This window comes from uncultured Butyricimonas sp. (assembly GCF_959596855.1).
Classification (GTDB): Bacteria; Bacteroidota; Bacteroidia; order Bacteroidales; family Marinifilaceae; genus Butyricimonas; species Butyricimonas muris.
The window spans coordinates 1-57671 of sequence record NZ_CAUFYA010000007.1 but is presented as its reverse complement, the minus strand read 5'-3'; the positions used below and the strand labels follow the sequence as shown (position 1 = coordinate 57671).

General features: G+C 47.9%; 53 protein-coding genes and 1 pseudogene. 35 read left to right on the top strand and 19 right to left on the bottom strand.

What is annotated here, in order from left to right; genetic code table 11:
• Window positions 1-129: 129 nt before the first annotated feature.
• The 13 genes from Q5866_RS04845 (at window position 130) to Q5866_RS04785 (ending at window position 15018) form a co-directional block, all read left to right on the top strand.
• Complete coding sequence (locus tag Q5866_RS04845; RefSeq protein ID WP_099292912.1) at window positions 130-684, top strand: RNA polymerase sigma-70 factor; 555 nt, start codon at window positions 130-132, stop codon at window positions 682-684.
• 69 nt (window positions 685-753) lie between these two features.
• Window positions 754-1923, top strand: a complete 1170-nt coding sequence (locus Q5866_RS04840) for a FecR family protein (RefSeq protein ID WP_227215618.1) — start codon at window positions 754-756, stop codon at window positions 1921-1923.
• Window positions 1924-2018: 95 nt separating this feature from the next.
• Window positions 2019-5504, top strand: coding sequence for a SusC/RagA family TonB-linked outer membrane protein (locus Q5866_RS04835; protein ID WP_303179198.1), 3486 nt, complete (start codon window positions 2019-2021; stop codon window positions 5502-5504).
• Between the two features lie 12 nt (window positions 5505-5516).
• Complete coding sequence (locus Q5866_RS04830; protein ID WP_303179196.1) at window positions 5517-7034, top strand: RagB/SusD family nutrient uptake outer membrane protein; 1518 nt, start codon at window positions 5517-5519, stop codon at window positions 7032-7034.
• Window positions 7035-7037: 3 nt separating this feature from the next.
• On the top strand, window positions 7038-7730 hold the full coding sequence (locus tag Q5866_RS04825) for a hypothetical protein (RefSeq protein WP_099292904.1): 693 nt from the start codon (window positions 7038-7040) through the stop codon (window positions 7728-7730).
• 4 nt (window positions 7731-7734) lie between these two features.
• Entirely contained in the window at window positions 7735-8160 is a 426-nt protein-coding gene (locus tag Q5866_RS04820) for a hypothetical protein (RefSeq protein WP_099292902.1), read from the top strand.
• A gap of 14 nt (window positions 8161-8174) precedes the next feature.
• Window positions 8175-9449, top strand: coding sequence for a thioredoxin family protein (locus Q5866_RS04815; protein ID WP_303179193.1), 1275 nt, complete (start codon window positions 8175-8177; stop codon window positions 9447-9449).
• 93 nt (window positions 9450-9542) lie between these two features.
• The gene (locus tag Q5866_RS04810) at window positions 9543-10775 is read left to right on the top strand and encodes an IPT/TIG domain-containing protein (protein ID WP_303179192.1); all 1233 of its coding nucleotides are present in this window, start codon (window positions 9543-9545) and stop codon (window positions 10773-10775) included.
• A gap of 422 nt (window positions 10776-11197) precedes the next feature.
• Window positions 11198-11773: a flavin reductase family protein gene (locus Q5866_RS04805; RefSeq protein ID WP_186975726.1), complete on the top strand. Its 576-nt coding sequence runs from the start codon at window positions 11198-11200 to the stop codon at window positions 11771-11773.
• 38 nt (window positions 11774-11811) lie between these two features.
• A complete protein-coding gene (locus Q5866_RS04800; protein WP_303179189.1) occupies window positions 11812-12393 on the top strand; it encodes a uracil-DNA glycosylase family protein in 582 nt (193 codons plus the stop codon).
• A gap of 4 nt (window positions 12394-12397) precedes the next feature.
• Window positions 12398-13186: an isochorismatase family protein gene (locus Q5866_RS04795; protein WP_303179187.1), complete on the top strand. Its 789-nt coding sequence runs from the start codon at window positions 12398-12400 to the stop codon at window positions 13184-13186.
• Between the two features lies 1 nt (window position 13187).
• Window positions 13188-14348: a nicotinate phosphoribosyltransferase gene (gene pncB, locus Q5866_RS04790; RefSeq protein ID WP_303179185.1), complete on the top strand. Its 1161-nt coding sequence runs from the start codon at window positions 13188-13190 to the stop codon at window positions 14346-14348.
• 7 nt (window positions 14349-14355) lie between these two features.
• Window positions 14356-15018, top strand: a complete 663-nt coding sequence (locus tag Q5866_RS04785) for an HD domain-containing protein (protein ID WP_303179183.1) — start codon at window positions 14356-14358, stop codon at window positions 15016-15018.
• Between the two features lie 187 nt (window positions 15019-15205).
• On the opposite strand, the gene Q5866_RS04780 is transcribed toward Q5866_RS04785, so the two are convergent.
• From Q5866_RS04780 to Q5866_RS04755, 6 genes are all read right to left on the bottom strand, one after another.
• The gene (locus Q5866_RS04780; RefSeq protein ID WP_099294630.1) at window positions 15206-15973 is read right to left on the bottom strand and encodes an exodeoxyribonuclease III; all 768 of its coding nucleotides are present in this window, start codon (window positions 15971-15973) and stop codon (window positions 15206-15208) included.
• 243 nt (window positions 15974-16216) lie between these two features.
• Entirely contained in the window at window positions 16217-16906 is a 690-nt protein-coding gene (gpmA, locus tag Q5866_RS04775) for a 2,3-diphosphoglycerate-dependent phosphoglycerate mutase (protein ID WP_186975721.1), read from the bottom strand.
• Between the two features lie 186 nt (window positions 16907-17092).
• The gene (locus Q5866_RS04770) at window positions 17093-17986 is read right to left on the bottom strand and encodes a phospholipase A (protein ID WP_303179180.1); all 894 of its coding nucleotides are present in this window, start codon (window positions 17984-17986) and stop codon (window positions 17093-17095) included.
• A gap of 4 nt (window positions 17987-17990) precedes the next feature.
• Window positions 17991-18239, bottom strand: coding sequence for a GlsB/YeaQ/YmgE family stress response membrane protein (locus tag Q5866_RS04765; protein ID WP_227215629.1), 249 nt, complete (start codon window positions 18237-18239; stop codon window positions 17991-17993).
• A gap of 353 nt (window positions 18240-18592) precedes the next feature.
• The gene (locus Q5866_RS04760) at window positions 18593-19705 is read right to left on the bottom strand and encodes a DUF3868 domain-containing protein (protein WP_303179177.1); all 1113 of its coding nucleotides are present in this window, start codon (window positions 19703-19705) and stop codon (window positions 18593-18595) included.
• A 5-nt stretch (window positions 19706-19710) separates the two neighbouring features.
• Window positions 19711-20295 carry a DUF3575 domain-containing protein gene (locus Q5866_RS04755; RefSeq protein WP_303179175.1) on the bottom strand — a complete coding sequence of 195 codons (585 nt, stop codon included), beginning with the start codon at window positions 20293-20295 and terminating at the stop codon, window positions 19711-19713.
• Window positions 20296-20531: 236 nt separating this feature from the next.
• On the opposite strand from Q5866_RS04755, the pseudogene Q5866_RS04750 reads away from it, so the two are divergent.
• The 3 genes and pseudogenes from Q5866_RS04750 (at window position 20532) to Q5866_RS04740 (ending at window position 23208) form a co-directional block, all read left to right on the top strand.
• A pseudogene (locus Q5866_RS04750) lies at window positions 20532-21500 on the top strand (hypothetical protein).
• A gap of 425 nt (window positions 21501-21925) precedes the next feature.
• Window positions 21926-22234 (top strand): HU family DNA-binding protein, encoded by a 309-nt coding sequence (locus Q5866_RS04745; RefSeq protein WP_255302109.1) that lies wholly within the window; start codon window positions 21926-21928, stop codon window positions 22232-22234.
• A 14-nt stretch (window positions 22235-22248) separates the two neighbouring features.
• On the top strand, window positions 22249-23208 hold the full coding sequence (locus tag Q5866_RS04740; RefSeq protein WP_303179173.1) for a helix-turn-helix domain-containing protein: 960 nt from the start codon (window positions 22249-22251) through the stop codon (window positions 23206-23208).
• Between the two features lie 90 nt (window positions 23209-23298).
• Here the strand turns inward: Q5866_RS04740 and Q5866_RS04735 are convergent, their stop codons facing one another.
• Window positions 23299-23979, bottom strand: coding sequence for a hypothetical protein (locus Q5866_RS04735; RefSeq protein ID WP_303179171.1), 681 nt, complete (start codon window positions 23977-23979; stop codon window positions 23299-23301).
• A gap of 365 nt (window positions 23980-24344) precedes the next feature.
• On the opposite strand from Q5866_RS04735, the gene Q5866_RS04730 reads away from it, so the two are divergent.
• The 9 genes from Q5866_RS04730 to Q5866_RS04690 all read left to right on the top strand — a co-directional run bounded on the left by Q5866_RS04730 (window position 24345) and on the right by Q5866_RS04690 (window position 37554).
• Window positions 24345-25034: a DUF6266 family protein gene (locus Q5866_RS04730; RefSeq protein WP_303179169.1), complete on the top strand. Its 690-nt coding sequence runs from the start codon at window positions 24345-24347 to the stop codon at window positions 25032-25034.
• Between the two features lie 213 nt (window positions 25035-25247).
• The gene (locus tag Q5866_RS04725; RefSeq protein WP_303179168.1) at window positions 25248-26189 is read left to right on the top strand and encodes a DUF5106 domain-containing protein; all 942 of its coding nucleotides are present in this window, start codon (window positions 25248-25250) and stop codon (window positions 26187-26189) included.
• 147 nt (window positions 26190-26336) lie between these two features.
• A complete protein-coding gene (locus Q5866_RS04720) occupies window positions 26337-26870 on the top strand; it encodes an RNA polymerase sigma factor (RefSeq protein ID WP_303179166.1) in 534 nt (177 codons plus the stop codon).
• 63 nt (window positions 26871-26933) lie between these two features.
• Window positions 26934-28118 (top strand): FecR family protein, encoded by a 1185-nt coding sequence (locus tag Q5866_RS04715; protein ID WP_292270977.1) that lies wholly within the window; start codon window positions 26934-26936, stop codon window positions 28116-28118.
• Window positions 28119-28319: 201 nt separating this feature from the next.
• Complete coding sequence (locus Q5866_RS04710; RefSeq protein WP_303179163.1) at window positions 28320-31967, top strand: SusC/RagA family TonB-linked outer membrane protein; 3648 nt, start codon at window positions 28320-28322, stop codon at window positions 31965-31967.
• A gap of 22 nt (window positions 31968-31989) precedes the next feature.
• Window positions 31990-33363 carry a RagB/SusD family nutrient uptake outer membrane protein gene (locus Q5866_RS04705; protein ID WP_303179161.1) on the top strand — a complete coding sequence of 458 codons (1374 nt, stop codon included), beginning with the start codon at window positions 31990-31992 and terminating at the stop codon, window positions 33361-33363.
• Between the two features lie 24 nt (window positions 33364-33387).
• Complete coding sequence (locus tag Q5866_RS04700) at window positions 33388-33585, top strand: hypothetical protein (protein WP_303179159.1); 198 nt, start codon at window positions 33388-33390, stop codon at window positions 33583-33585.
• Window positions 33586-33610: 25 nt separating this feature from the next.
• Window positions 33611-34879: a Calx-beta domain-containing protein gene (locus Q5866_RS04695; protein ID WP_303179158.1), complete on the top strand. Its 1269-nt coding sequence runs from the start codon at window positions 33611-33613 to the stop codon at window positions 34877-34879.
• Window positions 34880-34920: 41 nt separating this feature from the next.
• Window positions 34921-37554: a zinc-dependent metalloprotease gene (locus tag Q5866_RS04690; protein WP_303179156.1), complete on the top strand. Its 2634-nt coding sequence runs from the start codon at window positions 34921-34923 to the stop codon at window positions 37552-37554.
• Between the two features lie 71 nt (window positions 37555-37625).
• Here Q5866_RS04690 and Q5866_RS04685 read toward each other — a convergent pair whose 3' ends face one another.
• From Q5866_RS04685 to rsfS, 7 genes are all read right to left on the bottom strand, one after another.
• Window positions 37626-38312 carry an RluA family pseudouridine synthase gene (locus tag Q5866_RS04685; protein WP_099294618.1) on the bottom strand — a complete coding sequence of 229 codons (687 nt, stop codon included), beginning with the start codon at window positions 38310-38312 and terminating at the stop codon, window positions 37626-37628.
• Between the two features lie 128 nt (window positions 38313-38440).
• The gene (gene panB / locus Q5866_RS04680) at window positions 38441-39256 is read right to left on the bottom strand and encodes a 3-methyl-2-oxobutanoate hydroxymethyltransferase (RefSeq protein WP_099292871.1); all 816 of its coding nucleotides are present in this window, start codon (window positions 39254-39256) and stop codon (window positions 38441-38443) included.
• A gap of 31 nt (window positions 39257-39287) precedes the next feature.
• Entirely contained in the window at window positions 39288-39959 is a 672-nt protein-coding gene (locus Q5866_RS04675) for a phosphatidylserine decarboxylase family protein (RefSeq protein ID WP_303179154.1), read from the bottom strand.
• 36 nt (window positions 39960-39995) lie between these two features.
• Window positions 39996-40814, bottom strand: a complete 819-nt coding sequence (locus Q5866_RS04670; RefSeq protein ID WP_303179152.1) for a phosphatidate cytidylyltransferase — start codon at window positions 40812-40814, stop codon at window positions 39996-39998.
• Window positions 40801-41010 carry a DUF2007 domain-containing protein gene (locus Q5866_RS04665; RefSeq protein ID WP_303179150.1) on the bottom strand — a complete coding sequence of 70 codons (210 nt, stop codon included), beginning with the start codon at window positions 41008-41010 and terminating at the stop codon, window positions 40801-40803. The genes Q5866_RS04670 and Q5866_RS04665 overlap by 14 nt, the downstream gene beginning before the upstream one ends.
• A 56-nt stretch (window positions 41011-41066) precedes the next feature.
• A complete protein-coding gene (ftsH, locus tag Q5866_RS04660; protein WP_303179148.1) occupies window positions 41067-43043 on the bottom strand; it encodes an ATP-dependent zinc metalloprotease FtsH in 1977 nt (658 codons plus the stop codon).
• A gap of 8 nt (window positions 43044-43051) precedes the next feature.
• Window positions 43052-43408 (bottom strand): ribosome silencing factor, encoded by a 357-nt coding sequence (rsfS, locus tag Q5866_RS04655; RefSeq protein WP_099292863.1) that lies wholly within the window; start codon window positions 43406-43408, stop codon window positions 43052-43054.
• A 306-nt stretch (window positions 43409-43714) separates the two neighbouring features.
• Here rsfS and Q5866_RS04650 point away from each other — a divergent pair, with 306 nt between their 5' ends.
• The 5 genes from Q5866_RS04650 to miaA all read left to right on the top strand — a co-directional run bounded on the left by Q5866_RS04650 (window position 43715) and on the right by miaA (window position 47082).
• Complete coding sequence (locus Q5866_RS04650; RefSeq protein ID WP_303179147.1) at window positions 43715-44806, top strand: alanine--glyoxylate aminotransferase family protein; 1092 nt, start codon at window positions 43715-43717, stop codon at window positions 44804-44806.
• A gap of 14 nt (window positions 44807-44820) precedes the next feature.
• Window positions 44821-45132 carry a DUF2752 domain-containing protein gene (locus Q5866_RS04645; RefSeq protein WP_186975705.1) on the top strand — a complete coding sequence of 104 codons (312 nt, stop codon included), beginning with the start codon at window positions 44821-44823 and terminating at the stop codon, window positions 45130-45132.
• Window positions 45133-45142: 10 nt separating this feature from the next.
• On the top strand, window positions 45143-45469 hold the full coding sequence (locus Q5866_RS04640; protein ID WP_099292851.1) for a CCC motif membrane protein: 327 nt from the start codon (window positions 45143-45145) through the stop codon (window positions 45467-45469).
• Between the two features lie 13 nt (window positions 45470-45482).
• Entirely contained in the window at window positions 45483-46088 is a 606-nt protein-coding gene (locus Q5866_RS04635; protein WP_099292849.1) for a hypothetical protein, read from the top strand.
• 91 nt (window positions 46089-46179) lie between these two features.
• Window positions 46180-47082 (top strand): tRNA (adenosine(37)-N6)-dimethylallyltransferase MiaA, encoded by a 903-nt coding sequence (miaA, locus tag Q5866_RS04630; RefSeq protein ID WP_303179144.1) that lies wholly within the window; start codon window positions 46180-46182, stop codon window positions 47080-47082.
• 66 nt (window positions 47083-47148) lie between these two features.
• On the opposite strand, the gene Q5866_RS04625 is transcribed toward miaA, so the two are convergent.
• Window positions 47149-48141, bottom strand: coding sequence for a DMT family transporter (locus Q5866_RS04625; protein ID WP_303179142.1), 993 nt, complete (start codon window positions 48139-48141; stop codon window positions 47149-47151).
• A gap of 105 nt (window positions 48142-48246) precedes the next feature.
• On the opposite strand from Q5866_RS04625, the gene Q5866_RS04620 reads away from it, so the two are divergent.
• The gene (locus Q5866_RS04620) at window positions 48247-49620 is read left to right on the top strand and encodes an aldehyde dehydrogenase family protein (RefSeq protein ID WP_303179140.1); all 1374 of its coding nucleotides are present in this window, start codon (window positions 48247-48249) and stop codon (window positions 49618-49620) included.
• A gap of 49 nt (window positions 49621-49669) precedes the next feature.
• Window positions 49670-49834: a rubredoxin gene (gene rd, locus Q5866_RS04615; RefSeq protein ID WP_099292841.1), complete on the top strand. Its 165-nt coding sequence runs from the start codon at window positions 49670-49672 to the stop codon at window positions 49832-49834.
• A 221-nt stretch (window positions 49835-50055) separates the two neighbouring features.
• Here rd and Q5866_RS04610 read toward each other — a convergent pair whose 3' ends face one another.
• Entirely contained in the window at window positions 50056-51666 is a 1611-nt protein-coding gene (locus Q5866_RS04610; protein ID WP_099292839.1) for a fumarate hydratase, read from the bottom strand.
• A 423-nt stretch (window positions 51667-52089) separates the two neighbouring features.
• Here Q5866_RS04610 and Q5866_RS04605 point away from each other — a divergent pair, with 423 nt between their 5' ends.
• The 3 genes from Q5866_RS04605 to Q5866_RS04595 are packed head-to-tail and all read left to right on the top strand — an operon-like array spanning window position 52090 to window position 55003.
• Window positions 52090-53355, top strand: coding sequence for a M48 family metallopeptidase (locus tag Q5866_RS04605; RefSeq protein WP_368502011.1), 1266 nt, complete (start codon window positions 52090-52092; stop codon window positions 53353-53355).
• A 12-nt stretch (window positions 53356-53367) separates the two neighbouring features.
• A complete protein-coding gene (locus tag Q5866_RS04600; protein ID WP_099292835.1) occupies window positions 53368-54606 on the top strand; it encodes a competence/damage-inducible protein A in 1239 nt (412 codons plus the stop codon).
• Complete coding sequence (locus Q5866_RS04595) at window positions 54593-55003, top strand: DUF3795 domain-containing protein (RefSeq protein WP_303179134.1); 411 nt, start codon at window positions 54593-54595, stop codon at window positions 55001-55003. The genes Q5866_RS04600 and Q5866_RS04595 overlap by 14 nt, the downstream gene beginning before the upstream one ends.
• A 32-nt stretch (window positions 55004-55035) precedes the next feature.
• Here Q5866_RS04595 and Q5866_RS04590 read toward each other — a convergent pair whose 3' ends face one another.
• From Q5866_RS04590 to Q5866_RS04580, 3 genes are all read right to left on the bottom strand, one after another.
• Window positions 55036-55644 carry a GNAT family N-acetyltransferase gene (locus tag Q5866_RS04590; protein WP_227214969.1) on the bottom strand — a complete coding sequence of 203 codons (609 nt, stop codon included), beginning with the start codon at window positions 55642-55644 and terminating at the stop codon, window positions 55036-55038.
• 5 nt (window positions 55645-55649) lie between these two features.
• Window positions 55650-56423: a class I SAM-dependent methyltransferase gene (locus Q5866_RS04585; protein WP_303179131.1), complete on the bottom strand. Its 774-nt coding sequence runs from the start codon at window positions 56421-56423 to the stop codon at window positions 55650-55652.
• A 300-nt stretch (window positions 56424-56723) separates the two neighbouring features.
• On the bottom strand, window positions 56724-57671 hold a 948-nt coding region (locus Q5866_RS04580; RefSeq protein WP_303179129.1), incomplete at its 5' end, for a hypothetical protein.

Sequence of the window (57671 nt, the reverse complement as noted above, 5' to 3'; positions counted from 1 at the left end):
TGCGAGTAAAATAACTTGCCGAAGGCAAATGTAACCTGCAACTTGTAACTCGCCGTAGGCGACTAAAAACACATCCCGTTTGTCATTTTTGTTTTTTAACTCTATATTTGTGGCACTAATGGGGAGCGTATGTTTACATTATTGGAAAAAAAACGCTATTTTGAACAATTGTTCCGGGAGAGTTATTCCCGGCTATATTACTACGCTTTAAGTTTTTTGAATGATGACGAGCGGGCGAAAGATGTGGTGAGTGATGTTTTCGAGATCGTGTGGAAGGGGCGGGACCGCCTTGAATTTTCAACTTCATTAGTTCCTTTTTTATATAAACTTGTCCGTAATGCCTGTCTGGATGAATTGCGGCATGAAAAGACGGCACAACGTTTTGCCGCGTATATGCGGGAAGAACCCGAGGCGGTGGACGAAAGCAAGCATTTGGAATACGAGTTGTTGATCGACCGGATACACCGTGCCGTGGAGCAGTTGCCGACTCAAACGAGGAACGTGTTCAAAAGATGTTTTCTGGAAGGGAAAAAATATCAGGACGCGGGGGCGGAGTTCGGTATCACGGTGAACACGGTAAAAGCCCATGTTATGAAAGCGTTACGGATACTGCGGGAACAATTCTCCGGGGAAGAGTTTATACTGCTTTTCTTGTGTTTCGGGAAGTCTACCGAAAAAAAATAAAAAAAAGTCGTTTTTGGCATTACCCATTTTGCAGGGGTCTACGTGTATGGGGTAGATGAATATGACAAAATGGATAAAAAGTATAATTATCGGGATATAGAATTTGGCATGGACGTGCTCAATCATCTGGTGAAGGACGATGAATTGGTGCGAGAATGGTTGCGGGACGAGGAGCACGGGCAATTGCTGGAAGAATTGCGCCGTATCCGGGAAGGGAGTTTGGCGGCTGTCGATAAAAAGAAGCCGGATGTCGATGGGGAATGGAAGAAGTTGAACCGGAAGATTTTGCGGAAAAGGATGCTTTGGACTTACAGGGTAGCGTCGGCTGTCGCTTGCATCGGTATCGTGATTTCAATCGGTTGGTTGTGGAGGAGTCCGATGCCCGCGGAGCGAACGCCTTTCGTGATGGTGATGCCTGAGAATGACGATTTTACCCCCCAAGGGGTTACACTTGTATTGAATAACGGGGAGGAGATCGATTTGAACCGGGAGAACCGGAAGGTTTTGGTGCAGCGTTTGCCCCAAGTGATCCGGTCTATCACGGCGGATTCTTTAAAGGGGTTGGTTTATTCTCCCGGGCAACCGCTCCCCGAATTGGAAGGGAATCACACGTTAAAGGTGCCCCGGGGTGGAGAGTATTTCGTGATTTTGGATGACGGGACGAAAGTGTGGTTGAATGCGGAGACGGAATTTCGTTATCCGGTCGTGTTCGGGGAAAAGGAACGCATGGTGGAGTTGTCGGGAGAGGCTTATTTTCAAGTGCGGCGGGACGAGACGCGACCTTTTATAGTGAAGACGGCAGGGGTTCGTACCCGTGTGTTGGGAACGGAATTTAACGTTCAGGCGTATTCAAGGGAGAAAGAAAATATCACGCTCGTGAATGGAAGTGTAGCGGTCAAGGCTACCGGGAGGAGGAAAGAAGTGGTGTTGAAACCTCACGAGAATGTCCTGTATAGCGAGGGAAAACTGAAAGTGACGAAGGTGGATATACTGAAGTATACCTCGTGGAAAGAAGGGTATTTCTATTATGACGACGAACGGTTGGAAGATATATTGACGGAACTGGGACGTTGGTATAATTTCAGCGTGGTATACGAGGAACCGGAATTGAAGGAGTTGCGTTTTAAGATTTGGGCAGATCGGAAGGCGACTTTCAGCAAGGTCGTGGAATATTTGAATGAAATGGGAAAATTAAAAATAGAGGTTCGGGATAATTGTATTATAGTTTTTAAGAAGTAGAAATGATGTATTGGAAATCAAGTATTTGAAAGGCGTGAGCCTCTCGAAAAGGGGATTGTTGTGTCTTGAATTTTAGAATGTTAAATAAATGAATTATGGAAAAAAAGCGAAGATCGGTTTATTTAAGGCGGGGACAAGGATGGAGGAAAATGACATTGTGGATGTTTTTTATGCTATGGGGGTTCCTTGGTTTCTCTCAGGAAAATAAGGTTTCTTTTAAATTTGTAGATCAGGAATTATCCTCCGTGTTGAAGGAGCTGGAAAAGGCGGACGTGTATAAATTCATGTTCAATTATGACGACGTGAAGGGGAAAAAGGTCACGTTGGAGGTGAAAGACAAGAAGGTGTTGGAGATATTGGATCTTGTGTTGAAGGATTTGCCGTTCACGTACCGGACGGACGGGGTGATGGTGATTATAAGACCGAAGGTTGCCGACGTGTCTGCCAAAAAGCATATACTTAAAGGTAAGGTCGTGGACACGAAAGGGGAACCGATGGTGGGTGTCACCGTGCGTCTGGATAGCACGACGGTCGGGACGGCAAGTGCCGCGGACGGGACGTTCACGTTGGCGATCGATAAGCCGGTGGGGAATCTGATATTCTCTTTTATCGGTTTTAGTGCGAAGAAGGTGGCGGTGACTTCCGGCAAGGAGGTGGTCGTGAAGATGGAAGAGGAAGTTTCCGACTTGGATCAGGTGACGGTGATCGCCTACGGGTCGAGAAAGAAACGGGAGTTGATCACTTCCGTAGCATCGATCAAGGCGGATGATATAAAAGAGATTCCCGCTGCCAGTCTGGAAACCTTGTTGCAGGGGCGTATGGCGGGTGTTGGGGTGAATATCCAGTCGGGTTCTCCCGGTGGCGGGGGAACGAACGTGGCGGTACGCGGGTACAATTCCTTGTGGCTAGATGAAGCGGGAGGGGGCGACGGTTCGCCGCTGTACGTGATCGACGGGGTGCCCGTGCATTCGTTTACTTCCCCGGTGACGGGAACGAACACGATAGCGGAGATTGATCCCTCGACGATAGAGTCGGTGGAGGTGTTGAAGGATGCCGCCTCTGCCGCTATTTACGGTTCACGTGCTGCGAACGGGGTGATATTGATTACCACGAAAAAGGGACGTGCGGGCGAGGGGAAGTTCTCCGTGAACCTGTCCTATTCGGCTTCCGTGTTGCCGAAAGCCCCGACACAGTTGGGCGGACGGGAGGAACGCCTGTACCATATGGCGGTCATGCGGGCGCAAAGAAATGCCTACGAGGTGAAGGGGAAGGGATATTACAAGTACCCGACTTCATACGAGGAGGCTGCTAATAACGAGGCTATATATGATGCTTTTTGGAATAGTGGTTTAGGGGTGGGAACAAAGAGTATTAGAATGGTTCAGGATTCCTTGAACCCTTTTTTCAACAATTCCACGAACTGGTACAAGTATATCTTTCGGACGGGAAAGATACTGAATGCTAATATCCAGACAAGCGGCGGTACGGAAAAGATGACTTACATGGTTGGTGCGGGGTATTACAAGGAAACGGGGATTATGCCGGGAAGTGACTTTTCCCGTGTGAATTTGTTGACGAATCTTTCCTTCAATCCCGTGAAGAAGTTGACTGTGGACAGCCGTTTTTATCTGGCGTACACGGACAGAAGCCGGGGTGCGACATCGGGGGATGCTTTCAAGTACGAGAGCTTCACGGTCGATCCCAATTATACCTCTTCGTTGCTTTTGAAGGGTGGGGCGGTAGAAGAAAAAATGTTGCAGATGCTGAACGGGCAAGTGGAAAATAACACTTCTTACCGTTTAAGGGCTAACTTGCAGTTGAGGTACGAGATATTGAAGGGATTGTCTGTTTCGACTTCTTTGGCGTTGGATTATACCCAAGCGAACCAGAACCAGTTTACTCCCAGTTATCTGGATCCTAACGGTTATAATGAAAGTAAATCTTCGGGAGAGATTGCCCGGGATATGTTGTTGTCGAACGAGAATTTGTTGAGTTACGTGTTCACGCTCGACGAGGTGCACAATTTTGATTTGTTGTTCGGGTTGGCGTATGACGGTAGCAAGAAATGGAGTAACAGCGGTCACGGGTTGCGGGGACCGAGTGACCGGATCGAGTATGTCGGAAGTGGTTTTCAGGATTTGGTATACGATCCGAGGGTGGATGATTACCGTGCTTTAAAAGATTATGGTTCCGATTTTTCGGAAACAGCGATGGTGAGTTATTTCGGGCGTCTGGCTTACAATTATGACAAAAAATACTTGTTGGAAGCCACGGTGAGGCGGGACGGGTCTTCTGTGTTCGGTGCGGATGTGCGTTGGGCTACGTTCCCGTCCGTAGCGGTCGGGTGGGCTTTTTCTACCGAGCGTTTCATGAAGTGGGCGTGGTGGTTGAATTACGGGAAGCTCCGGGCTAGCTGGGGACGCTCCGGTAGCCAGTTCGCGATCCCGTATCTGGCACAGGGCTTGATGTCCCCGGGAACGATCTTTGACGGGGTACAGGGAATGCAGCCCGAGGGGGTGATTAACCGTAAACTGAAATGGGAAGAGTCGGATCAATATGATTTCGGGTTGGATATGGACTTTTTTAATTATCGCTTGAACCTGACCATAGATTATTACTATAAATACACACGTGCCTTGATAAACAAAGAGTCGCTGCCCGGCGATATGTACGGGTTCAACGGGGTACAATGGCGGAACACGATGGCTATTTCCAACGAGGGGTTGGAGTTGGACGCCAAAATCGATATCCTGAGAGACACGGAAGTGAAATGGCGTACGCGTTTCAATATATCCCGGAACTGGAATCGTTTCCGGAAGAGTTACTCGGGGAGAGATTTCTATGACAAGGTGATTGGCAAACCGTTGAGCGGGATTTATCTTTTCAAGGATTTGGGTATGATCGAGAGTGATGCCGATGTCCCGTATATATTCGATCAATCCGGTAAAAAACAGATGTTGTCACCGGAAGGGGACGAGGAATATTTTTTCACGAAGGGAATGCGCCGTATTGCGGATATTGACGGCGACGGGCAGATCACGGAAGATGATTTGGTTTATTCCGGGACCACTTTGCCACAGGCTTACGGCGGGCTTGTGAACGAGATTAAATGGAAGAATTTTGACGTGAATATTTTGTTGACTTACACGCTCGGGCGTAAAATGGTGAATCAGTTCAAGTATAGTACCCTTCAGGGAAGATTGGGAGTTTATCCCGTTTTCGCGGATGTGTCATTGTCCGATTTTTGGCAGTATGCCGGTGACGGGAGTAAGTACCAGACTCTCGGTTTGTATGGCAATTCCACGTTGATCAATATAACCGGACAAACGACAGCTTCACTGGAAAACGTACATTATTGCAGGTTGAAACAATTGACGATAGGGTACAATCTTCCGAAGCGTATCATGAAGAAGTTGTGGTTGGACGGTATCCGGATTTTCGTGACGGGAGAAGACTTGTTCCTGTTGTCAAATTATTCGGGGCTTGACCCGGAAGTGGCGAATATCGCTACCGGATTCGATGACGGTCGTACTTATCCCTTGGCGCGGAAATGGACTTTTGGTTTGACTGTAAATTTTTAAACGAGGTAGATTATGAAAAGATTTTTATATAGTGTACTGGTCGTGTTGCTGTGTGCTTCTTGTGATTCGCTTCTTGATCTGGAACCGAAGAACGGGGTGACGTTTGAACACTATTTCACGACGGAACAGGATTTGGAAGCGGTAGTAATACAAATGCATGGGAATTTGAGAACAGCTTTGACAGGGGTGACTCAACAGGAGTTTATGGGACTCCGGGTGGATGTCGTGAAGCAGGGATCTTATATAAATAAAATACGCGGGTTGAATACCGACTATTTGTTGAATGTTACTAATCAACAGCAATGGAAGACTTACTACAACACGCTTGCTATCGTGGATTTGTTTTTCGATAATTACAAAAAAGCCAAGGATGTGGCTCCCGAACGGGTACGTTTTTATTGCGGTCAGGGAGAATTCGTGAAAGCCATGTGCTATTTTTACTTAGTACGGATGTGGGGTGATGCTGTTATCACGAAAGGAAGCAATTACATTGATAAATACGCCAAAAGCCCGGCATCCGTCGTTTTGGACACGGCTATTCATGCCGCCTTACGGGCGTATGACATGTTGCCCAAGTTCAGCGGTCTGAAAAACTCGAATAACAAAGCGTTGACCTCGAAGCAATACGGGTGTAAGGGAAGTGCTGCCGCCCTGTTGGCTCACCTGTACGCGTGGAAGGCTCACGTGGTCGGTGGTCAGGAGGATTTGAAGGAGGCGGAGAAATGGGCGAGTAAGTTGATCGAGGAAAAGTATCGCGACGAAGTGGGTGTCTATACTCTTGCGGAGAACCCGGAAGAGGTTTGTGCCGAGGTGATGCACAGGAAAAGTGCGGAGAGTATTTTCGAGTTGGAAATTAATTATCAGGATGCCAGTACTTACTCCGCTTTTTTACCCGCTTATTCCATGATTGGCGCCCCGATCGTGAAGACCGAGGAAAAGATGGATATTAAAGATAAGGATTTTGGAATAACGATAGCAGAAGTAAATTCTTTGTTCCCGGCAGGGGATGCACGTCGGGAGGCTTATTTCTACCATCTGGATGATCCGGAATGGCAGGAAGCGGGATTGGCTTATCTCTATAAGTGGCGGTATGCCCGTTACGGGGCATCGGTTGCCGGGGAAGTCTGGCTTAAAGGGATGGATGTGAACCGGGTTATTTTCCGGTTGGCGGATATGTACCTGTTGCGCGCGGAGTGCCGGGTAAAGATGAATGACCCGGCGGGAGCGAAAGCCGATCTGAACGTAATCCGCGATCGGGCGGAAGCGAAGTTATGGCCTGCCGAAGGTGATAGCGGGGATTTGCAATACGATATTTTCAAGGAGCGGGAGAAGGAGTTGTTGTACGAGGGACACCGTTATTACGACGTGGTTCGTAACGGGTATTGGAAAACGGAGTTGCAGGGAGGTTTTAACGATTTGTCGGTTGAGGACGTGAAAGACGGGGCTCTTTACCTGCCTGTTCCCCAAACTGCATTTTCACAAAATGATTTAATGATCCAGAACACGTTTTGGGCGTCAAAAATGAAATAAGCTATGAAAAAGATACTGTTTATACTGGTCGTGGCGGGTGTATTTACGGCTTGCGGTACAAAATACGACTATATCGATACGGGAGTTTGCGAGGAGGAATTCCGGGGTAATATGTATGAATACTTGCAGAGTAATCACTACGATTGGGATTCTATCGTGAAGATTATTGATCGCGCAGGATTACGAGAGATGTTCGAAAAGGAGGATTTCACTTTTCTGGGACCCACGAATATCACCATTCGCAAGTGGTTTTTCTGGGATAAGATAGGTGGCGTGGGAAACACGGACAAGGAATACGTGATTCACGGTTACAAGAGTATCCAACGGGTACCTGTCGAAATATGCCGGAAAATCGTGTTGAGCCACGTGGTAGAGGGGATTATCGCCCGCGATGATATCGCGAGGGCTACCTATAACGAGGAACAAAAAATGGACGGCGGGGGCAATATTTTTACCACTCGTTGGGGTAACCGGGTGTGGTTGTGGACGATACAGGAACCTTACATGAATATTCCCGAGATGGGACCGGTTATCGTGGAAATGGCATCGGTTGACGGCGAGGGCAAGAAAATCAAGGACATCGGTATGGCTACAATCGGCGTGAAACCGACGAACGGGATGGTACATTCGTTGCCGTACAGTTATAATTTGGGAGAGATGTACACGGATAGATATTGGGCAATAGTTAATCATTAATAGCATGGGAGAGATGAAAAAATATTTGGTTTTGATAGGGGTGATATTAGTTTGGTGGGGATGTCACAACCCCACGCCGGGGTACCTTGAAACGGGTAACGCACAATACGTACCCGACACGATGATTATTCGCAAGGAGTTGGATCCGCTGAAAGATGCTTACCGGAAGATGAACAATGCTCCTTGGGTATCCCCGAAATGTCAGGGAGTTGACGGTACGGCTCCCGTTCTGTTCGAGATCGTAGACGTGACTTCCGAGGACGGCGATGCCGCCATGTTCAAAAGTTTCCTGAATATCCGGGGAGGCGGAAGAATGGAGTTTCCCTTGAAAGTAAGCGTGCCCGTGGGGCATTACGTGGTTTCCGTCAGGGTGTCGAACGAGGGATATTCCGAGGTAATCCCTGACGTGTTTACTTTTATAGTGGAATAATAAAATGAAAGGTTATGAGAAAGAGCGTGTTATTATTAATGATATGTATTTTCGCTGCCGGGGCAAGAGGGGAAGGTATCCGTTTTTTCAAGGGTTCCTTCCAAGATGCCTTGAAGCAGGCGAAAGCAGAGAACAAGAAGGTGTTTGTCGATTTCTACACCACGTGGTGCGGACCTTGTCAACTGATGTCCAAAAATGTATTCCCGGACGACGAGGTCGGGGAGTATTTCAACGAACATTTTATCAATTATCAGATTAATGCCGAGGACAAGGCGTACCTGCCGGAAGTGAAGCGATACGGCGTCACGGCGTACCCGAATATGTTGATTCTGGACACGGAGGGCAACGTGCTGGGGCGGCAACTGGGGGCTACCGACAAGAACGGTTTTCTCCGTTTTGCCCGGTTGGCATTGAAGGAAGTGTTGCCCGTGGACCAGCTTTACGAGAAACTGAAGAAGGACAGGAAGAATCAAACACTGATGCAGGAGATTCTGTTGGAAGCCCCGGATTACATCGCCCGCTTGTCCGGTCAGGATCATGACAAATGGGAATACCGGATCGAGAAGTTATACGCCGATTACCGGAAACAAAGACCGTTGGAAGATTGTATCACGGCGAATGACTTGAAGATTTTCTCTATATACCACACGGGGATGGGGAAGAAAGACGAGGTGTTTGAATTTGTGTTGTTGCACTTTGACGATTATGTGCGGGTGATTGATCAGAACGAGGTTTCCAATTTCCTGTTCATGTTGAGTTATCCTTGGATGGAAGAGTTGGCGAAAAAAGGTGATATGAGCTACCGGGAGGAGTTGGAGCGCGTGCGGGGAGATTTGAAGGTCGTGTATGATTCTATCATGAATTTCGGGGGGATGGACACGTATTCCGGTTTAAAGCTGCTGTTTGACGCGGAGTATTACCTGTACAACAAGAAGGATGTCGAAAAGTACCGTTCGTACATGGAGAAATATTTCGCGGGCTTGGGTGAAGGTATTCGTCCTCAGGATTATATCGGGGCGTTGGAGTCGCTGTATGAAGTGCTGGGGGAAAAAATCACGCCGGAAGTGGCACGTCAGGGAATCAGTTGGTTGAACGAAGCTCTGAAAAGCAAGTTGCAGCCGGAGATGCAGATGCGTTGTTTGCTGATGCTGGGCGATTGTTACAAGGCTTCGGGAAGCAAGGAGGACGCGAAGAAGTGTTATGATCAGGCTTACGTGATTTCCCTGCAATTCAATAATCCCGGTTTGTCGGCGGCGGTACAGGAATATGTAAAGAAATTAGAAGAATAATTACAGGAAGAGGTTTATTCATACCCTACCTCTTCGTCCATATTAACACTAACAGAACCTTTTGGGGTACAAGGTGAAAAAAAATGAAAGACCATGAAAAGATTAATGTTATTATTTTGCTTGTTGGCGAGTTTTATTGCCTGTTCCGATGATAAGGATAATCCGGAGGAACCCAAGATGCCTATTACTGATTTGCAACTGCCGACGGTAAATCCCGTTGTCGGGGACAATGTAACGATCGCGGGTAAGGGATTCGCGCAGGATTGCAAGATACAGGTAAAACCGGAAGGGGCTGCCGAGGCTATCGATGCCGCAATTGTCGAAGTTACTGATGCCGGGATAACCTTTAAGGCTCCGGCAGAAGTGACCGGTAAATGTAAAGTGATTTTGCTACAAGGCGGGAAATCATACGAGTTGGGTGATCTGACTTTTGAAGAGGCTCCGGATATTGAAGCTACTTTGTATGGTGTGTTTGCCGATGAAACGACAAATTCCGTGTGCCCGATCGACGTTGCCACCCAAAGGAGAGGTAAGGCGTTGTTTACACTGGATAGTGACATCGAGGGTATTGTTGCAGACAATCATGGCGTGGTGTATTATAAAGCCATCACATTCGTGGATAACAAGAGTACTTATGAATTGCGTTATTACGATATAAAAGCGGGTAAAGGCGGAAAGATCGATTGGGCAGATGCCGGTCGTTGTTTCTCTATCAGCACGGATGGTGAAAAATTATACGCTTTGACTTATGATACTGATAGCTATGATATTTGCTTGTATTCTGTTGAACGCGATGGAAATGTCACTCCTTTACAAACTTACACCGATCAATTGGAAGCGCCTTACAGACGTCTTTATTCCACGGGTGGTACATTCTTATATGGAGAAAGCTATATATTTGCCGGTTTGCGTCTTGATATGGGGGATGTTGCGTATCATATATCCATCGTTGCGGATTTGACTGATGATTATTATGATTATCTTGCAGCAGAGGATATGATGAAATCTTTCCGTTTTGTGAAAACAGGTGATAATCATTATGTATTCAAGAACAATGAAGGAGAGGACGCTACAGCCAAAACAACCGTACATGAGTTTGCTGGGGAAGACGAGTGGTATGGCGATGACTATAACAATCCGGTTATTGCAACCATTGATAATTATTTTGTCGATCAGGTGTACGACCCGACGACCGGGCTGATATACGGAATGTTTGGGGATGAGAGCGATGGTATTCTGCCTTTCGATCCGAAAACGAATAAGGCTCTTGATCCTTGGATAGGAAGTGGTTGCGTGGCATTAATATATATCAAAGATGTCGAGTGATAACAAAAAACGTGTATTGGAGTTGTGACATCGTTCATGACTAAGTTGTGTTGTAAAGATCGGGTTTGAATAGAACCCGGTCTTTTTTCATACAATATCCATGTATTTCCCGTGATGCCGATAGAACTCGGTAGTCCTATTTTTGTCGGAGTGTTGATGAAGAGAACCCCATGAAATAACGGAGAGATAAGGGAGTAATAAGGGAACAAAGACGTTTCACCTTCGATACAAAGACGTTTCAAAGACGTTCACGGACGTTTTTGAATTGAAAGTGATTTGAGAATAAAATGGAACTATGTCTTGTCCTCTACCTCTTCTCTGCCTTATTTCTGTTTCACTTCTTCCTGCCGGGGAGATAAACGGATGTCGGGTAGTTTGATCGTTTTGTGTTTTAGCTTATCTTTGGCGATAAAATAACTGGAATGAAACACAATTGGAAACCGGGAAACATGATTTATCCCTTGCCGGCGGTGCTGGTGACTTGCGGGAGCGAACCGGAGGAATACGCCGTCTTGACCGTGGCGTGGACGGGAACGATATGTACCAACCCGCCGATGTGCTATATCTCCGTGCGACCGGAACGAAATTCTTACCCGATCATCAAAAAGAACATGGAGTTCGTGATTAATCTCACGACGAAAGATATGGCGTATGCCACTGATTGGTGCGGGGTGCGTTCCGGCAGGGAGTACAATAAATTCGAGGAGATGAAACTCACGCCCGTGCCGGGAGAGGTCGTGAAGGCTCCTATCATAGAGGAATCGCCCGTGTCTATCGAGTGCCGGGTGAAAGAAATTGTGCCGCTGGGGTCACATCATATGTTTATCGCCGATGTCGTGAACGTGCAAGCGGATGACCGTTACTTGAGCGGGGAAACGGGCAAATTCGAGTTGGCGGACGCCGAACCTCTGGTGTATTTACACGGCGGATATTTTGAATTGGGCAAGAAAATCGGTAAATTTGGTTGGTCTGTGGAGAAGAAAAAGAGAAGACGATAGTATAACTAAAGATTTGAAGTAAACGATATAATAGGAATATGAATGATCTGATAGAAAAGCATCCGTTGCAACCATTCCTGCCGGGTAATGCCCGGTTGCTCATGCTGGGGAGTTTTCCCCCGCCGAGGGCACGTTGGTCGATGGATTTTTACTACCCCAATTTGCAGAACGATATGTGGCGGCTTTACGGGGTATTATTCTTCGGGGATAAGGACTATTTTTTAGAGAAGGGAAAGAAAAGCTTTGACAAGGATCGGATTATCGCCTTCCTCAACCAGAAGGGAATAGCGTTATTCGATACCGCCATGGAGATCATCCGGCACAAGGGAAATGCGTCCGATCAGTTTTTGGAAGTGGTTACCCCGGTCGATTTGAAACGGGTCTTGGCGCAGATTCCCGCGTGTCGCGCTATCGTGACCACGGGACAGAAGGCAACCGATACCCTGTTGGAACAGATCGATGCCGCGTCCCCCCGGGTAGGCGGGTATAGCGAGTTCGTGCACGAGGGACGCCCGATGCGGCTTTATCGTATGCCGTCGTCATCAAGGGCTTATCCGAAACCGTTGGAAGAAAAAGCGGCTGATTACCGCGTAATGTTTCATGATTTAGATATGTTGTAGGGATATGAAGACACTGTTGTTTATCGTGGATATGCAGAACGACTTTTGTTCGCCCCGCGGTTCTCTATATGTACCGGGAGCGGAAAAAGACGCCGAGCGGTTGGGGAGATTGATAGATCGGAAGAAGGAAGAGATAGACAAAATTATCCTTACGCTCGATCAACATCACGTGATGGACATCGCGCATCCTTTCTATTGGCGGAATGCCAAGGGCGAAAACCCGAAACCTTTCACCACCATATCTTGGTGGGAAGTCGTGTCCGGGGAGTGGATACCGTTCGGCGACAAAGCGGAAGTCGTCGAGTACCTGCGTCAACTCAAGGAGACGGGGGAGTACCAGCACGTGATCTGGCCGGAGCACTGTATCAAGGGAAGCGAGGGGGCTGCCATTATTCCGGTCTTGTTCGATGCTGTTATTCGCTGGGCACGTCAGGGACGTTATTGCGGGATTGTCGAGAAAGGACTCCATCCCGGCACGGAGTTTTTCGGGGCTTTCCGGGCAAACGTGCCTATCGCTTCGGCTCCCGAAACAGCCTTTAACGTGAAGTTGAAAGAAGAGTTTGAACAATACGATACGATATGGTTGGCGGGAGAGGCTAAAACCCATTGCGTGGCAAACACGTTAAAACAATTATTCGACTTCCCGGACATTGTCCGCAAGCTCGTGATCATCGAGGATTGCATGAGCGATATACCGGGATGCGAGAGATTGTCCGTACCTATCTACGGCAAGGCGGCACGTCTCGGGGCGCGTTTCGTCAAATCCGATTCAATATTGTTGGATAAAGATTAAGATGATAATACATGATTTTTTAGATAACGACCTCTACAAGTTCACGACGATGAACGCTATCCAGAAAAAGTTTCCGGATGCCGAGGTTGTCTATCGCTTCGTGAACAGGGAAAACACTCTCTTTCCCCCCGGTTTTGCCGAGGCGGTAAGGAAGGAAGTGGACGAGATGGCAGCCTTGGTGCTATCGCCCGAGAATGAACGCTTTTTGCGTGCTCGGTGTTATTACTTCGACTCTGTTTTCTTTGACTTGTTAAAGGGATTCCGTTTCAATCCCGACGAGGTCAAGGTGAGTCAAGCGGGAGGCCGGTTGGACGTCGAGGTGCGGGGATTATGGTACCGGACGGTATTGTGGGAAGTGCCTTTGCTGGCAATTATTTCGGAATTGTATTTCCGGATGACGGGGCAGGAGGCACGTGACACGGAAGAAAGGGCTATGGCCAAGGCGAAGGCTTTCGCGGAAATGCACGCGGAGATTTCCGAGTTCGGCACTCGTCGCCGCTTCTCGTTCGAGGTGCAGGATCGGGTGATCGGCATATTGCGGGACAACATGAAGGGATTGCTCAACGGCACGAGTAACGTTTATTTTGCCATGAAATATAATCTCACGCCCATGGGGACGCATCCTCACGAGTGGTTCATGTATCACGGTGCGCATTTCGGCTATCGCTCGGCAAATGCCATGGCGCTGGCAAACTGGGTGGACGTCTATGACGGTTATCTGGGGATAGCCTTGTCGGATACCTATACTTCGGATAATTTCTTCAATAGTTTTGACACGAAGTATGCCAAGCTCTTTGACGGCTTGCGGTGGGATAGCGGCGATCCTTTCGAGTTCACGGAGAAAGCCTTGCGTCATTACCGTCGGCATCGGGTTGACCCGGCGAGCAAGACGATCGTGTACAGCGATGCTCTTGACCTCGACGGGGTAAAGAGAATCAAAGAGTACGTTGCCGGGCGCCTGCACGATGTTTACGGTATCGGCACGTATATCACGAACGACGTCGGCGTGACACCGCTGAACATCGTGATTAAACTTTTCGAGTGCCGTCCCAAGGGAAGTGATATATTTCTCCCTACTGTCAAATTGTCTGACGTGGCGGGCAAGCACACGGGGGATCCCGAAGAAATTGATTTATGTTTGAGAATGTTGAGAATAAAATAAAGAAAAGATGTTAGTTACATACGAGGATATCCGAAACGACGAGAGTATAAAAACGTATATTAACGAGGCGGATAAGGTGCTGCTTGCTTTGGGGTACACGGAACACTCGTTCCCCCACGTGGTAAAAACGGCGAAAATGGCAGAAATGATTCTGTTGACGTTGAATTACCCGAAACGCACGGCGGAGTTGGCCAAGATCGCGGGATACATGCACGATATCGGGAATATCGTCAACCGTATCGACCACGCTCAAAGCGGGGCAGTCATGGCGTTCCGCCTGCTCGACCGCATGGGAATGGACCCGGATGAGATAGCCCAAGTCATCAGTGCCATCGGCAACCATGACGAGGGGACTGCCGCGGCTGTCAACCCGATTGCCGCTGCCTTGATTCTCGCGGATAAAACCGATGTACGTCGTTCCCGCGTACGCAATCAAGATTTCTCTAGCTTTGACATACATGACCGTGTAAACTATGCTGTTGAAGAATCCCGTATCTATTTCAACGAGGACAACACGGCTATTATTCTTGACTTGAAAATCGACACGTCAATCTCCGCTGTCATGGATTACTTTGAAATTTTCCTCGGTCGTATGCTTCTGAGCCGCAAAGCTGCCGAGTACTTGGATATTCATTTCGAACTGATCGTCAACGGACAAAGACTGCTTTGATAATTGAAAATTGAAAGTTGAAAATTGAAAATGAACTCCTCCGTCTGCTTCGCAGCCACCTCCTCTATAAACAGAGGAGGAGCTGGTGAATCTTACCGAAGATGGTGAGTAATTTAGCTCTCCCTCTGTTTATAAAGGGAGTACCCCGAAGGGGGAGGGAGTTCTTTTCATTTTCAATTTTCAACTTTCAATTTTCAATTATCAAAACATTTGGGCAATGGTCTGAATGATAAACTTCCGGTTCGATATACGCGTCTTTCAGGCGGGGTTTCAAGTTTTCGGTTGCCATGCAGTAGTCGATGCGCCAGCCTTTGTTGTTGGCTCTGGCGTTGAAGCGATAGCTCCACCACGTGTATTTTTCTGCCTCTTCCGGGTGGAAGTAACGGAAGGTATCTATAAAACCGGAGTCGATAAACCCACCAATCCATTCCCGTTCCTCGGGCAGGAAACCGCTGTTCTTGGCGTTGCGTACCGGATCGTGAATATCTATCGGGCGGTGACAAATATTATAGTCCCCGCAAAGGATCAGGTTCGGGCGGGTTTTCTTCAGTTCTTCCACGTAATTCTGGAAGTCTTCCAACCATTTCATCTTGAATGCCTGCCGTTCATCTCCTGTCGTTCCGGAAGGATGATATACACTTACGATAGACAAGTCGCCGTAGTCGGCACGAATGAAACGTCCCTCGTCGTCGTACGCGGGGAGCCCCATCCCGTATTCCACGTGATCCGGCTCCGTTTTCGAGAGTATCGCAACCCCGCTATATCCTTTTTTCTTGGCTGAAAAGAAGTAAGAACGGTAGCCTAAAGCCTCGAATTCCAGTGTCGGTATCTGGTCCGGTTGCGCTTTTGTTTCTTGCAGGCATACGACATCAGGCTGTTCGTCTTCCAACCATTTCGTGAAATCTTTCGATAAGGCAGCCCGTAGGCCATTGACATTATAAGTAACTATTTTCATGGTTCGTTTTTTTGCATTATGCCTCAAACTTACAAAAAAAGTTTTACTAATGTCGAGCCGAAGGTTCTTAAGGTTCATAAAGTTTGTAAAGTTCATAAGGTTTATAAGGTTCTTAGACCCCTGCGGGGCGCTTTGTCCACGGCAGCTTGAGCTGCCGTTAAACACAGTCCGAAGGACACCCGTCACTTTATAAACTTTATGAACTTTATAAACCTTATAAACTTTACTGCTTTGCCCGGTGGCTTATTTCAAATAATACCTTTTCTTCGGGCGCAATTGTGCATCCAATTCATATACCTGCGGTACTCCTGTCGGGATTTCCAAACCGACAATATCTTCGTCACTGATCCCGTCCAAGTATTTAATCAATGCCCGCAGGCTATTGCCGTGTGCCACGACCAGCACCGTGTTTCCCGAGATCAGGCAGGGCGCGATATAATCCTGCCAGAAAGGAATGACCCTCGTGATCGTCAGTGCCAGCGACTCGCCCAAGGGAAGCACGGCGGGGTCCACGTTCTTGTACTTGTCCTCGTAGACGGCTCCGCGAGGATCGTCAGGCTCCAGTAAAGGAGGTGTAACATCAAAACTCCTTCGCCAGATATGTACCTGCTCTTCCCCGTACTTCTTTGCCGTTTCCGCTTTGTTCAATCCCTGTAATGCCCCGTAATGCCGCTCGTTTAAACGCCAGTTATGAATTTCCGGTACCCACATCCGGTCTGCCGATTCTTCCAGTAAATGCAACGTGCGGATAGCCCGTTTCAGCACGGAAGAAAAAGCTACATCAAATAACAAATCGTGTTTCCGAATTAACTCACCGGCACGGCGAGCTTCCTGTTCCCCCTTTTCACTCAAATCGACATCCGTCCATCCGGTGAACCTGTTTTCCTTGTTCCAGACACTCTCCCCGTGCCGGACTAATATTAATTTACACATAATACCTTGTTTAATTATAGGGGTATACGTGTAAGGGTTTATAAAGTTTATAAGGTTCATAAAGTTTATAAAGTGACGGGTGTCCTTCGGACTGTGTTTAACGGCAGCTCAAGCTGCCGTGGACAAAGCGCCCCGCAGGGGTCTAAGAACTTTATAAACTTTATGAACCTTATGAACTTTACAAACCTAATAGTAATTGCGTAAAGCCGGTTTGATGCAGATCCCGAATCTCACCATGGACACGTAGCGGTCGTATTCCAGCAAGTTCTCCGCGTAACCGTTGTAATACTGTATAAACAAATATTCGTTTGCTTTCAAGCTGGGTTTGAAGTTTATCTCCAACGTGGTATTCATGTTGATAAACTGTCGGCGGGGATTGATGATGGCAGAGCACCACAGTCGTTCGTTAGCACTTTGGTAGTTGAAAGCGACAAAGCCGTACCCTTTGTATTTCAGTAAATCCGGGTTTCCTTCTTTGTCCACCCAGCCGCCCCATACTTTCATCTGCACGGAGAAGCGGTAATCGATAAACCACGAGCCGGACAACGAGATATAGTTCCAACTCCGGGAAGCCAGAGAATCACGCCCGTTTGACTCGTGCTCGAATGAAAGTACCGCCATTCCCATCAATTGATCGCGATAGATCAATGCTTTGCTCAGGCTTATTCCCGGGTTGAAATTATTATCCAGAAAAGGGCTCGATTTGGCGTAAATATCCCAGAAAGACTTTTGCGTGTAGGTCAGGTACAGGAAGGTTTTGAACGGGAGAATACTTTTTGTCAGGCGTTGGCGTATACTGATCTGGAATTTGGCATCCGCCGTGTGCTTGTCGATCTTGTGGTTGGTAGGAATGCCCGAGACGAAGTAATTATCCCGGAATATGCCGAAACTGGGGGTGTTGTCGAACAACTCCAACGCGCTTTTCTCGCTGACAACTACCGTACCCCCGGTTTTATTCTTGGCAAGTTCCTCCCGTTCCCGCAATATCTTTTTTTCCTCGTCCGTTTGCGCTTGCAGCACTGCCGGGCAAAGCAAGCAAAAGAAGAAGACCGGAACAATAATACGCCACCGCCTTTTCATTATCTCATGCTTTTTTATTGCTGAATAATGACACGATAGCCAGCAACACGATAGCTCCCACGGTTGCCGTTATCAGGCTTCCGATGACACCCGTCGTCCAGATGCCCATTACCCCGAAGAGCCAGCCGCCCAGCACTCCGCCGATAATCCCCACGATCAGGTTTAAAAACAATCCTAGTCCACCTCCGCGGACTATTTTCCCGGCGATAAATCCCGCCGCGATACCGATTAAAATATACCAAATAAACATCATAACTTATAAGATTTAGATTCATTTGTATATTTAAACTTAAACAGCCATGAAAAAGTTCCAATTTCTGGACACTTTATTCATGTCAAAGGACGTGACAAAGAGTCATTCGGCATGACAAAAAGTAACAGGACACTGTCACGGCAAAAGAAAAGAGCCGATCAGAAATCGGCTCTTGGAAAAGAATGCCCCCGGTCAAGAAGGTGTATGTGAGGATCGGCGTTTGTTACAACCGGGGGGCATTCGAGGATAGCTCTTGATAATGTTTTTGAAGAATGCCCCCGGTAAGAGGTGTATGTGGGGATCGGCGTTTGTTATACCGGGGGGCATTCAGGAATATCTTATTCTCTCGTGCTTTATTTGATTACTCGATACGTGATTTTGTAATCAACTCGTCGTAATCGCGGGAAAAATTCTTTCAACATGTACCTGTAAGGCACTCCTTGATCCAGATCCATGAGTTTTTTTTCTCTTCCCTCGAAAATATCGACGTTATTAATAATGTAAAGAACTCTATCTTTATCGGGCATCCCGAATTGTGTTATCAATTTTTTCAGTCCTGTCCAGTCTTCCGCCACCCAATCCGCGTGGTAGAGGTTTCTTGGCATCGGGTACCTGTCAAGCAGGTAGTCGCGCAATTCCAGCGTGCGTTCCCGTGACAGTTGCTCGTTTCGAGCGTACGTTCCCTCCGGGGAAGCGTATCCCGTGAGATAAATTCCCGTTATCTCGTGATCCGGGTTGCTCGTGATCTCGTCAATCATAGCCTTGATCTTGGCAAGCTCCTCGCGATTATCCTTGTAATCCGGGATAATATTTGTCCGGTTCCTCGGGTAATCAAGATAGGCGGAGCCTTCAACAGCCCTCGCTGGCGACGCGGTATTCTCTTTCACGACCGGGGTCGTTCGCGTTACCGGTTCGGGCGCGAGGGGAGTGGGAGCGACAATCTGCACCTTCCCTTTCAAGGCCGCGTCCGGCTTGAGTGCCTTCGCCAACAAGTTTACCGATATCAAGCGTTGATCTATTCCATCATAAAAACTCTCGTGCAAATTTAATGCCGCGTCCTGCATCCACGCTTGATAAGGAACACTTATTTTATAATTTACTTTCTCCCGCGTGCGCTTGTTAGCCGCCACAACCGCGTACGTGGGGAAAGGTTTCGCCCCGCGATTGAAGTAGAGTGACCGTTGATACGCCTTAGACCTACGCTTCCCGTTCACGATTACCGATGGTAATTCTTCTACTTCAGTCCCTTTCTCGATCACGGGGGTTAGCGTGAAGGCTTCGTTGTTGCCCACGGGTAACCCGTTCATGTCGATTGTCATTTCGATGAAAACACTGTCACCCCGCTGTTCGAAACGATGCCGCGTGACGCGTATCTCGCCCACGTAGACGTTGTTCTGTGCCTCCACTCTCGTTGAAAACAGACCCGCGGTCAGTAAAATTATACTATATATGATCATCTTTCTCATCACTCTTATTTTATAATGTACACCAGACTGATTCCAGCTTTCGTCGGGCCTATATAATCTTTTTCACCCTTTTTTATAAATTTACCCCCGGTCTGGTACTCGTGTTTGTCGTACTTGAATCTCGCGTACCCGATCCCGATCGTGGCTTCCAAGTTCAGGCGTTTCCCGAGTATCCATTGATAACCGTATGAAATCCCTCCACCGTGAAACGAGCCCTCGTAACGGTATTTGTCCAATCCCAACATCTTGATTCCTCCCGCGTTGAACTTACCGTAGAGCCCGTGAACCCCGAAGAAGTGCCCGTTAAAACGTTCGCCTCCCCAGTACCGGAACTCCGGTTGTACCAGCCAGTGTTTAATCTTTTTGTTATCACCAAAACTCCACGGGTTATACGTACCGGACAAGTCCAAAGTTATCTTTTTCCCCAGCGCGACTTCCAATCCCATGTTGGGCGTGGTTGTCAACCAGTACAAGGCATTCGTTTTCACGCTGAAAAGCGGGGCGTTGTAGAAATCTCTCTCTTGTCCGCTAACCTTGCTTGTCGAAACAAGCGCGATCATACCCAGCATGAAAATCATTTTCCTCGTCATAACCCTTTCACTTTGTTTTTGATATTACAAAAGTATCTCGCTCGTGTCAAGAATTAGTGACCTTTAAAGTGTATTTGTGATTTAACGCGTTTCTATTGAAGCACTCTTATCCATTTTTTGATTTGTATTCCGATATTTTTATTAAATTGCCGGGCAAATAATTTCACTTTTCGGAACTATTGAAACGACAGACTCGTATAACGAGTAATATAGTTGTATTAATAAATACTCAAATCATGACAACTTTTGATTACAATGAAGAATTAATTAAAGCCATGAAAGAAAAACTCCCGCGTGGGGTTAATCTGGCAAATACATTAATAGATAAATTATACCTCGGTAAAGAAGCCGTTTACCGCAGGTTGCGGGGTGAAGTTCCCTTCACCTTGTCAGAGGCTGCTACCATATCCCGCGAGATGGGCGTGTCGTTGGACAAGCTGGTCGGTTCCAAGAAAGGAATGAGCGCGATATTCGACTTGAACGTTATACATTATACCGACCCGTTGGAAACTTATTATTCCATCGTGGACAATTACGTGAAGGTTTTTCAAGAGATAAAGCATGACCCGACCTCGGTGCTTTGCACGGCGTCGAATATTATCCCGCAGACGTTCTACTTGAAATACGAGTTGCTGTCGAAATTCCGCATGTTCAAATGATTGTACCAGTTCGAGAAGATCGATATCGAGCATCATTTCGAGGAACTCAACATGGTGGACAAACTGCTCGACCGCCAGCGCGATTTTGTGAGAGAGTCGCAGGAGTTCAATCATACCGAGTATATATGGGATTGCAAAATCTTTTTCTACCTCGTGAACGATATCAAGTATTTCGCCCGCGCGAACTTGATTTCACCGGAGTACGTGCGGAAATTGAAAAAAGAGTTGATCGAGTTGCTCGACGAGCTGGAAGAGATAGCCGTTCGAGGGGCGTTCAAGAGCGGGAAAGAGGTATTTATATATATAGCCAACATTAACTTCGAGGCGACATATAGTTATATAGCGACCTCTTCCTACAAGTTGAGCCTGATCCGGCTGTTCGCCATCAACTCGATCACTTCACATGACGAGAACGTGTTCCGTAACGTGAAAGAGTGGGTTGATTCCTTGCGGAAATATTCCGTGCTGATCTCTCAAAGCGGGGAAATCCAACGGAGTAAATTCTTTAAAGACCAGCGGGAAATCATCAATGGGTTGTGCGAATAGAGTTTATAAAGTTCGTAAAGTTTATAAGGTTTATAAAGTTATGGCCTCCAGTGGGGTACTATATTAACGGCAGCGTAAGCTGCCGTTTTGATTTTGTCCGAAGGACGTTTTGTACATAAACCCAACACGGGAAGATTCCCGTGTTGTAGTTACGAATAACGGAATGTTTAACAATAAATAGAGAATCTGTTTCATTATTCAAGTCTGTTTTTGATAATCCACACAGAAATAGAAAAAACGCATATGGCTGATACACTGTAATAAGCACTGATTGTTGAATAAAATCTTTCATCTTTGTACTGCTAAGTGGGCAGAACGTCATCTTGGCAAAATTCATTTAAAAGCGTGTGTATCGATGAAACAGAATTATAGATAGTACCCGGAATCGCGCTTGACGCCCCGTGCGTCGGGTGCGGTTTCGTGTAATACACGCCGGTAAACTCTATTTATTAATATTAAAACTATTGACAATGAACAAACGTGAATTAATCGAGAAGGTCGCGGAGAAAAACGGGACAAGCAAAGTGGAAGCCGCTAAGGCTGTAAACGCGGTAATCGGGACAATGGCGGAATCTTTGAAGAACGGGGAGAAGATTTCTTTGTTGGAACTGGGTTCTTTCTCTATCAGGGAACGCAAAGCCCGTAACGGTTACAACCCGAACAGCAAGCAAAACATGACCATTCCCGCGAAAAAAGTGGTTAAATTCTCCATCGGTAAATACTTTTTTGACTAAGGAGCGGCACCCCGATGAAAAATGCCGTGGTAGATGAACTGATCAGCACGATGCGCGAGATTACCCCGAAAGAGAATAATCTCGCCAACATCCTCATGGAGGTATTGTGCATGAGTAAGGAGGCAATTTACCGGAGATTAAGGGGGGAGGTTGCTTTCACGTTCAGCGAAGTGGCGATCATCGCCAGCCAGATGGGCATATCGTTAGACAAGATTGTCGGTAACAGTATGTCCAGCGGGGCGATGTTCGACCTGAACGTGTTGCACTCCGTGGAGCCGATGGAAAATTATCACGAGATACTGGCCCGTTACCATAAATTATTCAGGTACGTCAAGGCGGATCCAACGACAGAGGTGATAACCGCGTCGAATACCATTCCTTATACATTTTACGCCCCTTACGAGAATTTGTCCAAATTCCGGATTAGCAGGTGGCTATACCAGAACGAGAAACTGAGAACGCCCGCCTCGCTCGCCGACGTGGTGATTTCGGAGAAATTGGCGAAAACGCGGAAAGAACTCATGGAAAGTTTAAGACAGGTGCACAAGACTTGTTTTATCCTCGACGAGTGTGTATTCAGTTCTTTCGTGAAGGAAATAAAGTATTTCGCCGAGCTGGGTCTCGTGTCCGCGACCGATGTCGCGAACATGAAGAAAGAGTTGCATCAACTTCTGCGCGAGCTGGAATTATTGTCGGAAAAAGGAGCCTTCCATAACGGCAACCTTCTGTCAATTTACCTCTCGAACGTTGATTTTGAAGCCACGTACAGTTACGTCGAGAAAACCGGTTTCCAGATTTGTTTCCTGCGAGTGTATTCCATCAACTCGATGGACTCGCGCGACGGGAAGGTATGTGATTACCAGAAAAAATGGATTCATTCGTTGAAAAGACATTCGACTCTCGTTTCACAAAGCGGTGAGATACAGCGGATGAATTTCTTTAACGACCAAAGGAAAATTATAGATACATTATAAGTGCGCGTGTGATTTTTTTAAGGTCGAGGCCGTTCCGGGAAGACGCGGGGCGGCCTCTTTTATTCACGATACCCCTCGCGGGGAACGGCACTAGCATCTCATGTAATAACTGCCCGCGTACGCGCTCTTGTCCGCCCGCCCGAAGAAGGGGTAGAGGTGGAGCACGCCGCCGTCGGGCTGGTCGAGGGGCGGGATGTCAAACTCCGCGCGTTGCTCGCCGCGGGTGGCGCCCGTCGCCGGGACGAGAAGCGGGGAGCGGGGATATCCCCCGTGGAAATAGCCCACGAACAGTAGGTCCCCGGCGGCGGCGGCGGGTTGGTCGCGGTCGTCCTCCCACTCGAGGGTAACGTGCCAGCCGTCACGCCGGACGGTGAAATTATCCGGAAGCTCGAGAATCCCGTGGCTGAAACGGTAAGAGTTGAAATAGCGCACGCCCTCGTCGGGGACGTACGCCGCCTTGTTCAGGTGGCGGTGCAGCGCCCATGACGATTGCCCGGGTTTCGTCTTCGGTGCCACCACCCAGATTAGCAAGTGCCCGTGCGCGAGGAAATAAGCCTTCGTCATCGCTTGGGCTTCCGAGAACACGGAGCTCGATTTCTCCTGAGCGGGGCTGCGTAGGGGCAGTTCCTTGCCGTTCTCGTCCTTCCGGGGAGCGCGTTTCTCGTTCTTCGACGTGCGGCAAATAAGTTGCCCGTTGCGCCAGTAATAAGTTATCCCGTTCACGCGCCAGCATTTACGGGAACCGTCCATCGGTGGAAAATTCAAGTCCATAACCTTCGATTTTAATTCAACTACATTCTGAGCCGGTTGTAAGCGACTACCAATCTTCGTGTAAAACTACTAAATTTTTTTTAATTAAACAATACTTCCACGGTATTTATTCGAACTCTGCTCGAATAAGTACCGAATAACTACCGAATAAGTACCGAATAACTCCGCCGTTTCCTCGCCGACTGCTCCTCGTTTCCCGTGGGCTTGTTGCCCTGTTCGCGTATCCCTCGTGTTATATTGTTAAAATAAATTAAAATAAAATTCGTTTTTTCTTGATTTTCTTTTTCTTATACCGTAACTTTGTTGACGATAATGATGCCGTGTGGCGGCATTTTGAAACATTAACCTTTAAAAACGTACAAACTATGGCAGACGCTAAAATGAATCTATGCAAGAGTATTTCCGGGCAAGTGGGACCCAACCTGTTCTCGAAGAAACCTAACGGCGGCGTGACCGTCAAATCGATGCCCGCGTGGAACGGGTCGTTAAAAGAAGACGTGATGCGTCAGGACGCGTGTTTCGGCGCGCTGGGGCGCTTGGCGTCACCGATGAAACGGGTGTTGCGCGTGAGTTGCCCGCCGGACAACAAGGGCGTGAAGTGCAACGCGAAATTCTTGAAAATCAACAAGTCGGATATCGTGACGGCGACGCGGAGGTATCCCGAACGGGAGTTCAACCCGAAGGCGAAACCCGAGGAGGTGTTCGAAACGGTGGTCGACTTCTCCCGCCTGCTCGTGTCCTATGGCAGGCTATTGAAGGGAAAGGTGACGGTAACGCTCGACAGGGCGGCGCGGAAACTGCAATTCAACCAAGAGGCTAACGTGGTTGACGGGGCGGATTGTTACGCGGACGACAAGGCGTACGCGGTCGTGTTCGACACGACGAACGAGTATTGCCTCCTCGTGACGCTACGCGAGCGTGGCGAGTCCGGTAGCACGTCGACGGCACTGGACGAGGAGTACGACCTCGACAATCTCGCCATTTACACCTTCATGACCACCCGTTCCGGGAAACAAACCTCAACGTCACAGTACCTGACCCCGGGTGAGGAGTGAGAGAGGAGGGGCGCGTGCGCGCCCCCCTAGTTCATAAAGTTTGTAAAGTTCATAAAGTTTATAAGGTTTACAAGGCGTCCTTCGGACCATGTCTAACGGCAGCCCGGGCTGCCGTGGATAAAGTTCCTCGCGTCCGTGCAACTTTATAAACTTTATGAACCTTATGAACTTTATAAACTAAATCGTATCTTCGCGTATCAATCGATCGAAACCATGAAAAATTATACACGGAATATTGTCATCGGGTTATGCGTCGCGTTGGCGGCGTGTTCTTTTTCACGCGGGAAAAAAGCGGAACAAGGCGCGGCGCGGATGCAGGCATTCCGGCTGCCGGAGATACCTTCCATATACACGGACGAGAGGGAACAGGTGAAATACCTTGTTGCACGTTACTGGGAGCATTTCGATTTCGCCGACACCTCGTTGATCCGTCGTCCGGAAATAACGGAACAGGCGTTCGCCAACTACCTGCAATTGTTTCCCCGGGTGCCTTACGCGGACGTGGAACGGGCGATAGCGTCGATGCTCGACCGGGCGATGGATGCCGATTCGGTGATGTTCGCCCATTTCACTTCCCTGTACGAGAAATACTTGTATGACCCCAATTCGCCCATGTTGAGCGAGGAATTTTACATTCCCGTGTTGCGGTATATCGTCGCGTCGCCGCGGGTGGGGGAGGTCGACAAGCTGCGACCGGCGTTCCGGCTTGAAATGGCGTTGAAGAACCGACCGGGAAGTGCGGCTACCGATTTCGTTTACACCTTGCCGTCGGGCAAGAGAGAAAAGTTGTCGGACATCCGAGCCGATTACACGATTCTATTCTTCAACAATCCCGATTGCGACGCTTGCCGGGCGATCAAAGCGGAGTTCGAGGCCGCCGATTTCGTGAATTTCCTGTTGAGAGAGAAACGGGGGGAATCGCGGCGGCTGGTATTTCTTTCCGTGTACCCCGACCCCGACGTTGAAGCGTGGCGCCGGCACTTGAAAGAGCAACCGAAGTCATGGGTGTGCGCTTACGACGACGGGCAGGTGATCAAGGAACAACGCTTGTACGACCTGCGGGCAATCCCGACATTCTACCTGCTGGACAGGGATAAAAAGATTATCTTTAAAGATGTCCCGTTCCGGGTAATCGCGTCCTTTCTGGAACAATGATTTGCCTTCGGCGAGTTGCAAGTTGCAGGTTTCATTCACCTTCGGCGAGTTGCAGGTTATTTTTCCCGCGTATTATTTACAGTTTTTTGGGAAAAAACTTGTAACTTGCCGAAGGCAAATGTAACCTGTAACTTGTAACTGTAACTTATGGCGATAGTATCACATAAAGAGTTTAAAGCATTTTTCGAGACATTCTTTCTACCGGTATATACCTTGATGCAGCGATACACGGGGGAAACGGAATTATCCCGCGATTTCACGCAGGAGGCGTTCACGCGGGTGTTCGAGCACCGGGAGGAATTCGCGACGGATGAAAATGCCAAGGCTTTCGTGTACACGGTTGCCCGCCGTATCTACCTCGATCATTGCAAGCACCGGAAGATCGAGGAGCAATACTCCGCCCACCTGAACGAGAACGAGGCGGAGGATTATGATTTCCTGAAAGAGGTTACCCGGCAGGAAACGTACCGGGTATTGTACGAGGCGATAGACAAGTTGCCGGCACAATCCCGTGCGGTAATCTTGTTGAACTTGAAAGGGAATAATAACACGGAAGTCGCGGCGGAGTTGCGTGTATCCGTGAACACGGTGAAGTCATTGAAAAAGAGTGCTTACGTGAAGTTGCGTGAATTACTTTCCAAGGATATTTTAATGATTCTTTTCATCCTGCTTGAAAAATAATCATCTCCACTCACCCACTTTTTCCTCTCGATCGTCTTCTATATAAACCGTAAACCAGAATAGATGACAGATTTATTGAAAAAACGTTTTGATGTAGCCCGTTGGATAGCCAAGGAGATCGCCGGGACGCTGGAAGGGGAGGAACGTGCTTCGCTGGAACGGTGGCGGGGAGAATCACCCTTGCACGAGAGCGAGTACGGGGAAACGAGGGCGTATCTCTTGTCACGGGAAGCGCCGACGCGGGCGGAACGGCAAATGGTGAAGGACGAGTGGCGGAAGTTTGAACGGGCACGTCACGGGAAGCGTTTTACCCGGCGCGCGGTGGCGAGATACGCGGCGTTGTTTATGTTGCCCTTGTGCGTGGCGGGGTACTTGTGGTACGCCGCTCCCGGGAGAAACGGGCTTCCGGCGGCGGATGGCACGGGGATCGTCCCGGGTGGGGGAAAAGCCGTGCTGATACTTGCCAACGGGCAATCCGTGGAGTTGAAAGATGAAAAAGGGCTTCTGGTAGACACAACGGGGCGCGTGGTGGTACCCGCCGGGGAGCGGGGCGTGTACCGGCAAATCGCCGCGCGCGCGGATTCCTTGGCGGAAGAGAAGTACAACACGCTGGTCGTTCCCCGCGGCGGGGAGTTTTTCATGGAATTGCCGGACGGTACGCGGGTTTGGCTGAACTCGGAATCCAAATTATATTTCCCTTTACGTTTCAAGGGCGCGCGGCGGGACGTGAAGCTCGAGGGGGAGGGCTATTTCGAGGTCATGCCCGACTCGACAGCCCCGTTCCACGTGTTCGCCAACGGCGCGGACTTGCGCGTGCTGGGAACGAGTTTCAACGTGACCGCTTACCGGGGACGGACGATAGCCACGCTGGTGGAAGGACGGGTGTGCCTGACCCACGGCGGGGAATCCGTGTTGATGCTGCCCGGCGTGCAGGCGGAAGTGCTCCCGGGAAGCGGCGGGATACGGACACGGGAAGTGAACGTGAAGGAGTTCGTCCTGTGGAAAGACGGTATATTCTATTTCGAGGGGGCGGATCTGGCGACAATCATGGAACGTTTGGCGCGGTGGTATGACGTGAACGTGAACTTTGACGACGAAGAACTCGGGAAATTACGGTTCTCGGTCGAGATGAAACGGTATGAACATATTCAGGATTTATTGACGAAAATTGAAAAGACACGGAAAGTAAGGTTCCGGATCGAGGGAAGAGAAATTCGCGTGGGGGAGTACAGGGAACCGGGTAGCTGAAACACGTGATTCCGGCAAGGTAATTTCACTATAAATGGTGATTTGCGCGTATCGGGAGAGAGAGTACTTTTGCCGGAAACATGAAAGTGAAAAAATAGTAAATCAAGTTAGCTTATTGAAAAAGTAAGCAGGCAATGTTTGCCCCATTGCCCGCTCGCTAAGCTCATCATTGAATTTAATGTGAAACCTAAAAACAAAAGTATGAAAAAAAATGACACGCGAAGCAGTTCCAGTAGGGAAAAGCTGTGGAGGAAGTTATTACTTGTTAAGTTTTTATGCCTGTGTATGCTGGTGCAGAACCTCGCGTTCTCGGCGGTGTACTCGCAGGAGGTGAAACTGACATTGAAGGCAGAGAACAAGAATCTCACGGATATCTTGACGGAGATTCGGGAGAATAGCCGCTACACGTTCGTGTACAACTTGGATGATTTGCAGGGTATCCGCGTGAAATCGTTGGACGTGAAAGACGCCACGCTCGAGGAGGTGCTGGACAAATGCTTGAAAGGCACCGGGTTCTCCTACGAGATAGAAGACGACGTCGTGATCATACGTCCCGAACGTCCCGCGCGGGACGAGGTGAAAAAAGTGGTATTGAAAGGGGTGGTGATGACGACGGATTCCGTGCCTATCCCCGGTGCTACCGTGATTTTGCGGGGGACTTACGCGGGTGTGATATCGGATATCAACGGGAAGTTCGAGATGGCGATCCCGGCGCGGAAAGATATCGTGCTGCTCGTTTCTTTCGTGGGTATGGAAACGCGGGAGGTGAAAGTGTCCGACGTGACGAAGACACTCACGGTCGTGATGAAAGAAAAGGTCGACCAGCTGGACGAAGTCGTGGTCACGGGTTACGGGCAGACGACGAAACGCAATTCCCCGGGTTCTTTCGGTACGGTGGCCGCCGAGGTTTTCGAGAATAAAGCCATTCCCACGGTGGATATGCTTTTGCAGGGGCAGATAGCCGGGGTGAGTGTTGTCGCTGTTTCCGGAAGACCGGGTGAAGCGGCGAAAATACGGATCCGGGGAACGAACACGATTAGCGGGGACGCCGAGCCCTTGTGGGTAGTGGACGGTGTGCCTCTTCAGCAGGATATCCCGGAAATATCGACGGGGCAGATCAAGTCGGGGAATCTGAACGAGATTTTCGTGACGGGGGTAGCGGGGATTAACCCGAACGATATAGAGAGCGTGACGATATTGAAAGATGCTTCCGCCGCCGCCATTTACGGGTCGAGAGCCGCGGGTGGTGTTATAGTGGTCACGACTAAAAAAGGAAAGGCGGGAAAAATGAAAGTGAATTATAGTGCCACGTTTTCCGTGGGGTTGAAACCGCAACGTGATCCGAAGTTGATGAATTCACGGGAGAAACTGGCGTGGGAGCGGGAGTTGTGGGACGAGTTTTCGGCCGCTCCTTTCGAGCATAATAAGACGGAAAAGCCGTTGAAGCATTACCCGGTAGTGGGAATTGTCGGTATGCTCCGGGCGGAAAAACTCGGGCGGGATGATAAGTTGTGGCTGGAAGACGGGTTCGAACCCATGAGTACCGCGGAACAGGATGCCTATATCGAGGAATTGGGCAAACGCACCACGAATTGGTTTGACGTGATATTCCGAAATTCCTTCTCGATGAATCATAATCTCTCTTTTTCAGGGGGATCGGACCGGAACACGTATTACGTGTCACTGGGTGTCGCTGACCAGAACGGGTTGGTGAAGGAAACGGATTACGAGAGGTATAACGTTAATGCCAAGATTAACACGAACGCGACGGAACGCTTGAACATGATGTTCGGGATTGATCTCTCGAAACAGAAGTCAAAGAGTTACTCGACCGTTATAAACCCGTTCGAGTACGCTTATTTCGCGAATCCTTACGAGAAGGTGTATAACGAGGACGGGAGTTATCGTCCCGACCGCACGTATTTCAACTTGCAATCAATTAACGAGGGAAATGCCAATATCGTGATATTGCCTACCAACGGTTTCAATATCATGCGGGAGCTGAAAGAAACATCAAGTACGGCGGATAACGCGAACGCGCGGGTGCAGATGAATCTGACTTACGATTTGTTGAGTTATTTGAGGTTTTCCGGGTTGGCTTCCTATACCTATTTTCACAATAAAGTGGAGGACACGAGGGGGCGGGACACGTACGCGGCATTTTTAGACCGCTTGTATTTTGATGAATATAATGACGAGTGGACGCCTTACGGGACAATCACGCAGACATCCACGAACGGTTCCAGCTACAACGTGCGGGGACAGTTGGAATACAAGAATACGTTTGCCTTGGAGCATTATTTGAGTCTGGTAGGGGGAGCGGAATTGCGGGGGGATAAAAATCAACGGACTTACTTCAAGCGTTTCGGGTATGACGAGGTGACAGGTTACTCGGCGATGCCGCTTCCGCCCGAACCATCCGTCACGGACGTGGGCAAATACGCCGACCTGTTTGACCAGTTGGCGGGGGAAACCACGACTGAAAACAGGTTCGCTTCATTTTACGCTTCGCTGGATTATAATTATTTACAACGTTATTTGTTCAGTTTTACATTCCGGACGGATGGTTCCAACAATTTTGGTAGCGACGAACAATTCAACCCCACGTGGTCGTTAGGTTTGGGATGGCATCTGGACCGGGAACGCTTCATGAGTTCGTTGTTGCCGGTCGTGAACCGGTTGAGCCTGCGGGCTTCCATGGGGTACACCGGGAATATCGTGAAATCGGTGAACAAGGAGCTGGTGTTGAGATATACCACGACTTACTGGAACGGGTTGCGGACGGGGTCGGTGAGTTCGGCTCCTAACCCGAACGTGCGTTGGGAGAAAACGAAAGACATGAAAGTCGCGTTGGATTTCGGTTTGTTCGACGAGCGGGTAAGCGGGTTGGTCGAAGCGTATTACCGCGTGAGTTCGGATGTGGTGTCGACGGTGGACGTGTTGTCGAGCACGGGTTTTTCCGGGCAGCCCTATAATACTTCCGAGATAAAGAATAAAGGCGTGGAGGGAACCTTGAACGTGAAGGTTTTGAACGGTAAGGATTTTAAACTTGACGTGGGGGGAAATATCGCTTGGAACCGGAACATATTGTCGAAATACAGCCGGAAACGGGTGATTGGTAACGGTAGGTACGAGGGATTCCCGCTGGAATCCGTTTTCGCGGGACGTTATATAAAGATAGACGAGAGGGACGGGGTTTATACCTTCGAGTTAAGACCTGACGCGCAAATTTACACGGGTACGGATTTGCAGTCGAAGGATAATTATCGTTTCTATCTCGGGACCTCGGTGGCGCCTGTCACCGGTGGATTCAACGTGAATTTCTCGTATCGCGGCTTGAGATTGAACGTGGGAGGGGTGGTTTCTTCCGGCGCGAAGATATTGAACACGGTTACTTCGCCCGCCGGTTACAGGAGCGTGACTTCTTTAGCCACGGGCGAGAAACCGCAGACCACGTACAGCGATTTGTATCGCAATCACTTGAACGTGGAGAAGTCCGTGACCAACCGCTGGACGGAAGAGAGGCGCACCGGCGTGAAGTATCCCAGAATTATTGATTATCTGGCTGAGGAGCGGTTGTTGTTGGACCAGTATAATGTGCACGACACGGAAATCACGCAAGGGGCGTACCTTGAAAACGTGTCTTTCCTGCGGGTAAAGAATATATCGTTGTATTATAATTTGCCGGAGCGGTTGTTGCATCCGCTTGGGTTGAAATCGGTAGTCTTTTCCTTCACGATGAATAATTTTATCACGTTCACGAATTATTCGGGTATTGACCCGGAAACGCCGGGAACAACTTACCCCTTGACGCGTTCGGTTACCTTCGGGCTGAATGTAGGATTCTAGTAATGTATTAAATTGAATGAATATGAGAAGATTTGGTTTATATATCATGGTTTTGCTCTTGATTGGACAAACGTCCTGCTCGCGTTATCTGGACGTGAAAGACAAGAGTGAAGTAGTACCGAAAACTGCCGAGGAGTTTTCCGCTATATTGCACACGCGTTTGAATAATATCGAGCAGGCGAGCGAGTATGCTTTCTTCGGGGCGTACCTGAACACGTTGCCTTTCGAGTTCTACACGGATAATATGGACGCGAACCTGACGATTTCGGAGAGGGATATTCCCGAGTACGTGGGAAGTGACATCAATAGTCTTTCCGGTAAGTTCGGCTCGTTGTACGAGGTGATAAAGGATTGTAATATCGTGCTGCACGAGTTGAAAGAACGGGACACGGAGTTCGGGAAAAAGCTTTTGGCCACGGCTTACACGATGCGTGCCGTTTGTTATTATAACCTGATGCGTAATTTCTGTGAACCGTATGATAAAACAAGGGCAGGGGAGCAATTGGGGGTGCCTCTGGTGGATAAGTTCGACATGGAGGGGAAGCCTGACCGTGCAAGTTTGAAAGCGACAGCGGATTTTATTATTCATGATTTGAAAGAAGCCTTGAAACTCAACCAGACGGACAAACAGTATCTTTTCTACGCCGATGTCACTAACGCGTATCTGGCGAGGACGTATTTTTGGACGCAGGAGTGGGACTTGGCGGCAAGCACGGCAAAAGAGGTGTTGGATGCTTACCCGTTGATTCGCGGGGATGCTTATAGAGAGATGCTCCAGAGTGAAGTGGAACGGAAAGGGAATGAATTGATTCGTAGCGGAACAAAACAGAGTGAAGCGTACACTCGTTTGTACATGCAACGGTCGAAACAACGTCCGGTTTCGTTGGACTTGGTGAAGTTGTTCACGGAGAAAGAGCGGGATATTCGTTATACTTTCTTTTTTGACGAGCAATTCTTGAATACCAAGATGTTGAAGACTTCCGTGCGGGCTGCCGAGATGTGTTTGATTATGGCAGAGAGTTACGCGCACGCCGGGGACGAAACGAACGCCTTGCGGTACTTGAATCATTTGCGGGAGAATCGGATCAGTGATTATGTCCCGTACACGGCGCAGAATCTTCCTGAAGTGAATACTGACGCTTTAGTCAAGGTCGATGCCACGGGTAAAGCGTTGACTCCCTTGATGTCCGCGATATTGAACGAACGGCGCAAGGAATTGTACTTGGAATTTGATCGATGGTACGAGTTGAAGCGTAACGGAAGTCCTGTCATGTGGTGGGGACTTAGTGGGGTGAAGTACGAAACGGCAAAGTTTATGTATTTGTTCCCGATCCCGAAAACCGATATCGCTTTGAACTCGGGATTAATCCAGAATCCCGGGTACGAGGGACTGTAATAATAACATTTAATATAGAATGACATGAAAGCGTTAAAATATATCATAGGAATAATGGTTCTAGTATTATCGGGATGTGACGATGTGGATGATATGCCGCCCCGTCTGGCGGACATTTCCACCACGTTTATTATGCCTGCCTTGCCTCGTTTGACAAACGCGGAAAGGGCTGTTATTCAAGAGAGAAGAGATGCTTATAATGAAGCGTTGGAAGAAAATTGAAGTTCCACGAATAAAGAATAGAGTTATGCGAAAGATTTTATTTGTTTTTTCGTTGCTGGTGAGTTTGAGCCTCCTGTGGGCTTGCTCGGATGATGATGATAAGGGACCCACGTTGAGTTTCGGGCGTCCCATATATATACTGAAAGCTGTTGATTCTTTGGCAGTGGAGGTAATGGTATCGGAACCGGTAACGGAAGTGGTGAGAGTTCCTTTCACGGTAGAAGGATCTGCCGTGGAAGGTGAAGATTACACGTTGTCGGCAAGGGAATTTACAATCCAACCGGGTCAGATGATTGATACGATTCACGTGAAGCCGAAAGATAACGTGATAGGACGGCGTGAAATTCGCTTGAGTTTACAGGAAGTGCCGGGATATCGCTTGTGGAACAATCGTTGGGCGATGATTCCCGTGGAAAAGAAGGATTTGTTCACCGGCTCATTTACCCAGACTTCCATGGATTTGAAGAATGAGATCGTCGTGTCCGCCGGAATGAAAGTGGCAGGGGAAGATTACATGTACAAGCGGGAAGAGTTGCGCGTACCTTTCGAGATAGATCCTGAATCCACGGCAGTGGAAGGAGAGCATTACGAGATCGTGGGCGGCGGACGTGAGTTGTACATGGGAGTAATGAAGGCCACGGCTGACGTGACCGTGCGTTTCCTCAAGAAAGAGGAGGGGAAAGATAAAGTGATCCTTCGGTTAGTGGAAGAAGGTCGTTTCGAGGCGGGTACGAACGGTTTCGTGGTCATAAACGTGAACGGACCGACGCGTTACGAGGAATTTGTAGGGACATGGATTTCTCCTAATTTGATAAGTGTTGACTTTATCAAGAGTATGGTTTGGGGACACCCGAACGATTGCGATAATCTGCCATTGAATAATCCCGCCACGGACAAGATCGTGTTTGGTGCGGCGAATACCTTAAACGTGGATGGCGTGTATGGTGATTTGGCAAAATACTTGCGGAATTGTGACGTAATCTATAAGGGGGAAGAGCCCGAACAGTTATGGGATCAGGATGCTTACGGGATAAAACGGGATGTCGTGACGCTGGAGTTAAGTAAAGCGAACGTGAACTATTCCGCCGCTAACGTGACGGAACGCCCGGCGATTATTTTGGTGCGTTTGTTGAGCAAAGGGAAAGTCTTGGAATTTCGGGTTGTGGATTACGAACCGACTGATTTCTTGACGGGAACTTATAAAGACCAGATGAACCCGGGATGGGGCGATCCGCCACAGTACCCGATGAGGGAATTGTACCCGCTGGTATTCCGTTTCACGAAGGTGGAATAAGAGAGAAGATTTTTCAATGTCTTACTATAAAAATGAAAAGTATGAAAAAATGGATGTTAGTATTGCTGGTAGGGCTTCTGGTGTTACCATGCACGCGGGAAACGTACGCTTCCGGTCGTAAGAAAAAAGGTAAAACGACGGAGGTCAAAGCACCGGAGAAAAAGAGTGCTTATGACAAATTGTTCAAAAAGAAGTCGTGTGAAACCGTGAAGAGTAATTTTATCACGCTTCACAAGGTGGACGGCAAATTGTATTTCGAGATTCCGACGAAGTATCTCGGGCGGGAAATGTTGCTGGCTTCCACGTTGACGTCGACTTCCAGTAACGATTTCTGTGACGTGGGATACAAGCAGAATGATCCGCTGCATATCAGGTTCACGAAGATCGACAGTACGATCTATCTCAACGAGGTGAATGCTTACGTGACGTCGAACCCGAATGAGCCGTCTTTGCGCAAGGCGATAGATAAGAATTTCATGGATGCAATTCTCTATTCTTACAAGATAGCTGCCTATAATGGTGACAGTACGGCAGTCGTGATTGACGTGACCCCGATGTTTACCACGGATATGAAGGAGTTTGCTTTCCTGCCGACTTCTATCATGGGATTGATTCAAGTGGTGACCAGTTTCAATAAAGACGGGTCAGCCTTGGGAGAAATCAAGGCGTTTGATGATAACCTGACGGTGAAGTCCATGCTGTCCTATAAAATGTCGTTGAAGTTCATGGCTTTCTCGATATTGGACAATATGCCATTGACGGCAACCGTAACCCGTTCGTTACTTTTATTGCCGGAGGAGAAAATGCGTCCTCGTATTTCTGACTCCCGCGTGGGGATATTCGTGACGAGTAAACAACACGTTTCCACGGAGAAAGACGGTATACAAAACTACACGCTTGCCAATCGTTGGCGTTTGGAACCGAAAGATGTTGCCGCTTACAGAAGGGGGGAACTGGTGGAGCCGGTGAAACCTATCGTGTTCTATATTGATGATGCCTTCCCGGAATTGTGGAAACAGCCGATCAAGGAAGGTACTTTGCGTTGGAATGCCGCTTTCGAGAAGATCGGTTTCAAGAATGCCGTGCAGGTACGTGATTTCCCGGCTGATGATCCGGAGTTCGATCCGGATAACCTGAAGTACTCCTGTATCCGCTATTTGCCTTCCTCGACCGCTAACGCGATGGGTCCCTCTTGGGTAGACCCGACAACCGGGGAGATTATCAACGCTTCCGTGTTGGTTTACAATGACGTGATTCGTCTGATTAATAACTGGCGTTTCGTGCAGACGGCACAAATCGACCCTTCGGTACGGGCAAAGAAGATGCCGGATGATATCGTGAAGGAGTCTATCGCTTACGTGGTGGCTCACGAGGTGGGACACTGTCTGGGGTTCATGCACAATATGGCGGCATCGGCTTCTTACGCGGTGGATTCTTTGCGTTCCGCTTCTTTCACGAATACTTACGGGACTACGCCCTGTATCATGGACTACGCCCGTTTCAATTACGTGGCGCAACCGGGCGACAAGGGAGTGCGTCTGACTCCGCCCGACTTGGGAATTTACGATTATTTCCTCGTGAAGTGGAGTTATCAGCCTTTATTGGATGCCGGGAACGAGTGGGACGAGCAAGCAACCTTGGAAGGTTGGGTGGACGAGAAAGCGGGTGATCCCCGTTATCGTTACGGTAGACAGCAGATCTATTCCCGCTATGACCCGAGTGCCATTGAGGAAGATTTGGGTGACGACCCGATGAAAGCCGGAGAATACGGTATCAAGAACTTGAAATATATTCTTGCCAACATGAATGATTGGGTAACCGACGATACCGATTTCACTCATCGCGAACAATTGTACAAGCAAATCGCGAATCAATATTACCGTTATCTTATGAACGTGATGTACAACGTGGGAGGGATTTACTTGACGGAAGTGAAAGACGGTATGCGAGGACAACGTCACGTGTCCGTGCCGAAGAACGTGCAAAAGGCTTCGCTGGCGTGGATATTGAAGGAGTTCAAATCTGCCGATTGGCTAAATAACAAGGAGTTGACGAAGAATTTCAGCATGGCTGTCGATATGACGCCCGTGTTGCAAAAGAGGCTTCTGGATCAGTTGGAACGCCTGACCGGAAATATACTTTTGTCCGCTCATTTGTCATCGAATCCTTACACGGTGCAGGAATACTTGACAGATTTGTATAACGGGGCTTTCGACAGCACGATCAAGGGACGGAAATTGACGGAAGGTGACAAGATGTTGCAACGTTTTATCGTGGATGTATCCAGCAGCGCATTTAAAGATGCCGGAGGCGGTGCATTACGGATGTTGACGGATGCGGCTTATGTGCCTTCGGTGGAGGAGATTGCCGCTTACGGGTTGGATGAAAGCGGGTTTATTCACAAGTATATAGATCAATTCCGTCAGTTGGAAGAAGAACACGGGGTTGGCTACGTGGCACGGCAAATGACTCTGAACGAGTTCGGCTACGGTTATGGTTTCCAAAGGCGGGTCACGGTCGGTGAGATTGATAATTCACAGACCTACATACAGGATATGGCGTTGAAAGCACAGCGTTTGTTGTCTTCTAAAGTTGCCGGGGCAACGGGCGACACGAAAGTGCATTATCAATCCATGTTGATGAAGTTGAATAAAGCATTGAAGGATAGTAAATAACCCTAAGTTTGTACTACTGGATGATGGAGCGAGGCTGTCCGGAATTACCCGGCAGCCTTGTCTTTTTTTAATTACTTCAAGTTCTCGTAAAAGAAGCGCCACAACGTGTCGTTCAATGGCGGGGGAGCGGTGACGGTCACCATCTCTTGCTTTACCGGGTGCATGAACGTGATGGAACGGGCATGAAGGCTGATACCTCCTCCCTCGTTGGAACGGGGGAAACCGTATTTCAAGTCGCCTTTGATGGGGCATCCGATCTTTGCCAATTGGCAACGGATCTGGTGATGACGTCCCGTGCACAGCTTTACTTCCAACAGGTAATAACGTTGTCCGGCTCCCAGCAGGGTATATTCCAGAATAGCTTCTTTCGCTCCACTCTTGGGTTTGTTGTAAGCGTATGATTTATTCTTCTCGGGATCACGCGTCAGGTAGTGAGTCAATCGGGCATGGTCTTCGTCGGGAAGATTCCCCACGATAGCCCAATAGATTTTGGTGATTTCCTGATCGTGTTCTTGAAACATCTTGTTCAGACGAACCAATGCTTTGCTGGTTTTGGCGAATAATACGACACCGCTCACCGGGCGATCCACGCGGTGGGGAATACCCAAGTACACATCACCGGGCTTGTTGTATTTCTCCTTGATGTAGGCTTTTACCCGTTCGCTTAGCGGCTCATCACCCGTTTTATCTTCCTGCACGATATCCGATACCCGCTTGTTCACGGCTATGATGTGATTGTCTTCGTATAAAATCTCCAAATCCCTCATGTTATTTTAAATTTTAGATTTTAAATTTTAGATTGAACTCTCCAATTTTAGATTTTAAATTGAATTCTCAAATCCCTGAATCCTACAATTTAAAATCTAAAATCATTCAATCTAAAATTCTAATATTGTTCTCTCTCGTTCGGGAAGTTGCGGCTCTTCACGTCGTTGATGTAGTTGCTGACAGCTCCCGTCATTTCCGCGTACAAGTTGTGATAGCGGCGCAGGAACCGGGGTGAAAATTCCTGATTGATTCCCAGCATGTCGTGAATCACGAGTACTTGACCGTCCACGCCGCCGCCGGCACCGATACCGATAATGGGTATACTTACTTCTTGTGCCACTTGCGCGGCTAGTTTTGCCGGAATCTTCTCCAGAACGATGCCGAAGCAACCGGCTTCTTCCAAAGCGTGGGCGTCTTCGATCAGTTTCTTGGCTTCTTCCTCTTCCTGTGCCCGTACAACGTAAGTACCGAATTTATGGATACTTTGCGGGGTAAGCCCGAGGTGTCCCATGACAGGGATTCCGGCAGAGAGAATGCGTGAAACCGATTCGAGGATTTCTTTTCCGCCTTCCAGTTTCACGGCGTCGGCGCTTGTTTCTTTCATGATGCGGATAGCCGAGCAAAGGGCTTCCTTGCTGTTCCCTTGGTAACTGCCGAAAGGCAAATCCACGACAACCAAGGCGCGTTCCACGCCCCGAACCACGGAAGCACCGTGATATATCATCTGGTCGAGCGTAATCGGCAGGGTGGTTTCGTGTCCTGCCATAACGTTGGACGCGGAGTCACCCACGAGTATAACATCTATTCCGGCATTGTCGATAATCTTTGCCATGGAATAGTCATAAGCGGTAAGCATACTTATTTTTTCACCCTTCAGTTTCATTTCCGACAACACGTGGGTGGTTACTCTTTTTACTTTCTTTTGAACAGACATAGTACTGATTTTTTACGAGCCGGTGAACGGATCACTTGGACTCAGGTTCTTTAAATGTTCCGATAAGTGTTTGTGAACCGGTCACTTTTTGTCCCAGTTTCACGTCTATTTTAGTCCCTAGCGGCAAGTATAGGTCAACACGGGAACCGAATTTGATGAATCCGGCGTGTTCGTCTTGACGTGCTTCTCCGCCCACGGGAGCGTAAGATACGATACGTTTTGCCATAGCCCCGGCGATTTGGCGCATGACGATGTCCCGCCCGTCACGGGCTTCTATGGCGATAGTGGTTCTTTCATTCTCCGTGGAGGACTTGGGCAGGTAGGCTGCCATGTATCTTCCTTGATGGTATTTGAAATATTTGATGATTCCGTTGATAGGGAACCAATTGATGTGCACGTTAAAGATATTCATGAATATGGATACCTGTATACATTGTTTTTTCAAGTATTCCGGTTCGTATGTTTCCTCTATAACCACGATTTTCCCGTCGGCAGGGGCGAGGATAGTGATATCGTCCGGTGCGATGTGCCTATTCGGGAAACGGAAGAAGTTTACCATCAGGAGGTAGCAGATAGCACTGACAACGAGCACAGCCCTGAAAACAATGATACCGGGAGAGAAAACGTAGACAAGTACGTTGATAAAGGCGATAATTACAAATGCTTTAATTAACAGTGAATGACCTGCTTTATGTATCTTCATATTCTTTTCGTTACGTTATTAAAACAGCGGGCAAAGTTAATACATGAATTCCATATAAACAAAAATAGCGGGGATTGTAAATATGACAGCGTCGAATCTGTCGAGGATTCCCCCGTGCCCGGGCAGAATATTGCCGGAGTCCTTGATTTCAATACTACGTTTGAACATGGATTCCAGTAAGTCGCCGTAAATGGCGAATACCACCACGATGCAGGAGATGACTGCCGTGTCGAAAATGCGGTATCCCTCGATATACGGAGCCACGCACAGCCCGACAATAATGGTCATCAGCCCGCCGCCGATGGCTCCTTCCCAAGATTTCTTCGGGGATATCCGGGGAAAAAGTTTATGCTTGCCGAGTAAAGAACCGGAAAGGTAGGCAAACGTGTCGTTTACCCACACGAGCAGGAAGGGGAAAAAGATGATTTCCGGCATCCATTGTCCCGAGTTTGACATGTAAGGCAAGTATATCAATAAGGTAAAAGGCAGGCTGATGTACAGGAGGGCATAATAGGAGAACGCGATGTTCTGGAATCCGTTTCCTTTTTTGCGATAGAGCTCGCGGATAGCCATAATAAATGTCAGTATAAAGAAATAGAGGTAACCGTCTTTGTAACCGATGTAGTTATGCAGGAACCCCGCGGTGAATAGCACGCTTCCGCACACGATACAGAAAAAGAGGTTGATGTGGATGTTCATGTGTCGTGCCATACGGCCGAACTCAAGAAGTCCCAGAATGTTGATGATAAAGAACAGTACGTAAAAACAAATGGGGTGTATGAAAATACACCCTGTTAGTACCACGACAAACAGCAATCCGCTGATTGCCCTTTTTAAGAAATTACTCACGATCATTGTATGCTTTTATAACTTGCTCGGCTTTTTCCCGGTCTTCTTTGTTTACCATGACGTTGATATCGCCGAATGTTTTGTAAGAAGAATCCCGTTGATTCAGAACTACGGCAGGGATTCCCGAGTCGGTTAACACATCCTTGATTCGTTCAGCGACGAATTCTTCGGTTGTCGAGAAAACAGATACCCAATTTTCCATAACTTTCGTTTTTTAGTTTATACTGTTTTTATCCTGTCGGGAATAGCCTTCCGTTCTTATAATTCTTCGGGTTGAATGGTTTCCCCGTCTTCTGTCCAAGGACGTTTCCCGAGTATTCTTTCCAGATCATCGCTGAAGATTACCTCTCTCTCGATCAAGAGTTCGGCAACTTGGCGGTGCTGGTCTTTATGTTCACTCAATAGTTGTTTTGCCCGTTCGTACGCGGCTGAAACCATCGCTTTCACTTCTTCGTCGATAATCTCCGCCGTTTTTTCCGAGTAAGGTTTCGTGAAGTTGAAATCACTTTGTCCGGTGGAATCGTAATAACTCAACATTCCCACTTTATCGCTCATACCATAGATGGATACCATGGCATAGGCCTGTTTCGTGGCACGTTCCAAGTCGTTCTGCGCACCCGTGGATATTTCGCCGAAGACGATTTCTTCTGCGGCACGTCCGCCCAACACGGAAACCATTTGGTCGAGTAATTGGTCTTTCGTGGTGATCTGGCGTTCTTGCGGCAGATACCACGCTGCACCCAAGGCTTTGCCTCGCGGTACGATAGTCACTTTCAACAGCGGGTGAGCGTGTCGGAGCAACCACGATACGGTAGCGTGTCCCGCCTCGTGATAAGCGATGGTTTTTCTCTCGCCCGGTTTGATTACCTTGCTCCGGTTCTCGAGTCCTCCCACGATACGGTCGATGGCATCGAGAAAGTCTTGTTTTTCCACTGCCGATTTGTTTTTACGGGCGGCGATCAGTGCTGCCTCGTTCGCCACGTTGGCAATATCCGCACCCGAGAACCCGGGTGTTTGTTTCGCGAGGAAGCTGTAATCGATGTCCTCTGCAAGTTTCAACGGTTTCAAGTGTACCTTGAAAATATCTTCCCGGTCTTTCAATTCGGGGAGATCCACGTATATCTGACGGTCGAAACGTCCGGCACGCAATAGCGCACTGTCCAGAATATCCGCCCGGTTGGTGGCAGCCAGAATGATGACGCCCGAATTGGTTTCGAAGCCGTCCATTTCAGTCAACAACTGGTTCAACGTGTTCTCGCGTTCGTCGTTGGAACCCATGTTCGGGTTTTTGCCCCGGGCGCGACCGATGGCGTCGATCTCGTCGATGAATATGATACACGGGGCTTTCGATTTCGCTTGCTTGAACAAATCGCGTACGCGGGATGCCCCGACCCCGACGAACATTTCCACGAAGTCCGATCCCGACATGGAGAAGAACGGTACGTTGGCTTCTCCCGCCATGGCTTTTGCCATTAAGGTTTTTCCCGTTCCCGGGGGACCCACGAGTAAGGCTCCCTTGGGTATTTTACCTCCCAACTTCGTGTATTTATCCGGTGATTTGAGGAATGACACGATTTCTTCCACCTCCTGTTTCGCCTCGGCTAATCCTGCCACGTCTTTGAACGTGATCTTGATATTGGATTCCTTGTCAAACAGTTTGGCGTTGGATTTTCCCACGTTGAAGATACCGCCGCCACCACCGCCGCCGCCGGCGTTTTTACTCATTCGGCGCATGAAGAATACCCAAATACCTACAAATAGAGCCAAGGGCAGGATGATGGATATGATGTCTGCCCACCAGTTGTACTCGTCGCCGTAATCGACATGTATGTCCGCGGTTTCCGGGTATTCCTTTTGTGCTTCTTCCAGATTCTTTTCGAATTGCTCCAATGTCCCGAAAGGTACGTAGTATTGTGGTCCCGTACTTTTTTGATTAAATCCCTTGGAAACTAATTTATCGTGAGTTTCTATCTTTTCCGGTTTCAGGAAGATATTTGCCTTTCCCCCGTTGCGGACGATAAGAATTTCTTTCACCTCGTCCTTGGCGAGAATATTGGTTTTAAATTCCTGCCACGAGATACGTTCCGGGTTTGTCGGCATACTGAAGAATTGGTAGCCTATAAGAATGGCGGCAATAATAATATAGGTCCAGTAGCCGCCGAATCTCTGGTTCCTGTTGTTTTTCCTCCCGACCGGGGGGAAATCAAAGTTATCGTGTTTGTTGTTTTCTGCCATATCGTGTATTAATTTTCTTCTATTCTGGTTATTTCTGCATCCACCCAAAAGTCTTCGAGTTGATAATAATCTCTTTGTTCTTTTTGAAATATATGTACGACCACGTTTCCATAGTCCAGAACAACCCATTGTGCTTGTTGCTCCCCTTCCACGTGTAACGGTTTTTCCCCCGTGTATTCGTTGACTTCATCGTGAACGTAATCCGACAGGCTCGCCACGTGCGTGTTGGAAGTTCCGTGACATATTACGAAAAAACTACAGAAACAGTTTTCGATTCTTCTTAAATCAATCTTTACTATATCGACACCCTTGTTCTTATTTAATGTTTCAATTACTTGTTCAACTATTTTTTCTGCTCCACTCATTCTCTATAACTAATTTCTAATTTAAAGTACAAATATACATTTAATATTTAATCCCTTTACAAAAAGCGTACCTATTTTCCCGTTGTTTGTTATTATGACGAATTGTCAGTGGAATAGGTTTGGATTTTTAGAGGATAAATTTTATAAAAGTGAAGATGGTTAATTTTTTTATTCATTGGTAGTGTTTTTAACAAATCTTATTTATAGTTTTGCAAACCAGTGCGCCGATTTTGTCGTTTACCGAACCATGAAATAATGGGGCGGGATTGGATTGTAACGTGAAACATTATAAACTTGTAGAAAAGAATGGAAAAGTATCTGATACCGTTAGTTCCGGGGCCTGTAGCTGTCCCGCAAGAGATTTTGAAAGTTGCTGCCCGGAACTTCGGGTCCACGGATTGTGAGCCGGAATATGCGGCTTTATACCGGGAAACGGAGGGGTTGTTGCAGAAGATGATGAAAACCCGCGAACGGGTAGTGATTCAGACGGGCGAGGGGATGTTGGTTTTGTGGACGGCTTTGAAAAGTACGTTAAAGCCGGGAGATAGGGTGTTGGTGCTTTCTACCGGGTTGTTCGGCGAAGGGTTCGGTGATATGGCAAAAGCGATCGGGTGCGAGGTAATGACGTTGGATTTCGGGTATGACCGGACATTCCATGATTTTGATGCTATAGAAAAGGCTATCGTGGAGTTCAAGCCGAAAATGATCACGATGGTACAGAATGAAACCCCGAGCGGGACAACAAATCCCGTTCAGGAGATTGGGGATTTGAAAGTGAAACACGGGGTACCGTTGTTATGCGTGGATATTGTTTCCGGCTTGGGTGGTACTCCTGTCGATGTAGATGCTTGGCACGTGGATCTGGCTTTGGGCGGTTCGCAGAAATGTTTGTCTGCCCCGGCAAATATGTCTTTCCTTTCCGTGAGCGAGGATGCGTGGAACATCGTGAAAGAGGTGAATTACGCGGGTTACGAGGCTTTGTTGCCTTTCCTGACTGCCCCGGAAACGGGATATTTCCCTTACACTCCTTACTGGCAGGGGACGGCTCAGTTGCATAAGGCTTGTGAATTGATATTCGAGGAGGGCTTGGATAGTTGCATTGCCCGTCACGAGAAAGTCGCCGCTTATTGCCGGGAACGGATTAAGGATATGGGGTTAAAGCTGTATCCTGCCGAAGATGCCGTGTGTTCCCCGACCGTGACGGCTGTTTACGTGCCCGAACACATGACTTGGGAACGTTTGGATTCCGAGTTGAGAGTACAAGGTATGGTTGTCGGCGGAAATTACGGTAAATTGGCGGGGAAGGTATTCCGTATCGGTCACATGGGATCGCAGGCGAATATCAACCTGATCAAGGAAGCGATGGATATTTTGGAAACCGTGGTTCACGATATTTAATTCCGGCGGGATGAATGGTGATATTCACGCGAGAGCTCATTAATTGGCTGGAAGCGCACCAGTTGCCTTGTCTGGTGAAGGAATCTATCGGTATCGAATGTCCCGGTTGCGGGTTTCAGACAGCGGTTTTTATGTTGTTAAGGGGAGAGATTGTCAATTCCGTGAAAACTTACCCGGGATTAATCCCTTTGATTGTGTTTCTAGCCCTTGCGGCAGGGCGTATCGCGGGAATAAAAAAAATATCGCCCGGCATATTAAAAATTACGGGTTTTGTTTGCTTGATAATAATTTTAATTTCATATTTGCTTAAATTAATAACCCACTAAAACGACAACGATGGAGATTATTGAAACGAAGAAAAAAGACCTCCCGAATGCAACGGCAGTGTTGGTATTGGGAATATTGTCACTGGTATTTTGCTGGTGCTACGGTTTCGTTGGATTGGTGTTGGGGATTCTCGCCGTGGCGATGGCTTCGTCGCCTCGCAAGGCTTATTTGGAGAACCCGGACGAGTACACGGAGGCATCTTATAAAAACGTGAGTGCCGGGCGTGTTTGCGGGATCATCGGGATTTGTGTCGCGTTGGCGGTAGTCGCTTTCGTTATCCTCGTTATACTGGGTGTTACGGCACTGGGTGTCGGTTCGGCGTTGATGCTAGGTTAAAATTAAATAACATATGGATTACAGATTTGAAATCAGTTTACCGACTAGTTCGGATTTTAGGTGTGAAATCGCGGTTGGAGGAGAACAGACATTCCAACAGTTTCACGATAAAATTGTTGAGACGTTAAATTACGACAGTTCTCAAATGGCTTCTTTCTTCACGTTAGACCGGATGGGGAACCGGGTGAAAGAAATCGCTTTGATGGATATGGCCGTGGATGACGAGGAGAGTGAAAACCTCGTTATGGACAGCACGAAGATCAGCGATATCATTAAGCCGGGATGCCTCGAACTGGAATACGTGTACGATTTCTTTTCCAACAAGTATTATAAGGTGGAATATGCCGGGGAATATATCCGCGATTCGTCGGACGTGATGCCGGTTTGTATTGCTTGCGAGGGAGATATCCCGGAACAATTCTCGTATGACGAGAGCAATGCTAACTGGGAATTTGACAAGCCCGAGGAAGAATATGACGGCGATTACGACGACAGTTTCATGGAGGAATTCGGGAATGACAGTTATGACGACGACGATCGTCAGGATCGTGACGGTGATGATGATTACTATAGGGATTCCCGTTACGAGAGTTTGGATGATTATATTGATAGACTTTAGTAATTTTAGATTTAAAGATTTTAGATTTAAGATTGATTTTCTAAAATCATAAATTTGAAATTATAATCGTAAATCTAAAATCTTTAAATGGATGAAGACATTGCTGGTATTGTTAGGACCGACGGGAGTGGGGAAGACTGACTTGAGTATAGAGTTGGCGAGGCATTACCGGACATCTGTAATTTCTTGTGATTCCCGACAGATTTATAAAGAAATGAATATAGGAACTGCCGTACCGGAGCGAGAGCAACTGGCGGCAGTTCCTCATTTTTTTATTCAGACTGTGTCCGTGCGGGATTATTTTAATTGCTGGGAATTTGAGCAGCAGGCTTTACGTAAGATACGGGAGCTTTTCGAGGAGAGGGATGTCGTGGTTATGGCGGGCGGTTCGATGATGTATATTGACGCGGTGTGCAAAGGGATTGACGAGATGCCTACTATTGACGACGAGGTGCGGGCGTCGGTGAAAGAGATGTTCGAACGGGACGGGATAGAAGCCTTGCGTCTGTTACTAAAGAAGTTAGATCCGGAGTGGTATGCGCGAGTGGATCTGAAGAACGGTAAACGGGTTATGCACGCGTTGGAAGTTTGCCTGATGACGGGAAAGCCGTATTCTTCTTTTTTGACGCGTTCCGTGAAAGAGCGGGAATTTAATATCGTGAAGATCGGACTGAACCGGGAACGGGAAGAATTGTTCGACCGTATCAACCGACGCGTGGATATTATGGTTGAATCGGGTATGGAGGAAGAAGCGCGAGCCCTTTACCCGTTGCGGCATTTGAACGCGTTGAACACCGTGGGATACAAGGAATGGTTTGATTATTTTGACGGGAAGTTTGACCGGGAAGAGGCTATCCGTCTGATAAAGCGTAATACCCGCCGTTACGCCAAAAAGCAACTTACATGGTATCGTAACGACCCGGACATCCATTGGTTCCATCCCTCCCAAAAAGAGGAAATCCGCTCCATTTTAAATTCCTTAATTTTAGATTAAGTGATTGAATTACCCTTTCTTGTAAGGGAATCCATTTTCAATTTTCCATTTTCAATTTTCAATTATTTAGTCCGTCATGTATTGTTTCGGCTCCAGTTGCTTGGTGCGTCGGGGCGGCATGAGTAGGATAAGGAACGAACCTAAAATGATAATGCACCCGAGAATATAATCCTTTATATCCAAATCGGGTTTTAAATTGATAGCGTAAACTGCGACAAGCGATTCGAGCCCGTAGGTCAGCATGGGTTGGAATGCCCGGAAAGTCATAAAGGTTTCTGCCGTGGCGGTTTGTAGGGTGGCGTAATACAGGTAGGTCGACAGGGAAGTTAGCATGAATCCCGTGAGGCACGCCGACACGATGGTCGTGGGGTGAAGGATATCTTCAATTCGAGGCAAATAGAACCACGAGGGATGGCTGTCGAAGAAGCCCGGGGCGAAAATATGTTCCCCGATGGCGATGACGGTAAGTGCCGACATCACGATAATACCACCCCAGAACATGGTGAACCCGGAAATACCGCATTTCTGGCGGGTGGTTGTGTCGGGACTCGCGATAGTTGTTTTCTCGACCACGATAGCGCGGGTGCAACTGGCTATAATAACTGCGGACATGAGTACGCTGACTCGTAATTGTATGGCTTCCGGTAGCGATTGTATGAATAACACGATGCCCACCATGATGACGATCATACCGAAAATATTACTCGCGTGGGGGCGGCGTTTAAAGAAAATGTAAGCGAAAATCGTGGTCACCACTATTTCCCCGTTTATCAATAAACTCGTTTCCGTGCTGGTGATATACAGGTAAACGGCGGCAAGAAAAAAGTTACGGCATATTTGAAGTATCGTGTACAGCCACGAGTATTTTACACCCGAACGCCAACCTTCACGGGTGACGGGTTTTCGGATGAGCAACAGTGCCACTCCTGCCGAGAATATCTGTAACGTGGCGAACACGAGAATGTTCGCTTCCAAGTACACGATGCAGAAGCGGGTAATAACGCTGATTATTGCCCATGTGATAATAGATAACAACGCGTATAGGGCACCTATTTTCATGCTTGGTTATTTTAATTTGGTTCGGATATAACGATATGTTCGGGTGAAAAGTTTTTTATTAAAATAAAATATATCTTTGTTTTGCTAAATATAACAGAACCGGTAATGACAGAATTGAATATGCGGTGCGGGTACGTGGAATCCCTCCAAGTGTTTTACAGGCAGGGAATTACTCGTGATATTTCATGGCGATTGGCGAAATTGAAAGAATTGAAAAAAGCTATTCTTTCACGAGTGGAGAGTATAAACAAGGCTTTGTGGGTGGATCTGAGGAAGTCCGAGGGCGAGGCATACCTGACAGAGATCGGGGTGGTCATCGGCGAGATAGATTATCACGTGAAGCATTTGAGGCGCTGGGCGAGAGGAAAGCGGGTGCCCACCCCGTTACCTTTTTTGCCTTCTCGTAGTCGGATCGTGTACGAACCTTACGGGGTGGTGCTTATTATAGCTCCTTGGAATTACCCGTTCCAGTTAATTATGGCACCTTTGATCGGGGCTATTTCGGCGGGGAATTGTGCCGTGTTGAAGCCTTCTCCTTTTGCCTCGGCGACGACAAAGGTGCTCGGGGAGATTGTTGCCGCGGTGTTTGATCCCGGTCATGTGGCTATGTTTGAGGGGGATGGGGAAATGGTCAATCGCTTGCTGGAGGAGCGGTTCGATTATATCTTTTTCACGGGAGGACCTCGTTTCGGGAGGCAGGTCATGGAGGCGGCTTCCCGGCATCTGACGCCCGTGACGCTGGAATTGGGGGGTAAAAGTCCCTGTATCGTGGATTGGGATGCGAATCTGGAGATTGCGGCTCGGCGTGTTGCTTGGGGGAAGTTCCTGAACGCGGGACAGACTTGCGTGGCTCCGGATTATGTTCTTATTCCGGCAGAGCATGAAGCGGCTTTCGTGGAGGCAGTGAAACGCGCGATACAACTTTTCTACGGGGAGAATCCCGCGGAGAGCCCGAATTACACGAGAATTATTCATCAGGAAGGAACGAAACGTCTGATGAAGTTGATGCATTCCTCCGGGCAAGTGGTCGTGGGGGGAGAGGTCGATGTTGAAGATAAATATATCGCGCCGACCGTGTTGACGGGTGTGGAGCCGGATAGCCCGATCATGCGGGAAGAGATTTTCGGACCGGTTTTGCCGATTTTGAATTACAAGGAGTTGGATGAGGCGATAGATTTCGTGAATGAACGAGAAAAGCCTTTGGCGTTGTATTATTTCGGACCTTCGGCGTCGGCAGAAAAAGTGTTGAAACACACAACTTCAGGCGGAGCTTGTATCAACGATACAATTATTCATGTGGGTAATTTTCATTTACCTTTCGGGGGTGTCGGAACGAGCGGGATGGGCAAGTATCACGGGAAGGCAAGTTTTGAATTGTTCAGTAATTTGAAATCTGTTGTAATTTCTCCCACCTTTATTGATAACCATTTTCGTTATGCCCCGTATAAGCATTTGAAATTGATTAAAAAATTTATGTGATGTCTGATAAGAATTATTATATTTGTTGAAATTTAAAAACAATAGCGCTATGAAAAAGTACATTTGCACAGTTTGCAGTTATATCTATGATCCCGCGGAGGGTGATCCGGACGGGGGTATTGCACCCGGAACCGCTTTTGAAGATATTCCGGAAGATTGGGTTTGCCCGCTTTGCGGCGTCGGTAAAGAAGACTTCGAACCGGTAGAGGAATAAAAATTAAAAAGAAGACCGGCTAACTTTTGAGAAACATTTCATTTCAGTTAGCCGGTCTTTTTTTATGTATGCGCTATCTTTATTTCACCCTTATCCCATCTTAAAAATACTGCTTTTACATACCATTGACGTAGCATGGACGCTCGTGTACGTCCATGCTACGTTCATGCTACGTCTATGCTACGTTCATGAGGTAGTGTATAGGTAGCCTAAGGGTAATTTTAATGTGCCCACTCGGCGAAGAAGTCGTTTCCTTTGTCATCGACGATGATGAAGGCGGGGAAGTTTTCAACCCGGATTTTCCGGATAGCTTCCATTCCTAATTCTTCGAAAGCGACGATTTCAACCGATTTGATACTTTCCTTGGCAAGGATTGCGGCAGGTCCGCCGATGGAACCGAGATAGAATCCGCCATGCTTCTTGCAGGCGTCGGTAACGGCTTGCGAACGGTTACCTTTGGCAACCATAATCATGGAACCGCCGTGGTCTTGGAACAAGTCAACGTACGGGTCCATACGTCCGGCAGTCGTGGGACCGAAGCTCCCGGATGCCATACCTTTGGGTGTCTTGGCGGGACCGGCGTAATAGATCGGGTGTTTCTTGAAATATTCCGGCATGGGTTTGCCCGCGTCGAGCATCGCTTTGATTTGGGCGTGCGCGATATCGCGTGCCACGATCAGGGTTCCCGACAGGTTCAAACGAGTTTTTACCGGGTATTGGCTTAATATCTTCAGAACTTCCTCCATGGGTTGATCCAAATCTATGTCCACGGCAGGGGCTAGAGCCGGATTCTCGGCGGGCAGGAAACGTGCGGGATTCTTCTCGAGTTGTTCGAGGAAGATTCCGTCTTCGGTGATCTTCGCCTTGATGTTGCGGTCGGCACTGCAACTGACACCGATTCCCACGGGGCAGGACGCGGCGTGACGCGGCATACGGATTACCCGTACATCATGTACCCAGTATTTGCCGCCGAATTGTGCCCCGATACCCATATCTTGGCAAATTTTCTGTATTTTGGCTTCCCATTCCAGATCGCGGAATGCCTGACCGCCCTCGTTTCCCTCGGTAGGCAGGTTGTCGTAATATCCCGCGGATGCTTTCTTCACGGTCGCCAAGCAGGTTTCGGCAGAAGTTCCGCCGATGACCACGGCCAGGTGGTAGGGAGGACAAGCGGAAGTACCCAAGTCTTTCACCTTTTCCTTGATGAACTTGGTCAACGCTTCCTCGGTCAGAAGGGCTTTGGTCTGTTGATAGAGGAAAGTCTTGTTGGCAGAACCGCCTCCTTTGGTGATAAACAGGAACTCGTATTTATTGCCTTGCGTGGCGTACAGGTCGATTTGCGCGGGAAGGTTCGTTCCGCTGTTTTTCTCGTTGAACATGGTGTAAGGTACTACCTGCGAGTAACGCAGGTTGCGATCGCGGTAGGTTTCATACACCCCTTTGCTGATCGCCTCGGCGTCGTTGAATCCGGTCCACACGTTTTCACCTTTCTTGCCGATAGCGATGGCGGTACCCGTGTCCTGACAGGTGGGGAGTTCTCCCTCGGCGGACACGACTTGATTCATTAACATGGTGTGAGCGACAAATTTATCGTTGTCACTGGCTTCCGGGTCTTGTAGGATATTGGCTAATTTCTGCAAGTGAGAAGCGCGAAGATAGAAAGATACGTCGGCGTACGCTTCCCGGGCAAGTAATTCAAGCCCCTCTTTTTCAATCTTCAGTATTTTACGTCCTTCGACTTCTATTGTCTTCACGTAATCCTTTGTTAATAAACGATATTCCGTGTCATCTTTCTGTATCGGAAATGGTTCTTGATACTTGAATTCTGCCATAATCTGTATTGTTTTTGTGTTTATATTCTATTGTTCCATAACGGAAAAATTTCTTTAATTTGTCGCAACGAAATTAGAATTAATAAATGAGAAACGCAAATTATATTTACACGGGGCAAACGCGTCAAAACGCTTTTTGCCCTTTTAGTCAAAAGTTTATAAAGTTCATAAGGTTTATAAGGTTCTTAGACCCTGCGGGGCGCTTTGTCCACGGCAGCATGGCTGCCGGTAAACCTTGTCCGAAGGACGCCCGTTACTTTATGAACTTTATAAACTTTAGGAGCTGAAAGCTCAACTTTATGAACCGGGCAAAAAGCGTTTTGACGCGTTTGCCCTAGCAGGTTACATTTGCCTCTGGCAAGTTGCAGGTTATGAAATTTGTTGTATCTTTGTTCAAGAATTTAAACTTGTAACTTGCCGCTTGTGGCAAATGTAACCTGTAACTTTACCGGAGGTAAAATGATATTTATTGTTATTGTTGTTTTCCTGTGTCTGGATTTTATCCTTGAACGGGTGCTGGAACATTTGAATTTTAAGCATATGTCGCCCGTGTTACCCGAGAGTCTGAAGGGTATCTATGACGAGAAGGAATACGGTCGTTTCCAGTCGTACAAGCGGGAAAACGGACGGTTGGACAGTTGGAGTTCCGGGTTCGGCTTTGCCGTGATGATGATTTTCCTTCTGGCGGGCGGTTTCGGGTGGTACAATGATTGGGTGGTGTCCGTGACCGATAGTGCCGTGTGGCAGACACTTCTTTTCGTGGTCGGGTTATCTTTGGCTTCATCCGTGCTGGATATCCCTTTCGATTATTACGCTACTTTTCATATTGAAGAAAAATACGGGTTCAATAAAACCACGAGGAAGATTTTCTGGCTCGATGCCGTGAAGGAATTACTGGTTTCTCTTGTCATGGGAGGCGTGTTGCTGGCGCTTGTCGTGTGGTTCTACACGTGGGCGGGCGCTTCTTTCTGGTTGTACGCGTGGAGAGTCGTGATCGTGTTTTCGCTTTTCATGGGGATGTTTTATTCCCAGTTGATAGTGCCTCTGTTTAATAAACAGACTCCTTTGCAGGAGGGGAGTTTGCGGGATAAGATTCAGGCGTTTGCCGGGAAGGTGGGATTCAAGTTGGATAATATATACGTGATCGACGGCTCGAAACGTTCGACAAAGGCTAACGCTTATTTCACGGGGCTGGGGCCCAAGAAACGGGTGGTGTTGTACGACACGTTGATTGACGATTTGACGGAAGAGGAGATCGTTGCTGTGCTGGCGCACGAGATCGGGCATTACAAGAAACGGCACACGTTACAGTCCATGGGACTTTCGATAGTGCAAACGGGTGTTATACTCTGGCTGTTTTCCCTGTGTGTCGACAACGCGGCGTTGTCCGGGGCGTTAGGAGGCGATAAGGCGTATTTCCAGTTGGGATTGATGGCTTTCGCTATACTTTATTCTCCGGTTAACTTGATTTTGAGTATCGGCATGAACGTGTGGTCACGGAAGAACGAGTACGAGGCGGATGCTTTCGCCGGGACTCATTACGAGGGGGAGTATCTCGTGTCGGGATTGAAGAAAATATCGGTGAAGTCTTTGAGCAATCTGACGCCTCACCCGCTGTACGAGTATATTCATTATTCTCATCCTTCTTTATTGAAACGGATTAAGGCAATTAAACGTATTCACGAATAAAAATGTAAATCCATGAAAGCGATCATTATTACAATCGGTGATGAAATCCTGTTAGGACAGATACTGGATACCAATTCACAATATATTTCGAAACAATTGACTCGCCTCGGGGCGGAAGTGATTGATATTTTATCTATTGCCGACGATCGGGAGGAGATATGCCATTGGGTGGATTACGCCATGAAGCGGGCGGAGCTGGTTATCGTGACCGGTGGGCTCGGACCGACGAAAGATGACGTGACGAAGAAGGTGTTGGCGGATTATTTCAATACCCGCTTGGTGATGAACGAGGAGGTGTTGAAGTGGATCGAGAAGTTGTTGGAGAACGGGGGAATGAGTATGAACGAGGCGAATCGCGGTCAGGCTCTTCAACCCGAATCGGCAAAGATTCTGTTCAACCGCAAGGGGACGGCTTCCGGCATGTGGTTCGAACGGGACGGGAAAGTATTGGTTTCTTTGCCGGGCGTGCCTTTCGAGATGGAGGATTTGATGATGCAAAGTGTGGTTCCCGGGTTGCAACACTTGTTCCCGCACCTGCAACTGGATTACAGGATGCTGAAGGTGTATGATATCCCGGAGTCGGAATTGGCTATCCGATTGAGTCAATGGGAAGAAACGCTTCCCGAGGGATTCAGTCTGGCTTATCTGCCTTCCCCGGGATTTGTTATGTTGCGATTGACGGCGAAGGGAAAGCAGGTGTATAATTTGGATACCCGTTTCGACGGGTTGAAAGAAACACTGGAGGGATTGCATTACACGGAAGGAGAGAACGGGGGGACGGAGCGGGAATTGGGAGAGTTGCTGTTGATGAAAGGAAGGACGATCGCTACCGCCGAGAGTTGCACGGGTGGGAATATTGCCGCCCAATTGACTTCCATTGCCGGGGCTTCGGCTTATTTCAGGGGAAGCGTGGTCGCTTATGCCAATGACGTGAAGGAACGGGTGCTTGGGGTGAGCCGGGAGGATCTGGAACAATTCGGTGCCGTTAGCGAACCCGTGGTGCGACAAATGGCAGAAGGTGTACGCCGCCTGATTGGGACAGACTACGGGGTGTCTACGTCCGGCATCGCGGGACCCACGGGTGGTACGCCGGAGAAACCGATCGGTACGGTCTGGATCGGTGTTGCCGGACCGGGAAGGACGGTCGCCCGCAAGTTTACCTTTTCTTTTACGCGGGAAAGGAATATCGGCAAAGCTACCGTGAAAGCGATAGAGTTGGTTATTGAAGAAATTCGCGGTGGAAATAGATAATTTTTTCAAGGAAAATTCGGTTGCCCCGTGTGGGGTGAATTGTGGGGTGTGTATGGCTTATTTGAGAAAGAAAAAGCCATGTAGGGGATGTTGGTCTGATGGTGTGAAGATGAAACATTGTACCTCCTGTCGTATTAAGAATTGTCTTCTTTCGCGGGAATCCGGGGGACATTATTGCCACGAATGCGAGAAGTTCCCTTGCTTGTCGGTGAAAGGATTGGATAAACGATACCGGACTAATTACGGGATAAGTCTTATCGATAATCTTAGACGGGTGCAAGAAGTTGGTGAAGTTCGTTTCTTGGAAGAGGAACGGGAAAAATGGAGATGTAAAGCGTGTGGGAATGTCCTGTCCGTACATTTGAAAGCGTGTATGTTTTGTGGTGGAGAGAGATGAGAAAATAGGGCTAACCAGCCCTATTTTCTTATTTACTTCAACTGAGTGTCTGTGACGTGTTTCTCTTTGTACGGAAAAGCTTTGTCATATTCTTCTATTTCTTCTTCGGTCATATCGAACACGACGTCTTCATAGAATTTGCCGGATATTTCGCACAGACTTCCTTTTGCCAATTCATAGACCATGAATGGCTCGAAATTCTTACCCTCGTGCGTGGTAATATTGAATTGGGCTGCATTCACGAAACCGAATCTATGGTAATATGCCGGGTTTCCCCAGAGAACGATGGCTTTATATCCCATTTGTCCGGCAACGTTTTTCGTGTGTCCTATTAACCGGGTGCCGATTCCCTGTTTCTGTACTTCCGGTGCGGCACAAATCGGTCCAAGGTAAAGGATTGTATGTTCCTTCTCTTCTTTATCCACGACTTTTGCCCGGGTACACACGACATGCCCGACGATCTTCCCTTCGTGTTCGGCAACAAAGTTAAGTTCGGGAATGAAACAATCCGCTTTTCTGATTTTGTGTAATAACAGGTGTTCTGACGCTCCCGGTTGATACACGTCCCAAAAAGCCTCCCGTGTCATGTTCTCCACGTATGCGTGGTCTTGCTCTTTTTCTTGTCTGATAGATATTTTCATGTATTTTAATTTTTTATTCCGATGTAGAATACATAACCGTAATACGATTTGTATCGTTGATAGAGATTGCTCTCGTTCAATTGTCCGGTCACGAAGGTTTTGGCGTCATCGCTGTACTTGTATTTTTGCAGGAATGATTCCGCGTGTTCTTGCGCGGGACGGAAGAAGTTTTCTGTCCAACAATTTTCGGGTAACACGAAATGTGCCGCGGGAGTATATCCCGCCTGTTCCATTTGTTTTACTTTGGTCGAGATCAAATCGATTTCACTGTAATGGAATGTCCAGAAACGGTCTATTTCTTCGGGACGTGTCGGCGTGAACCATGATGCTTCCGAAACGGCAATTATTCCTCCCGGTTTTAGAAATTTTTTCCACTCGTTCAATCCTCTCTCGTACCCGATGTTGTAAATTGAACCCTCCGCCCAAATCAAGTCCAGTTCGTTTTCTTTAAACGGTAATTCTGCCATAGAACCCGTGATTCCGGATACCCGGTCGCTGAATCCATGTTGTTTCATGCGATCGTTTACTCTGGCAATCATCTTGGGTAGTAAATCAATAGCCGTGATTTTCCCTCGCATGTTCGCCGCGAGGGTTAGGGTTTGTCCTCCCGCCCCGCAACCGATATCGGCGATTTTTGATTCCGGGGATAGATTCCCGACGAAGCTTAACGCCAGTTTTGTTACCTCTTCACTTCCGGGACCTTGACGATCCAATGGTGAGAAAAAGTCTTCGATCATGTTCATGTCGAAGTCCGCGATTAATTTCAATTCTTCTTTCATGATGTACTTGTTTTTTGAATAATGAATAATATGTTTTGAATCACGTGCTTTTCGGGCACAAGGATTCAAATGATGATTTTCGAGGCACCCGTGGATGTGCTTCAAAACCTTAAAAGTGTTTTCAATAAGAAATCATTCCGGATGGAATACCCGAATCGAAAAGCCCAGTCTGAAAAGATTACAGACTGTTAATTACGCATTTATCTTCTTAGAATTTGTTGTTTTCAAAAAGCAATTGTATTATTTTCGGGAGTAAAGATAGTGCTTTTTGGGTTATTTCCAATAGTATGTGTCATTTACTTACCGGTTGTAGTATATTATTCCCCCGATTAGTAAAAGTCCCAAGATGATCGTGAACACGATTTTCAGGGTACTGTAGGGGCGATCCCCCGTGACTTCTCCCGTTCTTCCGTTCACGAAGAAGTGGTATACTTTTTTGCCATACAAGTAAGACGACATGTAAACAGGCAGTAATATCAATTTGAATTTGATGTTGTCGTACCGTGTGTTTTTTGATAAAATCCGCTGTTTGTCGCCACCGATGTCCCGTCGGATGGCAGAGTCTATTTGTGTTGCCATTTTGCCTTGGGCAATCTCGAATCCTTGGGTGAGGTTGATGATGTATTTTTCCGTGATGAACCCGCTTAGGAAACGGTTGTCCATTTCCACGAGGTTTTCCGTGTCCCAGTCTTCGATTTTTGCCACGGTTCCCGAGGCGATTAATTTGGACGCCGGAACCATTACATCGTCGAAAAAGAGGGATATGTTTCCGTCGCGGTAACTCCACGCCGTGCGGATTACCGTGCGTCGGTTTTTGCCTGTTCCTACCGAGGTCGTGTAGGTAACACCCCGTTGTCCCGTGTATTGGGTTTCCGTTTGTGCGTCGTATGTCCAACAAGGGATATACACGCCTTGCATTTTTTCGGAGCAACGGGCTTGTTGTTTCAAGTTACCGGGTGCGAACCATAATTTCCGTAACCATTTGTGGAGGCAGTCATCAATTTCTTTACCGGAGATTTGGAACGGTAGCAGGTAGGATGGTTTGAACAGTCGTTCATAATGCGCGTCGGCTTCAATCAAGGGAGTACCGCAGTAGGGGCACTCCATGGATTTCATGTTTTCGTCGAATGTCGATTCGGCGCCACATTTCCGGCATTTGATGATGTTTGTGTTGCGCGTGTTGAGTTCTTCAACGTGCCCGGCAAGGAATGCGAAGCATTTCGTTTCCTCGCGAAGCAACATGGCGGC

Excerpts from the sequence above, each read along its gene's own strand:
- ftsH (WP_303179148.1), bottom strand. The coding sequence starts at position 43,043 with ATGGCAGAAAACAACAAACACGATAACTTTGATTTCCCCCCGGTCGGG.
- Q5866_RS04770 (WP_303179180.1), bottom strand. The coding sequence starts at position 17,986 with ATGAAAAGGCGGTGGCGTATTATTGTTCCGGTCTTCTTCTTTTGCTTG.
- Q5866_RS04800 (WP_303179189.1), top strand. The coding sequence starts at position 11,812 with ATGAATGATCTGATAGAAAAGCATCCGTTGCAACCATTCCTGCCGGGT.
- Q5866_RS04810 (WP_303179192.1), top strand. The coding sequence starts at position 9,543 with ATGAAAAGATTAATGTTATTATTTTGCTTGTTGGCGAGTTTTATTGCC.
- Q5866_RS04805 (WP_186975726.1), top strand. The coding sequence starts at position 11,198 with ATGAAACACAATTGGAAACCGGGAAACATGATTTATCCCTTGCCGGCG.
- miaA (WP_303179144.1), top strand. The coding sequence starts at position 46,180 with ATGAAGACATTGCTGGTATTGTTAGGACCGACGGGAGTGGGGAAGACT.
- Q5866_RS04820 (WP_099292902.1), top strand. The coding sequence starts at position 7,735 with ATGGGAGAGATGAAAAAATATTTGGTTTTGATAGGGGTGATATTAGTT.
- Q5866_RS04780 (WP_099294630.1), bottom strand. The coding sequence starts at position 15,973 with ATGAAAATAGTTACTTATAATGTCAATGGCCTACGGGCTGCCTTATCG.
- Q5866_RS04625 (WP_303179142.1), bottom strand. The coding sequence starts at position 48,141 with ATGAAAATAGGTGCCCTATACGCGTTGTTATCTATTATCACATGGGCA.
- Q5866_RS04670 (WP_303179152.1), bottom strand. The coding sequence starts at position 40,814 with ATGATCGTGAGTAATTTCTTAAAAAGGGCAATCAGCGGATTGCTGTTT.
- Q5866_RS04835 (WP_303179198.1), top strand. The coding sequence starts at position 2,019 with ATGGAAAAAAAGCGAAGATCGGTTTATTTAAGGCGGGGACAAGGATGG.
- Q5866_RS04765 (WP_227215629.1), bottom strand. The coding sequence starts at position 18,239 with ATGATGTTTATTTGGTATATTTTAATCGGTATCGCGGCGGGATTTATC.
- Q5866_RS04825 (WP_099292904.1), top strand. The coding sequence starts at position 7,038 with ATGAAAAAGATACTGTTTATACTGGTCGTGGCGGGTGTATTTACGGCT.
- Q5866_RS04645 (WP_186975705.1), top strand. The coding sequence starts at position 44,821 with ATGGTGATATTCACGCGAGAGCTCATTAATTGGCTGGAAGCGCACCAG.
- rd (WP_099292841.1), top strand. The coding sequence starts at position 49,670 with ATGAAAAAGTACATTTGCACAGTTTGCAGTTATATCTATGATCCCGCG.
- Q5866_RS04600 (WP_099292835.1), top strand. The coding sequence starts at position 53,368 with ATGAAAGCGATCATTATTACAATCGGTGATGAAATCCTGTTAGGACAG.
- Q5866_RS04585 (WP_303179131.1), bottom strand. The coding sequence starts at position 56,423 with ATGAAAGAAGAATTGAAATTAATCGCGGACTTCGACATGAACATGATC.
- Q5866_RS04695 (WP_303179158.1), top strand. The coding sequence starts at position 33,611 with ATGCGAAAGATTTTATTTGTTTTTTCGTTGCTGGTGAGTTTGAGCCTC.
- Q5866_RS04735 (WP_303179171.1), bottom strand. The coding sequence starts at position 23,979 with ATGGACTTGAATTTTCCACCGATGGACGGTTCCCGTAAATGCTGGCGC.
- Q5866_RS04720 (WP_303179166.1), top strand. The coding sequence starts at position 26,337 with ATGGCGATAGTATCACATAAAGAGTTTAAAGCATTTTTCGAGACATTC.
- Q5866_RS04610 (WP_099292839.1), bottom strand. The coding sequence starts at position 51,666 with ATGGCAGAATTCAAGTATCAAGAACCATTTCCGATACAGAAAGATGAC.
- Q5866_RS04700 (WP_303179159.1), top strand. The coding sequence starts at position 33,388 with ATGAAAGCGTTAAAATATATCATAGGAATAATGGTTCTAGTATTATCG.
- Q5866_RS04635 (WP_099292849.1), top strand. The coding sequence starts at position 45,483 with ATGGATTACAGATTTGAAATCAGTTTACCGACTAGTTCGGATTTTAGG.
- Q5866_RS04675 (WP_303179154.1), bottom strand. The coding sequence starts at position 39,959 with ATGAAGATACATAAAGCAGGTCATTCACTGTTAATTAAAGCATTTGTA.
- Q5866_RS04815 (WP_303179193.1), top strand. The coding sequence starts at position 8,175 with ATGAGAAAGAGCGTGTTATTATTAATGATATGTATTTTCGCTGCCGGG.
- Q5866_RS04620 (WP_303179140.1), top strand. The coding sequence starts at position 48,247 with ATGACAGAATTGAATATGCGGTGCGGGTACGTGGAATCCCTCCAAGTG.
- Q5866_RS04755 (WP_303179175.1), bottom strand. The coding sequence starts at position 20,295 with ATGACGAGGAAAATGATTTTCATGCTGGGTATGATCGCGCTTGTTTCG.
- Q5866_RS04845 (WP_099292912.1), top strand. The coding sequence starts at position 130 with ATGTTTACATTATTGGAAAAAAAACGCTATTTTGAACAATTGTTCCGG.
- Q5866_RS04690 (WP_303179156.1), top strand. The coding sequence starts at position 34,921 with ATGAAAAAATGGATGTTAGTATTGCTGGTAGGGCTTCTGGTGTTACCA.
- Q5866_RS04840 (WP_227215618.1), top strand. The coding sequence starts at position 754 with ATGGATAAAAAGTATAATTATCGGGATATAGAATTTGGCATGGACGTG.
- Q5866_RS04650 (WP_303179147.1), top strand. The coding sequence starts at position 43,715 with ATGGAAAAGTATCTGATACCGTTAGTTCCGGGGCCTGTAGCTGTCCCG.
- gpmA (WP_186975721.1), bottom strand. The coding sequence starts at position 16,906 with ATGTGTAAATTAATATTAGTCCGGCACGGGGAGAGTGTCTGGAACAAG.
- Q5866_RS04705 (WP_303179161.1), top strand. The coding sequence starts at position 31,990 with ATGAGAAGATTTGGTTTATATATCATGGTTTTGCTCTTGATTGGACAA.
- Q5866_RS04760 (WP_303179177.1), bottom strand. The coding sequence starts at position 19,705 with ATGAGAAAGATGATCATATATAGTATAATTTTACTGACCGCGGGTCTG.
- Q5866_RS04795 (WP_303179187.1), top strand. The coding sequence starts at position 12,398 with ATGAAGACACTGTTGTTTATCGTGGATATGCAGAACGACTTTTGTTCG.
- Q5866_RS04785 (WP_303179183.1), top strand. The coding sequence starts at position 14,356 with ATGTTAGTTACATACGAGGATATCCGAAACGACGAGAGTATAAAAACG.
- Q5866_RS04830 (WP_303179196.1), top strand. The coding sequence starts at position 5,517 with ATGAAAAGATTTTTATATAGTGTACTGGTCGTGTTGCTGTGTGCTTCT.
- Q5866_RS04640 (WP_099292851.1), top strand. The coding sequence starts at position 45,143 with ATGGAGATTATTGAAACGAAGAAAAAAGACCTCCCGAATGCAACGGCA.
- Q5866_RS04725 (WP_303179168.1), top strand. The coding sequence starts at position 25,248 with ATGAAAAATTATACACGGAATATTGTCATCGGGTTATGCGTCGCGTTG.
- Q5866_RS04730 (WP_303179169.1), top strand. The coding sequence starts at position 24,345 with ATGGCAGACGCTAAAATGAATCTATGCAAGAGTATTTCCGGGCAAGTG.
- Q5866_RS04665 (WP_303179150.1), bottom strand. The coding sequence starts at position 41,010 with ATGGAAAATTGGGTATCTGTTTTCTCGACAACCGAAGAATTCGTCGCT.
- Q5866_RS04715 (WP_292270977.1), top strand. The coding sequence starts at position 26,934 with ATGACAGATTTATTGAAAAAACGTTTTGATGTAGCCCGTTGGATAGCC.
- pncB (WP_303179185.1), top strand. The coding sequence starts at position 13,188 with ATGATAATACATGATTTTTTAGATAACGACCTCTACAAGTTCACGACG.
- Q5866_RS04710 (WP_303179163.1), top strand. The coding sequence starts at position 28,320 with ATGAAAAAAAATGACACGCGAAGCAGTTCCAGTAGGGAAAAGCTGTGG.
- Q5866_RS04740 (WP_303179173.1), top strand. The coding sequence starts at position 22,249 with ATGAAAAATGCCGTGGTAGATGAACTGATCAGCACGATGCGCGAGATT.
- panB (WP_099292871.1), bottom strand. The coding sequence starts at position 39,256 with ATGTCTGTTCAAAAGAAAGTAAAAAGAGTAACCACCCACGTGTTGTCG.
- rsfS (WP_099292863.1), bottom strand. The coding sequence starts at position 43,408 with ATGAGTGGAGCAGAAAAAATAGTTGAACAAGTAATTGAAACATTAAAT.
- Q5866_RS04590 (WP_227214969.1), bottom strand. The coding sequence starts at position 55,644 with ATGAAAATATCTATCAGACAAGAAAAAGAGCAAGACCACGCATACGTG.